Source organism: Faecalicatena contorta (genome assembly GCF_003149105.1).
Classification (GTDB): domain Bacteria; phylum Bacillota; class Clostridia; order Lachnospirales; family Lachnospiraceae; genus Muricomes; species Muricomes contortus_C.
On record NZ_QGDS01000017.1, the window covers coordinates 1 to 57671 of the forward strand.

Annotated in this window: 54 protein-coding genes and 1 tRNA gene (1 of these 55 running past the window's edge); 6 read left to right on the forward strand and 49 right to left on the reverse strand. The window is 42.8% G+C overall.

The genetic code is table 11. The features are described 5' to 3' along the window. Window positions 1-309: 309 nt before the first annotated feature. From A8805_RS18705 to argS, 10 genes are all read right to left on the reverse strand, one after another. Window positions 310-783: a hypothetical protein gene (locus A8805_RS18705; protein ID WP_109713997.1), complete on the reverse strand. Its 474-nt coding sequence runs from the start codon at window positions 781-783 to the stop codon at window positions 310-312. Between the two features lie 17 nt (window positions 784-800). Beyond that, on the reverse strand, window positions 801-956 hold the full coding sequence (locus A8805_RS22230; RefSeq protein ID WP_181392919.1) for a hypothetical protein: 156 nt from the start codon (window positions 954-956) through the stop codon (window positions 801-803). A gap of 170 nt (window positions 957-1126) precedes the next feature. Continuing rightward, the gene (locus A8805_RS18710) at window positions 1127-2629 is read right to left on the reverse strand and encodes a hypothetical protein (protein ID WP_109713999.1); all 1503 of its coding nucleotides are present in this window, start codon (window positions 2627-2629) and stop codon (window positions 1127-1129) included. A 2-nt stretch (window positions 2630-2631) separates the two neighbouring features. Beyond that, a complete protein-coding gene (locus A8805_RS18715; RefSeq protein ID WP_109714001.1) occupies window positions 2632-3699 on the reverse strand; it encodes an ATPase, T2SS/T4P/T4SS family in 1068 nt (355 codons plus the stop codon). 22 nt (window positions 3700-3721) lie between these two features. Beyond that, a complete protein-coding gene (locus A8805_RS22235; protein WP_181392920.1) occupies window positions 3722-3886 on the reverse strand; it encodes a hypothetical protein in 165 nt (54 codons plus the stop codon). Window positions 3887-4558: 672 nt separating this feature from the next. Further along, window positions 4559-6058 (reverse strand): glutamate synthase subunit beta, encoded by a 1500-nt coding sequence (locus A8805_RS18720; protein ID WP_109714003.1) that lies wholly within the window; start codon window positions 6056-6058, stop codon window positions 4559-4561. A 12-nt stretch (window positions 6059-6070) separates the two neighbouring features. After that, the gene (gltB, locus tag A8805_RS18725; RefSeq protein WP_109714005.1) at window positions 6071-10606 is read right to left on the reverse strand and encodes a glutamate synthase large subunit; all 4536 of its coding nucleotides are present in this window, start codon (window positions 10604-10606) and stop codon (window positions 6071-6073) included. Window positions 10607-10844: 238 nt separating this feature from the next. Then, window positions 10845-11732, reverse strand: coding sequence for a CPBP family intramembrane glutamic endopeptidase (locus A8805_RS18730; RefSeq protein ID WP_109714007.1), 888 nt, complete (start codon window positions 11730-11732; stop codon window positions 10845-10847). After that, window positions 11729-12898 (reverse strand): alanyl-tRNA editing protein, encoded by a 1170-nt coding sequence (locus tag A8805_RS18735; protein WP_109714009.1) that lies wholly within the window; start codon window positions 12896-12898, stop codon window positions 11729-11731. The genes A8805_RS18730 and A8805_RS18735 overlap by 4 nt, the downstream gene beginning before the upstream one ends. 8 nt (window positions 12899-12906) lie before the next feature. Next, entirely contained in the window at window positions 12907-14673 is a 1767-nt protein-coding gene (argS, locus tag A8805_RS18740) for an arginine--tRNA ligase (RefSeq protein ID WP_109714011.1), read from the reverse strand. A gap of 469 nt (window positions 14674-15142) precedes the next feature. Between argS and A8805_RS18745 the strand changes: the two genes are divergently transcribed. The 4 genes from A8805_RS18745 (at window position 15143) to A8805_RS18760 (ending at window position 18015) form a co-directional block, all read left to right on the forward strand. Then, window positions 15143-16054: a deoxyribonuclease IV gene (locus A8805_RS18745; protein WP_109714013.1), complete on the forward strand. Its 912-nt coding sequence runs from the start codon at window positions 15143-15145 to the stop codon at window positions 16052-16054. Between the two features lie 96 nt (window positions 16055-16150). Then, window positions 16151-16519: a GntR family transcriptional regulator gene (locus tag A8805_RS18750; protein ID WP_109714015.1), complete on the forward strand. Its 369-nt coding sequence runs from the start codon at window positions 16151-16153 to the stop codon at window positions 16517-16519. Next, on the forward strand, window positions 16520-17218 hold the full coding sequence (locus A8805_RS18755) for an ABC transporter ATP-binding protein (RefSeq protein ID WP_109714017.1): 699 nt from the start codon (window positions 16520-16522) through the stop codon (window positions 17216-17218). Further along, entirely contained in the window at window positions 17212-18015 is an 804-nt protein-coding gene (locus A8805_RS18760) for a hypothetical protein (RefSeq protein ID WP_109714019.1), read from the forward strand. Before A8805_RS18755 ends, A8805_RS18760 begins: the two co-directional genes overlap by 7 nt. A gap of 131 nt (window positions 18016-18146) precedes the next feature. On the opposite strand, the gene A8805_RS18765 is transcribed toward A8805_RS18760, so the two are convergent. The 19 genes from A8805_RS18765 to A8805_RS21970 all read right to left on the reverse strand — a co-directional run bounded on the left by A8805_RS18765 (window position 18147) and on the right by A8805_RS21970 (window position 36516). Further along, complete coding sequence (locus tag A8805_RS18765) at window positions 18147-19595, reverse strand: serine hydrolase domain-containing protein (RefSeq protein ID WP_109714021.1); 1449 nt, start codon at window positions 19593-19595, stop codon at window positions 18147-18149. Between the two features lie 114 nt (window positions 19596-19709). Beyond that, complete coding sequence (locus A8805_RS18770; protein WP_109714023.1) at window positions 19710-20099, reverse strand: hypothetical protein; 390 nt, start codon at window positions 20097-20099, stop codon at window positions 19710-19712. Window positions 20100-20283: 184 nt separating this feature from the next. Continuing rightward, a complete protein-coding gene (locus A8805_RS18775; RefSeq protein WP_109714025.1) occupies window positions 20284-20616 on the reverse strand; it encodes a branched-chain amino acid transporter permease in 333 nt (110 codons plus the stop codon). After that, window positions 20607-21311 carry an AzlC family ABC transporter permease gene (locus tag A8805_RS18780; protein ID WP_109714113.1) on the reverse strand — a complete coding sequence of 235 codons (705 nt, stop codon included), beginning with the start codon at window positions 21309-21311 and terminating at the stop codon, window positions 20607-20609. Before A8805_RS18780 ends, A8805_RS18775 begins: the two co-directional genes overlap by 10 nt. Window positions 21312-21474: 163 nt before the next feature. Beyond that, window positions 21475-21546: transfer RNA gene (locus A8805_RS18785), tRNA-Arg, on the reverse strand. Between the two features lie 269 nt (window positions 21547-21815). Further along, on the reverse strand, window positions 21816-22730 hold the full coding sequence (locus tag A8805_RS18790) for a DUF5688 family protein (protein ID WP_109714027.1): 915 nt from the start codon (window positions 22728-22730) through the stop codon (window positions 21816-21818). Between the two features lie 307 nt (window positions 22731-23037). Further along, on the reverse strand, window positions 23038-23595 hold the full coding sequence (gene efp / locus A8805_RS18795; RefSeq protein WP_109714029.1) for an elongation factor P: 558 nt from the start codon (window positions 23593-23595) through the stop codon (window positions 23038-23040). A 264-nt stretch (window positions 23596-23859) separates the two neighbouring features. After that, window positions 23860-24366 (reverse strand): YqeG family HAD IIIA-type phosphatase, encoded by a 507-nt coding sequence (locus A8805_RS18800; RefSeq protein ID WP_109714031.1) that lies wholly within the window; start codon window positions 24364-24366, stop codon window positions 23860-23862. Further along, on the reverse strand, window positions 24366-25151 hold the full coding sequence (locus A8805_RS18805) for a shikimate kinase (protein WP_109714033.1): 786 nt from the start codon (window positions 25149-25151) through the stop codon (window positions 24366-24368). The genes A8805_RS18800 and A8805_RS18805 overlap by 1 nt, the downstream gene beginning before the upstream one ends. Window positions 25152-25306: 155 nt before the next feature. After that, entirely contained in the window at window positions 25307-25978 is a 672-nt protein-coding gene (locus A8805_RS18810; RefSeq protein WP_109714035.1) for an N-acetylmuramoyl-L-alanine amidase family protein, read from the reverse strand. A gap of 278 nt (window positions 25979-26256) precedes the next feature. Beyond that, window positions 26257-27711, reverse strand: a complete 1455-nt coding sequence (gene guaB / locus A8805_RS18815) for an IMP dehydrogenase (protein WP_109714037.1) — start codon at window positions 27709-27711, stop codon at window positions 26257-26259. Window positions 27712-28009: 298 nt separating this feature from the next. Then, complete coding sequence (gene groL / locus A8805_RS18820; RefSeq protein ID WP_109714039.1) at window positions 28010-29635, reverse strand: chaperonin GroEL; 1626 nt, start codon at window positions 29633-29635, stop codon at window positions 28010-28012. A 21-nt stretch (window positions 29636-29656) separates the two neighbouring features. Continuing rightward, window positions 29657-29941 carry a co-chaperone GroES gene (locus tag A8805_RS18825; RefSeq protein WP_109714041.1) on the reverse strand — a complete coding sequence of 95 codons (285 nt, stop codon included), beginning with the start codon at window positions 29939-29941 and terminating at the stop codon, window positions 29657-29659. Between the two features lie 186 nt (window positions 29942-30127). Beyond that, on the reverse strand, window positions 30128-30466 hold the full coding sequence (locus A8805_RS18830) for a hypothetical protein (protein WP_109714043.1): 339 nt from the start codon (window positions 30464-30466) through the stop codon (window positions 30128-30130). A gap of 76 nt (window positions 30467-30542) precedes the next feature. After that, entirely contained in the window at window positions 30543-31322 is a 780-nt protein-coding gene (codY, locus tag A8805_RS18835; protein ID WP_109714045.1) for a GTP-sensing pleiotropic transcriptional regulator CodY, read from the reverse strand. Between the two features lie 96 nt (window positions 31323-31418). Next, entirely contained in the window at window positions 31419-33491 is a 2073-nt protein-coding gene (gene topA / locus A8805_RS18840) for a type I DNA topoisomerase (RefSeq protein WP_109714047.1), read from the reverse strand. Between the two features lie 109 nt (window positions 33492-33600). Next, complete coding sequence (gene dprA, locus A8805_RS18845; RefSeq protein WP_109714049.1) at window positions 33601-34680, reverse strand: DNA-processing protein DprA; 1080 nt, start codon at window positions 34678-34680, stop codon at window positions 33601-33603. Window positions 34681-34684: 4 nt separating this feature from the next. Next, window positions 34685-36217 carry a YifB family Mg chelatase-like AAA ATPase gene (locus A8805_RS18850; RefSeq protein WP_109714051.1) on the reverse strand — a complete coding sequence of 511 codons (1533 nt, stop codon included), beginning with the start codon at window positions 36215-36217 and terminating at the stop codon, window positions 34685-34687. 14 nt (window positions 36218-36231) lie between these two features. Next, window positions 36232-36516 (reverse strand): hypothetical protein, encoded by a 285-nt coding sequence (locus A8805_RS21970; RefSeq protein WP_146199460.1) that lies wholly within the window; start codon window positions 36514-36516, stop codon window positions 36232-36234. Between A8805_RS21970 and sigK the strand changes: the two genes are divergently transcribed. Beyond that, on the forward strand, window positions 36501-37118 hold the full coding sequence (sigK, locus tag A8805_RS18855; protein WP_109714053.1) for an RNA polymerase sporulation sigma factor SigK: 618 nt from the start codon (window positions 36501-36503) through the stop codon (window positions 37116-37118). The two genes, A8805_RS21970 and sigK, sit on opposite strands and share 16 nt — an antisense overlap. 19 nt (window positions 37119-37137) lie before the next feature. Here sigK and A8805_RS18860 read toward each other — a convergent pair whose 3' ends face one another. From A8805_RS18860 to mtaB, 8 genes are all read right to left on the reverse strand, one after another. Continuing rightward, the gene (locus A8805_RS18860; protein ID WP_109714055.1) at window positions 37138-38364 is read right to left on the reverse strand and encodes a peptidase U32 family protein; all 1227 of its coding nucleotides are present in this window, start codon (window positions 38362-38364) and stop codon (window positions 37138-37140) included. 1 nt (window position 38365) lies between these two features. After that, on the reverse strand, window positions 38366-39013 hold the full coding sequence (locus A8805_RS18865; protein WP_109714057.1) for an O-methyltransferase: 648 nt from the start codon (window positions 39011-39013) through the stop codon (window positions 38366-38368). Window positions 39014-39016: 3 nt separating this feature from the next. Next, window positions 39017-40687: a ribonuclease J gene (locus A8805_RS18870; protein ID WP_109714059.1), complete on the reverse strand. Its 1671-nt coding sequence runs from the start codon at window positions 40685-40687 to the stop codon at window positions 39017-39019. A 118-nt stretch (window positions 40688-40805) separates the two neighbouring features. Further along, window positions 40806-41273, reverse strand: coding sequence for a Fur family transcriptional regulator (locus A8805_RS18875; protein ID WP_109714061.1), 468 nt, complete (start codon window positions 41271-41273; stop codon window positions 40806-40808). Between the two features lie 49 nt (window positions 41274-41322). Then, entirely contained in the window at window positions 41323-41583 is a 261-nt protein-coding gene (locus A8805_RS18880) for a DUF1292 domain-containing protein (RefSeq protein WP_109714063.1), read from the reverse strand. A gap of 11 nt (window positions 41584-41594) precedes the next feature. Then, a complete protein-coding gene (gene ruvX / locus A8805_RS18885; RefSeq protein WP_109714065.1) occupies window positions 41595-42044 on the reverse strand; it encodes a Holliday junction resolvase RuvX in 450 nt (149 codons plus the stop codon). A 5-nt stretch (window positions 42045-42049) separates the two neighbouring features. After that, window positions 42050-42313 carry an IreB family regulatory phosphoprotein gene (locus tag A8805_RS18890; RefSeq protein ID WP_109714067.1) on the reverse strand — a complete coding sequence of 88 codons (264 nt, stop codon included), beginning with the start codon at window positions 42311-42313 and terminating at the stop codon, window positions 42050-42052. 168 nt (window positions 42314-42481) lie between these two features. Then, on the reverse strand, window positions 42482-43774 hold the full coding sequence (mtaB, locus tag A8805_RS18895; RefSeq protein ID WP_109714069.1) for a tRNA (N(6)-L-threonylcarbamoyladenosine(37)-C(2))-methylthiotransferase MtaB: 1293 nt from the start codon (window positions 43772-43774) through the stop codon (window positions 42482-42484). 114 nt (window positions 43775-43888) lie between these two features. On the opposite strand from mtaB, the gene A8805_RS18900 reads away from it, so the two are divergent. After that, the gene (locus tag A8805_RS18900) at window positions 43889-44125 is read left to right on the forward strand and encodes an HPr family phosphocarrier protein (RefSeq protein ID WP_109714071.1); all 237 of its coding nucleotides are present in this window, start codon (window positions 43889-43891) and stop codon (window positions 44123-44125) included. A gap of 165 nt (window positions 44126-44290) precedes the next feature. Here the strand turns inward: A8805_RS18900 and thiI are convergent, their stop codons facing one another. From thiI to A8805_RS18960, 12 genes are all read right to left on the reverse strand, one after another. Beyond that, a complete protein-coding gene (gene thiI / locus A8805_RS18905) occupies window positions 44291-45472 on the reverse strand; it encodes a tRNA uracil 4-sulfurtransferase ThiI (RefSeq protein WP_109714073.1) in 1182 nt (393 codons plus the stop codon). A gap of 21 nt (window positions 45473-45493) precedes the next feature. Continuing rightward, complete coding sequence (locus A8805_RS18910; RefSeq protein WP_109714075.1) at window positions 45494-46651, reverse strand: cysteine desulfurase family protein; 1158 nt, start codon at window positions 46649-46651, stop codon at window positions 45494-45496. A gap of 143 nt (window positions 46652-46794) precedes the next feature. Beyond that, window positions 46795-47535, reverse strand: coding sequence for a 16S rRNA (uracil(1498)-N(3))-methyltransferase (locus A8805_RS18915; RefSeq protein WP_109714077.1), 741 nt, complete (start codon window positions 47533-47535; stop codon window positions 46795-46797). A 21-nt stretch (window positions 47536-47556) separates the two neighbouring features. Further along, the gene (prmA, locus tag A8805_RS18920; protein WP_109714079.1) at window positions 47557-48510 is read right to left on the reverse strand and encodes a 50S ribosomal protein L11 methyltransferase; all 954 of its coding nucleotides are present in this window, start codon (window positions 48508-48510) and stop codon (window positions 47557-47559) included. Window positions 48511-48668: 158 nt separating this feature from the next. Beyond that, window positions 48669-49571, reverse strand: a complete 903-nt coding sequence (locus A8805_RS18925) for a DMT family transporter (RefSeq protein WP_242992484.1) — start codon at window positions 49569-49571, stop codon at window positions 48669-48671. 29 nt (window positions 49572-49600) lie between these two features. Beyond that, window positions 49601-50029: an MOSC domain-containing protein gene (locus A8805_RS18930; protein ID WP_109714083.1), complete on the reverse strand. Its 429-nt coding sequence runs from the start codon at window positions 50027-50029 to the stop codon at window positions 49601-49603. Window positions 50030-50031: 2 nt separating this feature from the next. Beyond that, entirely contained in the window at window positions 50032-51027 is a 996-nt protein-coding gene (gene moaA / locus A8805_RS18935) for a GTP 3',8-cyclase MoaA (RefSeq protein WP_109714115.1), read from the reverse strand. After that, window positions 51011-51535 (reverse strand): molybdopterin adenylyltransferase, encoded by a 525-nt coding sequence (gene mog / locus A8805_RS18940; RefSeq protein ID WP_109714117.1) that lies wholly within the window; start codon window positions 51533-51535, stop codon window positions 51011-51013. Before mog ends, moaA begins: the two co-directional genes overlap by 17 nt. Then, complete coding sequence (gene moaC, locus A8805_RS18945; protein ID WP_109714085.1) at window positions 51495-52001, reverse strand: cyclic pyranopterin monophosphate synthase MoaC; 507 nt, start codon at window positions 51999-52001, stop codon at window positions 51495-51497. Before moaC ends, mog begins: the two co-directional genes overlap by 41 nt. An 89-nt stretch (window positions 52002-52090) precedes the next feature. Then, window positions 52091-53389, reverse strand: coding sequence for an alanine/glycine:cation symporter family protein (locus tag A8805_RS18950; RefSeq protein WP_242992486.1), 1299 nt, complete (start codon window positions 53387-53389; stop codon window positions 52091-52093). Window positions 53390-53507: 118 nt separating this feature from the next. Continuing rightward, a complete protein-coding gene (locus tag A8805_RS18955; RefSeq protein ID WP_109714089.1) occupies window positions 53508-55358 on the reverse strand; it encodes an ABC transporter ATP-binding protein in 1851 nt (616 codons plus the stop codon). After that, a protein-coding gene (locus A8805_RS18960; RefSeq protein ID WP_109714091.1) for an ABC transporter ATP-binding protein crosses the window boundary here: on the reverse strand, window positions 55351-57671 show its 3' portion. The gene runs 106 nt beyond the window's last position; 2321 of the gene's 2427 nt are visible here — the last part of the coding sequence; the start codon falls outside the window, past its right edge; it ends in the stop codon at window positions 55351-55353. The genes A8805_RS18955 and A8805_RS18960 overlap by 8 nt, the downstream gene beginning before the upstream one ends.

Sequence of the window (57671 nt, forward strand, 5' to 3'; positions counted from 1 at the left end):
TGCACTCATAAATGCTGCTTGGCAAGCCACCTTAGTAAATCAAACCTTTAAAGACTATTATGATTTAAAGATTTCTCAGGGGCGTCGCCATTACAATGCCTTAGGTCATGTTGCTCATAAGCTTGTTCGCGTCATCCATAAAATGATGACTGATAATGTTGAGTTTAATTTAGCCTAGTCCTACCTATTAACTATATTTAATTTTCAAAGAGCATCTATATGATGCTTTATTTCCTATACACTTTTTTAGTTCAAAACTTTATTAAAAACTTTTTAATTTCCTATTGACTATTCATAGTTGGTCTCCTTTTAGTCTACTACAAAGCAATACTCCTTTTCTGTTGTCTTTATACTGCCCTGATAGGAGTCTGCCGCCTGATATGTAATCCGATATTCCCCGGGCAGTGCCGGGGTGAACTTTTCCGGCACTACTTCCTTCGTAATATCCTGCTGCCCCGGACCTGTCATTTTCACCACCGATACCTCCACATTTTCCCCCTCCTGATTTTTTGCTTCTATGTAAAACACTTCTGAACCCAGCAGGTCATACTTCTGGCCCTTCTGTAGTTTTTTAACTGTCACTGACAATTCAGGAGGCTGTCTGGATAAAATGGATTCCGCAAGCACAAAGGTATCTTCATGCCCCAGAGTACCGGAGGGGGGGACGTTTTTCAGCAGCCCCCGGAGGCTGTCCTCCCCCTTCCCAAATAAAATTAAAATCATGCCACAGAGGGCAATTGTCAAAATTATGAGTTTTCCATATTCTCCGAGTATCGTTTTCAAAAATATCACCTCCTGAATCAGACACAGACCGCTCCTATCCCTTCAAGAAAGCTTTGAATCAAACATGCAATACCGCCGCCTGTCCCCAGTAGTTCCGACAAAGCTCTCAAAAGTACAAGACCCAAAAAACATGCTGCGATTATACCTCCATACTCTTCCATAAATTCTTTCATCCGCGCCGCTCCTTGTCCTAATTTCCTACTCCTTTTCACCCTCTAAGATGCTGCTCCGCAAATCATTCTCAAAATATCCCACAGGCCTGACATTATCCCAAACCCCATTATGGAAATGGCAATAATCCCGCCATATTCTTCCAAAAACTCTTTCATCAGATTTCCTCCTCTCATGACACATTTTTAACTGCCGACAAAATATAAACCATGACCAGTGCCAGGTCTGCCAGCATTTTCATGACTCCGGTAACCATCGGCAGCAGAACCAGAAAGCTGACTCCTGCCAGGTAATCCTCTGCCTTGAGACGCTCGGCCTTATCCGTCATAACTGCACTGCGCTCCACCAAAGGCCCAATCTGACCGCTGATATCAGAAGCCCCAAATTCCGCCATTGAATATAAAACTTTCATAGAAGAGGTAATGTCGGGAAGCGGTATTCTCTTCATAAAGTACAGATAGGGCCGTACTGAGTCCGGTCTGTGTTCTATCCGTTCCAGCAGACTGCTCAGTTCCTCCCGTAAAATTTCTGGTGCGTGTGCAATAGATTTCCCAAGGGACACATGCACATTATCTGTCTGCAGATGTAAAGACATGCTCATCATCCATGCCGGAAACGCTTTTTCCACTTCTCTTGTTATACGTCTTAATGAAACCCGGTACCGCCGCTGGGGCTGTGTTATAAGCAGTATAGAAAAAAGAGCCAGCAGTCCTGCCCCGGTCAGGCTCCCCTTCCACCCCAGCAACAGAATGGCTGGAAGAAGTAATCCTGCGAGGAGACACATCTTTCTTTTTTCTTTGTTTAAATCCCTATGCATAACGTAATCATACTGCCTTCTCACATCTTCATATTCCGCCTCATCTTCGCTCTGCATCAGACTTCTCGAAAGCTTTGCCTGTGCGGTATGCCATATAAGCAGGTTCAACAGTATTGTTACTGTAGTTACAATCTGCGAAATGCTATGATCTGTAATTCCAAACTCTCCAGGCAGCATATACACCGTCATTCCACAAACCAGAAACGACAGAACAATTCCTATAGTAACTTTTACTTTTACATTTTTCTTTTCTCTCTGCAATTCATAGACCCTGTCAATCCAAAGTCTTCTATCTTTTAGGAGAATATCAGCTGCCAAAGTAAAATCTCCGCCGACCATCTCTGACTCTATCAAAAAATCATGGATTTTATAAAGTCTCGGACAGCCATATTCTTTTTCTATAAAGGAAAATGCTTCCCGGTAAAGGTCCGTCTCTGCCTCCCCGGTCTGAATATAAGATATGGCTTTCGAAACAGCATCATACAGTCTGCTCTCCCCCTCCTCAAACAACGCAAGAGTATCTTCCAATGAGTTCAATATCTTTGCATGCCGTTTGAAGGAATACAGGACCTGTTCCATATATGCAGTAATATCTTCAAACCGCTTCGCTTCATAGAGATTACGGTATACCTGTGCAAACATTCCCGGTACAAAACAAACCGTAACTCCGGAAATAACCAGTATAGACGGCATTCTCAGCCTGAAAATATAAGAAAGACATGCCACACATCCATATAATCCCATGAAATATCCCATATACCTGCGCAAAGAAAAATGGTAGCCAAACCTATGTACTTCCCTGCGCAGATGTTCGGGATTTAAGTAACACAGCCCTTCTTTCTTCCTTCTCTTTTTCATTCTTACCTCCACGCACCTGTGTCTATCCGCTTTTTATCTAATGATGGCACCTGTCCGCTGCCCAGACGGAATTTTTTCTGTATGTTCTGTGGTATTTCCCTTGAAATGAATTTTCCGCCTTCTACCAGTAAATGTTTTACATTCTGTTCCTCTACACGGTCAAAGAGACATATCTGGTCAATAAATCTTACCACTTCCTTTTTTTCTGTTACCTTTTTGCGAAGCAGGACGCCTACATTCAGGAAACTATAAATATCATTTTCCAGCCTGGAGGCCGCATAGGCATCCTGCATCATATTCTGAATCCGGTCGGGTATCTTCCTTGTATCATCTGTGTGCAGTGTTGTAAGACCATGCAAACCTGTAGAGAAACATTCCAGGAGATATTTCACCTCTACTGAACGGGCCTCCGAGAGAAGGACCCATTGGGGATTTTGTCTCAACGCAGTCTTTATGGCTTTTGTATAAGGAAAGAATTCTTCATCCACCTTCAGTTCCACACAATTTGCCCCAGGATTGATATCTTTATAATGTATTTCCAGATTATCCTCTATGGTCATAACCTTTTCTTCCTTAGGTATATACTGGGTCAGAAACTTCAAAAGCTCTGTCTTTCCTGCTCCGGGGCGCCCGCAGAATACTATGTTCAGCCTTGCCTCAATACAATGAATCAAGAATTCCAGCACTTCCTCAGAACAATATTTCTCCTTCAGCATTTTTTCCGCCGTCAGTCTCATCACAGCCGGAGTCTTTCGTATAGATACGGCATACCCCGTATTTGTGGCACTGGGATGTATAATGGAAATTCGGAGAATATCCGTCTCTGCCTCCAGCACGTTGTTATATTTATTAATCTGTTCACTGACCACATTAGAAACCCGGATGCTGAACTGATTCACAAATTCTTTTGATAGTTTCACCGGAACTTTATAAATGCCCTGTTTCAAATGCTCAACCCACACATCCATTCCGTTAAAATTAATATCTGTAATATCCTCATCTAATACATAGGGCAGCAGCGGTCCAAAACTTTCCTCTTTTAAATTCCATGCTTCCCTGGAAACTCTCATGAGCAGCCCACCTTTCCGTACATCATTGTATTGCCGCCGTTGTATTCAATGCCGTTGTCAATTTACCAACAGCATCTATAATACCTTCCTTAATGCTGTTTCCAAGAGGGGTTGCTGCCACAACAATAATCATAATGATAATTGCCGCTACAACAATTACACCATATTCCTCCATAAATGTCTTCATATACAATCCTCCTATGAAATATAAAATTATTGGTTATAAATGTACCGTTTATGAGTATCCTGACCTTTAATCAGACAATCAATAGCACCACCTCCTTACAGCACCACAAGCTCACATGGCTTACTGCCTTTATGAAAATAAAGTGTAACTGTTCATGATTCTGAACAGATACAATAAATTTGGAAAAAGCCGGGGATTTCCCGAAAAAATTTACAGAATGATGCGAAATGCATCCTAATAGAATTTTATACCTTATATGGCTAAAACTGCATTAAAATAAAATCCACTGCCATATTCAAATATTTACTTAAAAACAGGAAAAATAATGAATTACGAAATATGAAACCTTAAAGATAAATTCCAGATACAAGATATACACAAAGATGTGTTGTTATTAGATTACTCTCACCGTCCTCAAAAGTCAATAGCCAATTAAATAAAAAATCCTGACCCTGGTGAAATAGTTACTGTTCACAGGCAAGCCTGTAAACAGTAAAGCCGCCTGCCCATTTAGAATCACCTACGGCGAGGGGCAGGCTCATTGACTGCTTTACGTTGTCGCTCCCAGCCTATCAGAGTGGTGATAGGCTAGGGTATGAACAGTGGTAAAATATGCCATATTTCAACCCAGGTCAGGTATTTTCTGAATTACTTCTTTGGATGTTTGCACATTTACTGAACGGATAAATTCGTATATCCCATCAGGCTCAAATCTATCTGCTGTGCAGCCTCACGGCCTTCCCGTATTGCCCACACAACCAATGACTGTCCCCTGTGCATATCTCCGGCTGCAAATATATTTTTTATATTTGTCTCATATTCTCCCGGCACAGTTTTTACATTAGTCCTTTCATTAACTTCTACACCAAATGCTTTGGCAACATAACTTTCACTTCCCAGGAATCCCGCTGCTATCAGAACCAGGTCCACATCCACACTATACTCACTTCCCGGAACCTCAGCCATCATCATTCTTCCTGTTTTCTCATCCTTTTTCGATTCCAGCTTCACCAGAGTTGCTTTGCAGACCGCTCCTTTTTTATTCTTAATAAATTCTTTCACAGTTGTCGTATACACCCGCGGATCTGCTCCAAAAACTGCGGCGGCTTCCTCCTGCCCGTAATCTGTCTTGCAGACTCTGGGCCATTCCGGCCAGGGATTATTCTCTGCCCTTTTATCTGGTGCTTTTGGCATCATTTCCAATTGAAGCACAGATTTGGCCCCGTGACGCATAGAAGTTCCAACACAGTCATTACCTGTATCTCCTCCGCCAATTACCATCACCCTTTTTCCTTCTGCCGAAATATAACTGCCGTCCTTTAATTCCATCTGGTTTGCCCACAGCGCTTTTGTCGTTGACTTCAAGAAGTCTACCGCAAAGTAAATTCCTTCCGCTTCACGCCCCGGCACCTTAATATCTCTTGGATTAGATGCTCCGCAGGCCAGGACCACCTTGTCATAGTCCTTTAGTATCTCCGCTGCCTTTATGTCTTTTCCCACATTACAATTGGTTCGGAAAATAATACCTTCTTCTTCCATAACTGCAATTTTACGGTCTATAATCTGTTTCTCCAGCTTCATATTTGGAATTCCGTAGCGGAGCAGTCCGCCTACCTTATCTTCCCGCTCAAATACCGTCACCAGATGTCCCCGGCTGTTTAACTGATCGGCAACCGTAAGGCCGGCAGGGCCAGAGCCTATGACTGCCACTTTTTTCCCAGTCCTCACTTTAGGCGGGCAGGCACGTGCATAGCCTTTCTCATAGGCATTTTCTATGATGCTGTATTCATTTTCCTTTATAGACACCGGATCATCATGGAGCCCGCAGGTACATGCCGTCTCACAAAGAGCGGGGCAGACACGACCTGTAAACTCCGGGAAATTATCTGTTTTTCTAAGGCGTGCATAGGCCTCTTCCCAGTTTCCGTTATAAATCAAATCATTCCACTCCGGCACCAGATTGTGCAGGGGACAGCCGCTTGCCATCCCGTTCAGCATCTGGCCTGACTGGCAGAAGGGCACTCCGCATGCCATACATCTTGCGCCCTGAATTTCCTGCTCCTCTTTGGAAAGAGGCACGTGGAATTCCTGGAAATGCCTGATTCTTTCTTTAGGTTCTTCTGCTGTTTTATTTTCTCTTTTATAGTCCATAAATCCTGTTGGTTTTCCCACTGTTACCGCCTCCTATCTTCCATTTTTTATTTGGTTAAATGCTTCAATCTTAGCCTGCTCACTGCTCAGGCCCTTTTCTTCCATCTGCAGGATTGCCGTCATCATGCGCTCATAATCCTCCGGTATGATTTTCTTGAACTTTGGAAGGTAATCTTTAAAATGATCCAAGACTTCTTTTCCGATTTCAGAGTTGGTGTATGCCACATGCTCTTTTATCATGTTTTTTAGTTCCTGTACGTCATACTTATCTGTCACATGCTTGATACTTACCATATCCTTATTCACCTTACGGTACAGCTCATTTTCCATATCCAAAACATATGCGATACCGCCGCTCATACCTGCTGCAAAGTTCTTTCCGGTCCGTCCCAGGATCACTACACGTCCTCCTGTCATATATTCACATCCGTGGTCTCCGACGCCTTCCACCACCGCATGAACACCAGAGTTTCGCACACAGAATCTTTCACCTGCAACACCGCTGATAAATGCCTTTCCACTTGTGGCTCCATAAAAAGCCACATTTCCGATAATAATATTTTCGTGAGTCTTAAACTTAATTCCTTTTGGGGGACAAACTACCAGCTTACCGCCTGACAGTCCCTTTCCAAAATAATCATTGCTGTCACCAGTCAGTTCCAGCGTCAGCCCACTTGGAATGAACGCACCAAAACTTTGTCCGCCTGCCCCTTTACACTTCACAACATAGTTGTCTTCTGGCAATCCGTCCGGATACCTTCTTGTTATTTCAGACCCGAAGATGGTTCCAAATGTACGGTTCACATTAGACACATCCAGCTCAATACTTTTTCTCTGCCCCTTTTCCAGTGCAGGAAGAAAGTGTTTCATAAGAACCTTTTCATCCAGGGTTTTCTCCAGCTCAAAGTCATACGCTTTCTTTGGATTAAATATCACGCCCTTCTTTTCTTTCGCATATGGATTGTATAGTATGCTATTTAAATCCAAGGTTTCTGCACGCTCTGACGTGGGGACATCTTTCACTCTTAGAAGATCCGTCCGGCCTACAAGCTCATCTATAGTCCTTACTCCTAAGCTTGCCATATGCTCCCTCAGTTCTTCGGCAATAAAGTGCATAAAATTCACCACATATTCCGGTTTTCCTGCAAAACGTTTTCTCAGCTCAGGATTCTGGGTAGCTACTCCTGCCGGGCAGGTATCCAGGTTACAAACCCGCATCATCACACAGCCCATTGTTACCAGCGGTGCTGTGGCAAACCCAAATTCTTCTGCTCCCAGCATCGCGGCGATTGCCACATCTCTTCCGCTCATCAGCTTTCCGTCTGTCTCAACACGCACCCTGTCCCGCAGCCCGTTTTGAATTAATGTCTGATGTGTCTCAGCAAGACCTAATTCCCATGGCAGACCTGCATTATGTATGGAGCTTCTCGGCGCCGCACCAGTTCCGCCATCATATCCGGAAATTAAGATCAAACCAGCCCCTGCCTTGGCAACCCCGGCTGCTACAGTTCCAACTCCTGCCTCCGATACCAGTTTTACAGAAATCCGGGCATTCTTATTTGCATTTTTACAGTCATAAATGAGCTGAGCCAAGTCCTCAATCGAATAAATATCATGATGAGGCGGAGGAGAAATCAGGCTGACTCCTGGTGTAGAATGGCGGGTTTTCGCTATCCAGGGATATACTTTTCCGCCCGGCAGGTGTCCTCCTTCTCCCGGTTTTGCCCCCTGTGCCATTTTTATCTGAATTTCTCCTGCACTGACAAGGTACCTGGATGTCACACCAAATCTTCCGGATGCCACCTGTTTGATTGCAGAACCACGATTTGTATCAAGACGGTCAATATCCTCCCCGCCTTCACCACTGTTGGACTTTCCATGAAGCTGGTTCATCGCAATTGCCAGGGTCTCATGTGCTTCCTTGGAAATTGATCCATAAGACATGGCACCTGTTTTAAATCTTGCAACGATGGAATCCACACTTTCTACTTGCTCCAGCGGGACACCTTTTTTCGGATAATTAAATTCCAGCTGCCCTCTCAGGTTGATTCTTTCACCTTCTTCATCCACCATTCTTGTATACTCTTTAAACATATTGTAGTCCCCGCGTTTTGTGGACTGCTGCAGCATGTGTATTGTCCGTGGATTATAAAGGTGTTCTTCGCCGCCGCTTTTTGATTTATGTCTACCTACGCTGTCCAGAGTCATATCCACTTCCAGGCCCAGGGGATCAAATGCCTCTGAATGAAATGCTGTATAGTCTCTGGCAATTTCTTCAATACCAATGCCGCCTACACGGCTGACAGTATCTGTAAAGTATTTTTTAATAAATTCTTCCTTCAGCCCAATTGCCTCGAATATCTTTGCTCCCTGGTAAGACTGGATTGTAGAAATCCCCATCTTAGAAGCCACTTTTATAATCCCATGAATAACCGCAGAGTTATAATCGTTTACCGCCGCATAATAATCCTTATGCAGCATATTCGTGTCAATGAGCTGCCGGATGGATTCATGAGCCAGGTATGGATTGATCGCACATGCTCCGTATCCAAGCAGGGTTGCAAACTGATGAACCTCTCTTGGCTCTCCGGATTCCAGAATCATAGCTACAAATGTTCTCTTCTTCGTACGTACCAAATGCTGCTGCAGACCGGATACTGCCAGCAGTGACGGGATTGCAACGTGGTATTCATCCACGCCTCTGTCAGACAAAATCAATATATTCGCGCCTTCCCGGATTACCCTGTCTACCTCGATAAACAGATAATCCAGAGCCTTTTCCAGACTGGTGTTTCTATAATACACAATTGGAATTTCCGCTACCTTGAATCCCTCCACTTTCATGTTCTTAATTTTCAGAAGGTCTGTGTTTGTCAGGATCGGATTGTTTACCTGCATCATTTTACAGTTTTCTGCCCTCTTTTCTAAAAGGTTTCCATCTCTTCCGATGTATATCGAGGTAGAAGTAACAATCTCCTCACGGATTGCATCAATGGGCGGATTGGTTACCTGGGCAAATAGCTGTTTAAAATATCCGAACAGCAACTGGTTTTTATGGGAAAGCACTGCAAGAGGCACATCAATTCCCATAGAGGTGATCCCTTCGCCTCCGTTCTTTGCCATGGTGAGTATGGAACTCTTTACATCTTCATAAGCATAGCCAAAAGCCTTCTGCAGCCTTGTGCATTCTTCCTTCGTATAAGCTGGCACATCCTGATTCGGGATTTTCAAATCGCTCAGATGAATTAAGTTGCTGTCCAGCCATTCACCATAGGGATTCTCATTTGCATATCTTTCTTTCAGCTCTTCATCGTCAATTACTTTCCCTTTCAAAGTGTCTACTAAAAGCATTTTTCCCGGGTGAAGACGTTCTTTTATAAGAATCTTTTCCGGGTCAATATCCAATACACCCACTTCTGAAGAGAGAATCAGATAATCATCTTCCGTAATATAATATCTGGAGGGACGCAGACCGTTCCGGTCCAGCACAGCCCCCATACAGTCCCCATCGGAAAACAAAATGGAAGCCGGTCCGTCCCAGGGCTCCATCATCGTAGAATAATACTGGTAAAAATCCTTCTTATTCTGGGCCATGCTGCGATTATTCATCCATGGCTCAGGAATTGAGATCATAACTGCCAGAGGAAGTTCCATACCGCTCATTACCATAAATTCCAGGGCATTATCCAGCATTGCAGAGTCTGAACCGGAAGTATCAATAGCAGGAAGAACTTTGTGCAATTCACCTTCCAGATATTCGGATTCCATTGTCTCTTCCCTTGCCCGCATTTTATCCACATTACCACGGATCGTATTAATTTCTCCATTATGTACCATAAACCGGTTCGGATGTGCTCTCTCCCAGCTTGGATTTGTATTCGTACTGAATCTTGAGTGCACCATTGCAATAGCCGCCTCGTAAGCCTCATCCTGCAGATCCTCGAAAAACATACGCAGCTGCCCCACCAGGAACATTCCTTTATACACAATTGTACGGCTGGATAAAGAAACTACATACGTATCATCGCTGCTCTGCTCAAAGATACGGCGTACCACATAAAGCCTGCGGTCAAAAGGAAGCCCCTGCTCAATTTTCTCAGGCCGGCCTATGAACGCCTGCATGATACAAGGCATACAGTCCACAGCTCTCTTACCTAAAATCTCAGGTTTCACCGGTACTTCTCTCCACCCAAGAAACTTCAGCCCTTCCTTTGCCGTGATTACCTCAAATATCTTTTTCGCCTGGTTTCTCTTTAATTCATCTTGTGGAAGGAAGAACATTCCTACTCCATAATCCCGCTCTTTGGGCAAAGAAAAACCGAGGGGTATACAAACTTTGGAAAAAAATCTGTGTGAAATCTGAAGTAAGATTCCTACACCATCTCCTGTTTGACCCTCGGCGTCCTTGCCTGCTCTATGTTCAAGATTTTCTACAATTTTCAGGGCGTTCACCACTGTATCATGGCTTTTTATACCCTTAATGTTCACAACCGCACCAATACCACAGTTGTCATGCTCGAAACTGGGACGGTACAGCCCAGCTTGCCCGCTTCTATTCAGTTTATCCATAATCTCTGTCCTTTCTCAAAGTAGCCTTGCATGTTACTTTTTATTTTTTTCCCACTATACTACATTTTTTTTCATTTGTAAATATAAACTTTAAACCGAATTGTCAGATAATTAGATAACTTTGTTATACCGCTTTTTATTGTCTGATTTCTTTCACTATTGTAAAGAAAACAGGCCTTTTATGTTTCCTGATAAAGGCCTGCTTTTTGCAGTTCCCAGCTATTTCCTAAGGAGCATGTTATTGTACCGGTTTTTCATCAATTTTCTGGATAAACACAAACATTACCGAACCAATAAATGCACTGGCAATAGAAGCAATTCCCATTCTTACAGGATTGGCGGCAAGCCAGGTAAAACCACCTGTATTTGTGAGAATCACAGAAATTATATTTGCTGTGATGTGAAGCACTGCCGGAGCTTTAAAGGAACCGTATTTTTCATACACATAAGCCAAAAATATTCCCAGTACAAAGCTATATAAAAACTGTACCATATTACCGTGAGTAATACTGAATAAAAGGGATGAATACAGTGCCGCCCTAAGGAAGCTGCTCTGCTCCCGGTATCTTTTAAACAGCACACCCCTGAACATCAATTCCTCTGTCAGAGGAATAATGATTCCCAGAACAATGACCTGAACTGGAACACTTGCGGAATAAAAAGCCGCCGAAGCTATCTGATAATTATCACTCATCAATGCCAGGTTTGTCATAATTGACAGACAGCTCATTCCAATACAGACCGCCGCCCCAAAGGCAAGAATTGCAGAATACCTCCAAATGCCTGCCTTTTTATTCTGCGGAAGCAACAAGGTGCTTTCCCGTTTCCGGTCCATCAAAAACAAGGTCAGTGTCAGAGGGACCGTAAATAACGCAACTCCTCCAAGAATCTCAATCTGATATTGCTGCAGAATTCCGGCTATCTTCTCCCAGTTCTCCATAATCAGATTCATAATATCATCCTGTGTCATCCCGCCGGAAAATAGCCTGTAACCCAGTATTTCCCCAAAGTGAGGTGCAAGCACGACCGATTCAATCAGAAATCTCGCAGCAAACTCTATGACCCAAAATAAAAGAATGGGGCCGGCTAACCGCCAGAACTGTTTTGATTCTGGATTCTTATTCATTCTTTTACCTCCCTTGCTTTCTTCCGCATCCACGTGCTTATCTCATCTTCCTTCCCCTGCAGAGAGCCCTGCACCATCTCAGGTTTTCCACCGCCGCGCCCCTCAAATCGTTTATTTAGTTCTTTTGCAAGGGGACGTACATCTATTGTTTTGCTCCCAATTACATAGCGGAAGTCTGTTTCTCCTGTTTTCCAAAATACGGCACATCCTGTCTTATCCTGAACCAACACCTGGTTCATCAGGAGTCTTGGGCTGTCTCCGTCCAAATCTTCCTCAAAAAGACAAACAAAGGCTTCCTCTTCGGGAACTTCTTTTGCCTTGTATTCTAATAATTTTTTCTGCATCTCTGCCAACTTTACTTTTAACTGAGCATTTTCTTCTTTCAGACGTTTTGCCGCATCTGAAACCTCCTCTTCCTTAGCGCACAGAAGTACAGAAATATTTTTTACATGTCCTTCCTTTTTCCCATAGTCCGCCAGTGCCCGGAATCCACACAGCATCGTTATCCTTACACCACCTTTATACCGCTGTATATTTGTAAGTTTTATCATGCCGATTTCTCCGGTTTTCTTCACATGAGGCGCACAGCAGGCACAAACATCATATCCGGGGATTGTCACAATCCGGACCTGTCCCTCTATCTCAATTTTACTCCTGTATTCCAAAGAATCCAGCTCTGCGCCGGAAGGATAGGATACCAGAACCTCCAGATTTTTCACAGCAGCTTCGTTTGCCAGCTTTTCAATCTCCCAGAGCTCTTCCTTTGATATTTCCCCGTTGAAATCCATCGTACAGTCTTCGCTGCCCAGATGAAATCCCACATTATTATATCCAAATCTAGAATGAACTAACCCAGACACAATGTGCTCTCCGGTATGCTGCTGCATTTTCATAAAACGCATATCCCAGTCTATTTTTCCGGTCACTTCGCAGCCTTCGTCCAGCATTCCCTCTGTTACATGGTAAATCATTCCATTCTTCTCCTGAACATCCAGTACCCTGACATCTCCTAAACAGCCGGTATCTGCATATTGCCCGCCGCCCTCTGGAAAAAAGGCAGTCCTGTCAAGGACTACCTCAAAATACTCTCCCTTTTTGCGGCATATTTCTACCCGGGCTGTAAATTCTGTCATATGGCTGTCTTCATAAAACAACTTTTCCGTCATGCCTCTGATTACATCCTTTCCGGCGCTTCAAAACCAAGCAAATCAATACATGTCTCCAGAATTTCTTTTACCAGCTTCAAAAGCGCAATGTATCCTGACCTTCGTGTCTCATCTTCTTCTGTCAAAATTTTAGTCTCGTGATAAAATTTATTAAAAGCATTCGCCAAATCGTAGATATAAGCACAGTTTTTATGAGGAGCATTTTCCTCATACACTGTCTCTATAACATCGTTAAACTTTGCTGCCTCCAGCATCAGAGTTTTCTCAAACTCCCCTGAAGCTTCTCTGATGGTAAGTCCTTCCAGGGTCCCCTTCATTTCGTGATACTTATTCAATATGGACTTAATACGGACAATGGTATATAAAACATATGGTCCTGTATTCCCCTCAAAGGAAGTAAACCGGTCTACATCAAACACATAATCCTTCGAAGCCTGATTGGATAAATCACCATATTTCAGAGCGGCAAGACCTACAATCTTTGCCGTATTAAGTGCTTCTTCCTCAGATACTGTACGGTTGTCCATAATCTTTTTATACATTTCCTCACCGATTTCCCGGATCAGATTCTCCAGACGCATTATGCCGCCTTCTCTTGTTTTAAAAGGCTTGCCGTCTTTTCCATTCATCGTGCCGAATCCAAGGAACTTCAGTTCCGTTTCCGGACGCACAATCCCGGCCTTCTTCGCACACCGGAATACCTGCACAAAATGCAGTTCCTGGCGTTTGTCAACTACGTATATAACTTCGTCTGGTTTATACAGCTCTTCACGTTCCACAAGTGTGGCTAAATCGGTTGTATCATACAGAGCAGCTCCGTCTGATTTCAGAATCATACACGGCGGTACTTCCTTTTTATCGCCTTCCTCCTGTACATCCACAACAAGGGCACCTTCATCATAGTGAGCATATCCCTTTTCTTTCAGCATCTCCACCATGTCAGGAATATATTTCTGGGCATCCGCCTCACCCTTCCACAAATCAAACTCCACATTCAGATTTTCATAATTCTTCTTCAAATCTACCACAGATACATTCATAATGTGGTTCCAGAGCGCACGGTAACCAGGCCGTCCGTTCTGCAGCAAATAGGTAGCATGCAAGGCTTTTTCACGATACGCTTCATCCTCTTTTGCATAAGCACTGGCAGTTGGGTAAATTTCCTCCAGCTCTCCAATTGTGAAGGGGGCCTCCTCAGGATATTCTCCATCATAAGCCTCATCAAAATAAGGGAGCTCCGGCTGCCTCTTTTCCAACTCTGTAATGATTAATCCCATCTGATATCCCCAGTCACCCAGGTGAATATCGCCAATTACATTGTTGCCCTTAAATCTGGCAGTCCGTTTGATACTCTCCCCGATAATGGCAGCACGAAGATGCCCTACATGAAGAGGTTTTGCCACATTAGGCCCGCCGTAATCTACTATGATTGTTCTTGGATTCTTTTCTTTCTCTACTCCAAGATCTCCGGCTGCTGTCATCTGGTTCAGATAGTCCGCTACAAAAGCAGGCTCCACTTTTAGATTGATGAATCCTGGATTTACTGCCTCCACCCCGGAAAAACAGGTGCAGTCCTGTAACTTCACCACCACATCATTGGCAATCATAATGGGGGCCTTTTTATATGTCTTTGCCGCAGCCATTGCACCATTACATTGATATTCGCACAAATCCGGTCTGTTTGACAGGGTTACTTTGGCAAATGCTTCATCATAGCCTGCCTCACGAAAGGCTTTTTGCATCTCTATGGTAATGACTTCCAGTATTGTCTTCACTTTTATTCCACACTCCGTTCTATTTTTACTTTACTTAGCTATTTTATCCTACTTATGTAACTTAGGCTTGGTACTTTCAAGTCTTAGTTACAAAGTACATCCTGTCGACTTAGGTGGATGTTCTTTCCTGCCTTAGTGACATGGATGTTTCCTACTTATGTAACTTAGGCCTGGTACTTTCAAGTCTTAGTTACAAAGTACATCCTGTCGACTTAGGTGGGTGCTCTTTCCCGCCTTAGTGACATGGATGTTTCGTAATAATTATATAACAATGGCTATTATATCACAACGGAGAGCTTGAAGTCCATTAAATTTCTTGGGTTTGCCTGGTTTTATCTATCCTTCCTTTTTCCAGCAACATACTTATAAATAACTTTCAAAATATAAAGCATTTTTTTCTGTTTTGATGTAAAATTAATACTTAATAGGTAAAACTGAAAATATTAAGTTACGAAAGGAAAATATCGTTATGAAAATAGGATCACACGTTGGGATGAGCGGAAAAGAAATGCTTCTGGGCTCTGCAAAGGAAGCTGTATCATATGGGGCAAACACTTTTATGTTTTACACCGGTGCCCCTCAGAATACACGCCGCAAAGAAATTAGTGAGTTAAATATAGAACCAGCATGGAAATATATGAGGGAACATGGAATTGAAGAAATTATCGTACATGCCCCTTATATTATTAATCTGGGGAATGCAGTAAAACCGGAAACCTTTGAACTGGCTACCGAATTTTTGGACAAGGAAATCCAGCGCACCATTGCCTGCGGAAGCCATACTTTGATTCTTCATCCCGGAGCCCATGTGGGAGAAGGCTCTGACACCGGGACTGCACAGATTATCAAAGGGCTGAACGAGGTACTCACAAAGGATACTGACTGTTATGTGGCATTGGAAACCATGGCCGGAAAAGGCTCTGAAGTAGGACGCACCTTCCAGGAACTGGCACGCATTTATGATGGAGTCAAATACAATGACAAGCTCAGGGTATGCTTTGATACTTGTCATACAAATGACAGCGGATATGATATCATCCATCATTTTGATGATGTGGTTGAAGAATTTGACCGGATATTGGGCAAAGAACAGATTGCCGTTTTCCATATCAACGATAGTAAAAATGTGCCTGGAGCAGCAAAAGACAGACATGCAAATATCGGCTTTGGAGAAATTGGCTTTGATGCACTCAACAGAATTGTACACCACAAAGATTTTGAAAATGTTCCTAAAATTCTTGAGACTCCTTATGTCCCTTCTCCAACAAAAGAGAAAAAATCATATGCTCCGTACAAATATGAAATAGAAATGCTGAGAAGTGGGGAATTTGACAAAAACATGCTGAAAAGAATTATAGAGGACAATGAAGGGGAAGCATAGTAATACTTGACATCCGCTTTAATCTATTGTACTATTGTATTAAATAGATAGTACAATAGTATTTCCACTTAAAATATAGAAAAGGAGGCGATTTAAATGCCATGGGATTTAGATAATGATCGCCCTATTTACCTCCAGTTAATGGAACGTATCCAGCAAGATATTATAGCCGGCGTATACGCCCCCGGAGATAAGCTACCTTCTGTCCGTGACCTTGCCCTGGATGCCTCAGTAAATCCAAACACCATGCAGAAGGCCCTGTCCGAGCTTGAACGCAGCGGCCTGGTCTATTCCCAGAGGACCAGCGGCAGATTCATCACGGAGGATGAGACAATGTTAAAAAAGATAAAATTGGATTTAGCATCCGAACATATCCGGCAGTTTTTTGAAAAGATGACCCTGCTGGGATTTAAAAACCAAGAAATCCTGGAATTAGTCCAAGAAACATTAAAGGAGGACAAGTAAATGAAACCAATCCTGGAATGTCAGGGATTAACCAAAAAATATAACAACTTTTATGCACTTTCCAATCTAAACGTGACCCTGGAAAGAGGACAGATTGTGGGACTCCTGGGGCCTAATGGCAGTGGGAAAACTACGCTAATCAAGCTGATTAACGGACTTCTTACCCCAACCAACGGTCACGTTATGATTAATAGTATGGCACCCGGACCGGAAACAAAAAAACTGGTATCCTATCTTCCGGAGAGAAGCTATTTAAATGACCATATGAGAGTGGACGAAATCCTGTCCTATTTCAGTGATTTTTATGAAGATTTTGATGCCGGGCGCGCGGAAATTATGCTGAAAGACCTGGAAATCGATACCCGTTCCCGTCTGCGCACTCTCTCAAAAGGAACAAAAGAAAAGGTACAGCTTGTTCTCGTTATGAGCCGTAATGCCGAGCTTTATGTATTAGATGAACCAATCGGAGGTGTGGACCCTGCAGCAAGGGATTATATTCTGCGTACAATCCTGACGAATTACAATGAGAATGCGACCATCCTTTTATCCACACATCTGATTACTGATATTGAAAATGTATTGGACCGTGTGCTTTTCATTCAAAACGGACAGCTTTCTCTGAATACTACAGTGGATGAAATACGAACAAACCAGGGGAAATCTGTAGATGCATTGTTCAGGGAGGTGTTTAAATGTTAGGAAAACTAATTAAATATGATTTAAAATACGGAGTGAAGATATTCGGCATACTTCACGGAATCCTGCTGACCGCCAGCATACTTGGGCGTTTTCTGTTCGTCAACAAAATAGACTTTTATGCGGACCCGGAAATCATTTTTTCTTCCGTTTCACCATTCATAGCCCTTTATGTTCTTTTGTTCACCAGCATCAGCCTGGGCGTAACGGCCATGTTGTCTGTACGTTTTTACCGGAATCTTTTTACAGATGAAGGATATTTATCATGGACGCTGCCTGCCACACCTGTGCAGCAGCTTTGGGCAAAAATTGCATCCGGTACTATCTGGTATGTCCTTAATATCCTGATAACCGCACTTTCCCTGTTCATACTTGTAACAGGAAGTAATGTAACAGAGGCCTATGCTAAAATATCCCCAGAAATGACTGATATTCTTGGTGTCCCTCTGAGCCGCTATAGTCTTATTGTACTAGCGTTTAGTTTAGCCGGCTCATTAAGCAGTGTCATTATGATTTATGTATGCATCTCAATCGGTCAGTTATTTCCCGGACACCGGATACTAGGTGCTATCCTTGCCTACTTCATCCTTATGGTTATTATTCAGGTTGTGGTACTGGGTCTCATGATTATTTTTAATCTATTTCCAGGGCCCTATGCAGCAACAGTTGTAATAGAGGCGGAAGCATCACATTACATGTTCGCAATCTTCAAGCTAAGCGGGGGAATTACAATTGTACTGACAATCGTGGAATACTTTATTATACATTACATTTTGAACAAAAAGTTAAATCTAATTTAAATAGACAGAGCCAAGGTAGTCTGTCATAAGAACGTATACTTATTGAACTACTAACGTTCAATAAGGTATATCATACAACAACAGCCATAGTTCAATTTTTAATTGACCTATGGCTGTAAAACTAAATATGCCTATTTTCGGAGCGGGACATTATATCGGTGAGTATATACAAACCATGTAATGCTTGCTGTTAATAATGCTGACGAAATCACAGCTGTAAGAACACTGTATGTTTGCCAAACAAGTATCGTTGACCAATCAAAGGCACAGCATACTATACCCAGGGCAATCGCAGCAATAAGCAAAATAACTGTTACGGTTATTCTCTTTTTTGTCATTGGCTGCCGCTCATTCGTTTTCCTCCTGCGTAATCCTAAGAAAAATAACAAGACTGCCGATAGACAAAGAATAATTGTGGTAGATGACAAAATAATGTCCAAAAGCTGTGTTCCGCTTATTGCATATGACTGCGTTAGATTGCCGTCTAATATATCTTTAACTTTTAGTACCAGGCTGATATTGGTATTTGCGCCGTTGGTCAGCAAGCAGATGGCTGTTCGTTCATTTGGCAGTATGGACACTTGGGTGCTGAAATTGGGATTCCCCCCTGAATGTTCTATAATCGTTTGGTCAGTGTTTACCGACCAGCCCGCCGCATAATACATTTCGTCGACAGCCGAAACAGACATATCACCCTGATGGGATTTTTCGATAACTGTATGAAATATTTCAGGTATGTCCTGCACAATCCCCATCTGTATGCCCATCCAGCGCGCCATATCTTTTGTACATGAAATGATGTAGCCTGCGGGTTTATTCCCGGCATAATCCGGCGCGTTATATGGCGTTGTCATAAAAAAGGAAGAACGGTACCCCTGTGCCAACTGTCCGGTGACCTGCGCATCTTCCTTATAAACATACGTCCGGTAAAGACCTAACGGCTGAAATACCTGTTCCCTCATAAAGTCTTCATAGCTTTGTCCAGACACAATCTCAATAACCAAACCCAATACGTCATAATTAACGGTTCCATAATTATACTGTTCACCTGGTGGGAATGCCAATTCAGCATCTGCCAGCATTTCCACAGTCTTCTGCAGCATATCCGGCGTATTGCCCTGAGGAATATTTTGAGCATGCCTAATATTCGTCAGGCCGCTGGTATGGTGAAGAAAGTTATTGAGTGTAAGATTTTGCATATCAACAGGTTTCCCTTGATACTTTAATGTAAACCAAGGTAAATATTTTTGGACAGTGTCAGTCATTGACAGCAGCCCTTGCTTTTCCAACAACAGAATGCCCATGCCAGTAAAAGCTTTACTAACCGAGGCCAACTCATATAGTGTATTTTCACTTGCAGGCACCTCCTTTTCACGATCCGCATATCCGGAAGAAAAGTAAGACACTTCATCATCAGCAAGTATTGAGATTGACATCCCCGGCACACCTGATATACGGCAGGCATCATCCAGTAACGCTTGTATTGCCGCAGATTGAGGATCCGACAACGCATAACTTTGTGTTGTAAATCCTGAGCATAAAATAAATATCGTTAGTACAAAAACAATAGTCTTTTTCATAAACTCTCCATTTTAGAAAATTATGCGAGGATAATATAAATAACCTACAGTTACAACTACTAAACTAAATTGAAATTTGGCTGCTTCCTGTTACTCATATAATACAGTATTGTTCTATTTAATTTCGGCATTTATCTCGCTCAATGCCTTCGTTAGTAATGGCAAAACTATGTTGAGTGCTTTAAGATTATTATTAAGCATGGTATGCTGCCAAGTACCCCGCGTTAATTTTGCTTGTGATTTCTCCGATTTGCTAATCAGAGAAGTGATTGGTGCAAGCGCATTTTTCAAATCTTCTTCAGTATAACAATCCACAGCGTCACTCTCCATTAATCTTTTTGATAGTAATGCTGAAGCTATATAGAGTGCTTTAAGTCTATTCTTTTGTAAGGTATGCTGAGAAGTACCTTGTTCAAATTTCTCTTTTGCTTTCTCCGTCCTGTCAATCATTGAAGCTGTGGCCCGGAGTGCTTCCTCCATATCTTTTTCTGTAAAATCATCCATAAACTCAACCTCCACAAGTATGAATAATCCACAGTTCAACCACCCGTTCAATTCCAAAAAGGAGCTGGCCGGCCCGATGAACTGGGATTTACCAAATTATAGCACGAATAGATGTAAAGAACAGTATTGGACATTTATATGTACTTACAAATGTCCAATACTGTTCTCTGAATATCAGCCTATCCTAAAATACCGCCTGAACCAAAAACATATACAGCAGAGTTCCTGCCCCAATACTCAGCAGATTGTTACGTTTCCATATATGAAACACTACCACAGCAAGTACGGAAATAGCCTCAGGGATTCCATAAGGTGCTGCCGTAACAGATGTATTTCTCAGACAATATACAACCAGCATTCCAATTACAGCAGGAGTCAGAACCCGTCCCAGATACTCCACCGTCTTTGGTATTGCTTTCCCTTTTGGGAATATGAAAAACGGTATTGCTCTTGTGGCAAATGTAGTGGCAGCCACCGCCAAAATAATAAGCAGGGATGTAACTGCATTTATCGGCATGTCTCCACCTCCTCTTCCAGGCGTTTTCTCATCGTAAAAAGCATCAAGACGCTTAGAATCATAGTCGGAAACACAAAGCTTCCGCCTCCAAATACTTGCAGGCAAAGAAGGGACGAAATCACACCTATCACTGCAGGTATCCGGTTTTTCGCATTCAGCCACTGTTCCGTAAATATCACCACAAACAATGCTGTCATTGCAAACTCTATTCCCTCGGCATTAAAAGGAAGTACGCTTTTTAAAATACCGCCTATAGCCGACCCTATTAACCAGTAGATTTGATCTAAGAGAGCAACTGCAAACAAAAATTTATCTTCCTCTACATCTTCAGGCACCTTCGTCGTACATAAAAGAGAGTAGGTTTCATCTGTAAGCCCAAAAATCATATACCACCGCTTTTTTCCCATCTTATGAAATTTTTCCAGCAGGGACAATCCATAGAATATGTGGCGGACATTCACCATCAAGGTCATGAATATCACCTGTAAAAAAGAAATACCAGGCACAAAAAAATTCACTGCCAAATACTGTCCTGAACCCGCGTACACGAGCAGACTCATCAAAACCGCCCACCACGCGGAATATCCCTTTTCCGCATACATTACCCCAAAAGCAATTCCTATAAACAAATATCCTGTAAGTACAGGAATTGTATAAGGGAATGCCTTTTTAAAAGCTATCCTATATCCTGACATCATTTGTTTTCCTTCTTATTCACATCAAAAAAGAATCTCGCAAACGAGATTCTCCGCCTGCGGTGGGTTGCCACAGCAACATCTTCTTTGTCACCGCAGTGCGATCTCCCCGGAGGATTTTTATGTAAATAGAAAACATAGCTTTCTATCTACAAAAAAAATACACGTCTGGGCGGAGTCGAACCGCCGCACATGCCTCCGGAGGGCATTGCTCTATCCACTGAGCTACAGACGTATAAATCTACATACATTCCTGCTATACCGACATTAGTCTCTAACAGAACGCTTTATTATCCTAGCACAAATTTCAAAAAATGTAAAGAGTTTCATACAAGCTCTTCATTAATTCAAGTCAAATAGCAGCCTTCTGTAAAATAGTGCCTGCACAAATATCCAGTATTGTGAATAGATATTTGTACAGGCTTTCTTAAATCCAAATCCTCCCTTTAGCCATGCATTGTAAATTTACTGCAACATATGCAGTGTAAGTTTTTTATAGAAATACTATTTTGAGAGCATCAGTTTCTTCCCCTTCCTCTTATAAAAATATACATGATTGCTCAGTACTTCCTCCGGGGCCACCTGTGTTTCATTGATCTCAATTACCATCTCATTCATTTCTTCAGTATCCAGTCCTTTAGATTCAGGGACAATAATCACTTCATGGATGCTGCTCGGCAAAATAAAAAAGTCTTCTTTAAGCATTTCTCCGATCATATCAAGCACATGGGGATAGAAAAGACAGGCAGCACCATAATTGCGTAAAGAATTTGTCAGCACATACATGACATCCTCTTTCTCCTCTCCCACCTGGTTCAAAAGGTTTTCGTCTTCCCCGGAAGCTACCTCCAGCATTTTTTCAATTGCATATTGCATCGTAAAGAATTCGGCCGGCAAAAGGTTTGCAGCATTTTTAAGCGCAACATCATATAGCTCTTCCTTGGAGACTTCCCACATTTTCAAATGCTCATTGCTTATTTGTATGGTAGCCGTCCCCGTTTTGTCCATCTCAAGAAGCACATAAAACACAATAGATAAATCCAGAACCTCTACAAATGGAATGCATTCCAGCATCTTTTTATTTTTATCCGTATGAATCAGCTTAAATATAATCTTATCCTGAATTTTATCATATTCCTTTAATTGGCTGTAATCCCAGACTTCTTCGCCGCCCACTGTTTCGTAAAAGTCCAGAATTTCCTGAACCAGCCTGTCCATCTGTTCTCCCTTTTGAAGCCTGGTATAAAGCCCTTCCAGGTAAATAGCCGGTGATGCACTCAGCTCCTTTGTCTGAAACAAAATTCCTTTTTTCTCTCTGCCGTTATTCTTCTGGGCAGTATAAACACTTGCTTTTACACCTTCTTTCAATTTTTTATTCAATTCTTCTTCAACAGCGTACAAAAATTCTTGATATTTCATAATTTTCCTCTCTTTATTTGCACGCTCATCATAGCCTGAGAAAATTGACACGAACTGTGTCGAGATAATTCGATTTGAAAAATATTATGCAAATTAATTATACACAACTTACACTGGAAGCGCAAGTCCCGCATCTGCAAAATATCGTTGCATGAGCTGCAGTCCGGTTACAGGTTACACCCTACGGGTGCACTGTAACGACATCCAGACCGGTTTATGCCCCGCCACAAAGCACAAACCCTGGTGGGTAAGCAGAAGGGATTCCCCTCCTCTTACCCACCAGGGTTTGTTTATAAATTAATTCTTTTTATACACGTGACAGGTACTCACCTGTTCTTGTGTCTATTTTCAATACATCTCCCTGCTCTACAAACAATGGAACCATAACAACTGCTCCTGTTTCTACTGTAGCCGGTTTTGTAGCTCCCTGAGCCGTATCTCCCTTGAATCCTGGCTCTGTCTCTGTAATTGCCAGTTCCACAAACAAAGGCGGTTCTACAAGGAATACATTTCCTTTATGAGAACAAATTTTAACATTCTCATTCTCTTTTACAAACTTGAGTGCATCTCCAACCACATCTTCGTTCAGCGCAATCTGGTCATATGTCTCAACATCCATGAAGTTGTATAAATCCCCATCCTGATAGAGATACTGCATGTCCTTTCTGTCGATGTGTGCTTTCGGGAACTTCTCACTTGGTCTGAAAGTCTTCTCCACAACACCGCCATTGATTATATTTCTTAATTTTGTTCTAACAAACGCTGCACCTTTACCTGGTTTTACATGCTGGAATTCCAAAATCTGATAAATGTTACCGTCAATTTCAACGGTTACTCCATTTTTAAAGTCTCCTGCTGCGATCATTGTAATCCTCCTTCAATTGTGCAATTCATGCACTTACCTTTTTACGCTGTTTATAATTTTATAATAAATTTATACATTTTTCAACCTTTTTTTGTGCAAGTCAGGCACCTTATTGTTACAGTTTACACCCTGCGGGTGCGCACTGTAACGACATCCACCCCATTTAAGTCGCCTGCGGCGAGGAGCTGGATGCCCTGAAGCCGATACTTTAATGGCTCCGATGCCGTACAGCGGAGTGCACGGCGCGGTCTGAACAGTAACTCCTTATTCTTCAAAGCCCCGCTTCTTTTTATAGAAATAGAGTACGATTCTCTCCAAATAACGTTTGAGTACAATCTGAATTTCCTCTTTGGGATGAATTGGTTTTACCAGAATATTCCTGATACCACTCCTTTTCGCTCCCCATATATCTGTAAAAAGCTGGTCACCGACAAAGATTGTGTTGGAACAGTCTGTCCCCATAATCTCCATCGCTTTTTTATAATTCTTCGTGGAAGGCTTGTGAGCGTCATAGATATAATTCGTCTGTATCTCTTCATTAAATATCCTGACGCGCGCCTCCTGATTGTTTGATATCAGACAGGATGAAAAGCCAATCCCAGCTAACCTGGTAAATAATTCCCTGGCCCGGTCATCTGCCGGCGCACCATGAGAAACTAAGGTGTTGTCAATGTCAAAAACAACACCTCTGTAGCCCTCTTCATATAACTGTTCAAATGGAATGACGTATACAGACTTCTGATAGTCATCCGGAAAAAATCTATCAAACATTATTCTGCATCCATCTCCATCAATCTAGAAATAATTTCCTCACAAATCTGCAGTACCGTCTTATGATCTGTCTGAATCACAATATCTGCTGCCGCTTCATATTTTTCACGGCGCTTCTCCATTAAGTCTGCAATAAATTCTACATTTTTATTCCCATTGAGGATAGGCCTGTCATCGCTGTCTTTCACGCGGTCGAATATTATCTCGGGGCTTGCTGTCAACAGGATGACGCGGCCATTTTTCTTCATCTCCACCACGTTTTCTGCCCGCAGGGCCGCTCCGCCCCCACAGGAAATAATTGTATTCTTTCTTGACTGCATCTCAATCAGGAGCTTCGTCTCCTTCTCTCTGAAATATGGTTCTCCATATGTGGCAAAGATATCCGGGATGCTCATCTCTTCTCTCTCTGTAATTACCTGGTCCATCTCCACAATATTCATTGCAAACATCGTACTGAGGTAGTCGGAAATTGTTGATTTTCCCGCACCCATAAAGCCAATTAAAACAATATTATAAGAAAACAGCTTCCTTGCCTGAATCCGTTTACTGTTGCGTACAATCCTGCGGAATACATCATGAATCTCATCTTGGTACTTATTTCCCTCAAGCTTCTCTTTCAGCATTCTCTCCTGTTTTTCTTCCTGTGCAGGCTGCAAGATAGGCATGCCATACTCTTCTTTATATGCCATGATCTTTTCTACAATTGCATTACGTTCCATTAAAGCATCTATGATTTTATCATCACATAGCGCAAGCTGTTCGCGGTACATCTCTAAATCGTTCATTTCTCACCGTCCACTTTCTTCATCCTTTTTCTATAGCTACTCATTCTATTATATTGTAGTTCAGCCATAAACTTGCCTTACTAAACTGTAACAACATTATAGCAATTTCCCCTTATGATAGCAAGCAGAACCTCACCTCCGGGGATCTGGATCTTTTACTCCGTTTTCGCCAGTGCTGCCCTCACATCACCTCGGAAAAGTTCCCATGCTTTTTCATTTTCCACAAAAAACTTTGGGCAATTTTTACCTGTAACATCGTAATGCCGTATAACATCCTGCTCAGTCAGATTAAACTTTTTGCACAGCCATGCTGTAAGCTGAATTACAGATATGTACGTCTCATCGGTGAACTCTCCAGATTCGTCGGGATGACAACACTCAATAGAGACCGTATCATGGTTCCTTCCATTAGATGCATATGCCAGTTCCCAGGTAGGTACACACTGTATAATCTCCCCCTTCAGACCAACAACAAAATGACTGCTTGCCGAAGTCGCACGGCTGTACTTCAATCCCTCAAAATAATCCCGGTTATTCTGTGCACTGCTTCCAGGATTTGCCGTATAATGGATAACAATCCCGGTAATCGGGTCTGATTCAACTCCTGGCCTGGAATATTCATTAATATCTAAAAGCTGTACATCAATCTTAGGCTCAGAAGCATCCACATTGACTCCTGTATTTGCTCTATCCCTTTTCCTGTCTGCAGCACAGGAATAAATCCCCAGAATTATTGTTACAATGACTAATATCAGAATTCCTCCATATATACAAAAGGACTTCTTGTCCATATTTATCCACTTTCTCGTATCTTTGCGCTTTTTCATCCATCCACCTCGAACACAATATCCACCTATTCTAGCATATTTTTGTCGAAAAAAGGAAATTTTAATAATATTTTCACTCTTTCATCATAAAAAACAAAGAGTCTGGTTGTCAGACTCGCCCGCCGAAGCGCGGTCGCTCTAGCAGCCATTTTCCTTATGCGCGTCCCCTGGATGGATTTTATATAACGGGAAACATAATTTCCCATTATATAAAAATAAGGAATAAAAAGGAGCTATTCATCTCCCTTTTACCCCTCTTATTTCGCTGAATTCTCTCTTTATTCGTCTACACTATAGTTTGGTGCTTCTTTTGTAATATGAATATCATGTGGATGGCTTTCCTTTAAAGATGCCGCGGAAATCTTTACGAACTGACCATTTTGTTTCAGATCCTCAATAGTCTGAGTACCGCAGTATCCCATACCGGAACGAAGGCCGCCCATCAGCTGGAATACTGTATCTTCCACCGTTCCCTTATAAGCAACACGCCCTTCCACACCTTCCGGAACCAATTTCTTGGCATCTGCCTGGAAATATCTGTCTTTGCTTCCGTTTTCCATAGCTGCAATTGAACCCATTCCGCGATATACTTTATATTTTCTTCCCTGGAACAGTTCAAAGGTTCCGGGACTCTCATCACAACCTGCGAAGATGCTTCCCATCATACATATACTTGCACCTGCTGCAATCGCCTTTGTCATATCGCCTGAATATTTAACACCGCCGTCCGCGATAATCGGAATCCCATACTCTTTTGCAACCTCATAACAGTTCATAACTGCTGTAATCTGAGGAACACCGATTCCTGCCACTACACGTGTTGTACAAATAGAACCTGGACCGATGCCTACTTTTACAGCATCTACACCCGCTTCAATTAAGGCTTTTGTAGCCTCTCCCGTGGCAACATTTCCTGCAATTATCTGTAGGTCAGGATATCTTTCTTTCACCATATTCACCGTGCGCAGTACATTTTCAGAATGTCCGTGGGCAGAATCCATAACAACGACATCTACCTTTGCATTCACAAGTGCTTCCACACGCTCCAGACAGTTTGCTGTAATTCCGATTGCCGCGCCACAGAGCAAACGTCCCTGTTCATCTTTCGCGGATAAAGGATATTTGATCTGCTTTTCAATGTCCTTGATTGTAATCAGACCTTTCAGATTACCCTCAGCGTCTACAATAGGCAGCTTTTCCTTTCTGGCTTTTGCAAGGATCTTTTTAGCTTCCTCCAGCGTAATTCCCTCTCGGGCTGTAATTAACCCCTCAGAGGTCATAGATTCTTTTATTTTTTTAGAGAAGTCTTCTTCAAATTTCAAATCACGGTTTGTAATGATTCCGACCAGTTTTTTCCCTTCTGTAATAGGAACACCTGATATGCGGAATTTGGACATCAGATTATTGGCATCCTCCAATGTATGCTCCGGTGACAGATAAAAAGGATCTGTGATTACCCCGTTCTCCGAACGTTTTACCTTATCCACCTCTTCTGCCTGCTGCTCAATTGACATATTTTTATGAATAATACCGATTCCGCCCTGACGAGCCATAGCAATTGCCATACGGTGCTCTGTTACCGTATCCATGCCTGCACTCATCATTGGAATGTTCAGTCGGATTTTTTTCGTTAGATAGGTTGATAAATCAACCTGGTTCGGAATCACCTCTGAATATGCCGGTACCAAAAGCACATCATCGAATGTAATGCCCTCTCCGATAATTTTTCCCATGATTTTATTTCCTCTCTTTCTCTGATATGTGTGTGGATATTTGTAACTGTTCAATACAGAACTGTGCATATACTGCACAGTTCGTGCAAAACATTGAATATGTAATAGCAAGCCCCATCGCCAAAGGCAATTTTTATGGGCTTACGGCGTATCCGTTCATAGTTCTGAACAGATACAGATATTTTAAATGTTATAGTACAAAAATTCTGGTGGCTTGTCAAGGGAAAACTATACAGAAAAATCCCCATGCAGTATTTGAAATTACTGCAGAGGGATTTTTCTGTATATATACTGGGAATTACATCATTCCCATTCCGCCTGCGCCGCCTGCCGGCATTGCTGGCATATCTTCTTTTATATTAGAAACAACAGATTCTGTGGTAAGCAATGTAGATGCTACACTTGTTGCATTCTGCAATGCACTTCTTGTAACCTTTGCCGGATCCAGAATTCCTTCCTTAACCATATCTACATACTTCTCTTTGTAAGCATCGAAACCAATTCCTGGTTCAGATTCTTTTACTTTATTGATAATAACTGCGCCTTCCAGGCCTGCATTTGATGCAATGTGGTAAAGCGGAGAGTCCAGAGCCTTCAGAATAATGTTCGCACCTGTCTTCTCATCACCTGTCAATGTTTCTGCAAGCGCTGCAACTTCTTTTGCAGCATGGATGTATGCAGAACCGCCTCCTGCAATGATTCCTTCTTCTACGGCTGCTCTTGTCGCATTCAGGGCATCTTCCATACGCAGTTTTGCTTCTTTCATCTCTGTCTCAGTTGCTGCTCCTACACGGATAACTGCTACGCCGCCTGCCAGTTTTGCAAGTCTTTCCTGTAACTTTTCTTTATCAAATTCAGATGTTGTCTCTTCAATTCCCTTTTTAATTTGAGCAACTCTGTCTTCAATTGATTTTTTATCTCCGTAACCATCTACGATAACGGTGTTTTCTTTCTGCACTTTAACAGATTTTGCACGTCCCAGGTGTTCCATGGTTGCTTCTTTCAAATCCATACCCAGCTCGTCTGAAATTACCTGTCCGCCTGTAAGGATTGCGATATCCTGCAGCATTTCTTTTCTTCTGTCGCCATATCCTGGTGCTTTAACAGCTACTACATTGAATGTTCCGCGTAATTTATTTACAATCAAGGTGGTAAGTGCTTCACCTTCGATATCTTCAGCGATAATCAATAATCTTGCTCCGGATTGTACAATCTGCTCTAAGATAGGAAGAATATCCTGAATATTAGAAATCTTCTTATCTGTAATTAAAATGTATGGCTCCTCCAGATTTGCTTCCATTTTCTCCATATCTGTTGCCATATATGCAGAAATATAACCACGGTCAAATTGCATACCTTCTACAAGGTCCAGCTCTGTCAGCATTGTTTTAGATTCCTCGATTGTGATAACACCGTCATTGGAAACCTTCTCCATAGCATCAGCTACCATTGTTCCTACAGAATCATCTCCTGAAGATACAGCCGCAACTCTTGCAATCTGCTCCTTGCCTGTTACTTTGCTGCTCATCTTTGCGATTGCTTCCACTGCAGTCTCTGTAGCCTTTTTCATACCTTTACGCAGAACAATTGGGTTAGCTCCTGCTTCCAGGTTCTTCATTCCTTCATGTACCATAGCCTGTGCGAGAACTGTTGCTGTGGTTGTACCATCACCTGCCACATCATTTGTCTTAGAAGCAACTTCTTTAATCAGCTGTGCTCCCATGTTCTCAAAGCCATCTTCCAGTTCAATCTCCTTCGCAATTGTCACACCATCGTTAGTGATGAGCGGTGCGCCGTAAGATTTATCAAGCACTACGTTTCTTCCTTTTGGTCCTAATGTCACTCTTACTGTGTCAGCCAGCTTATTAACGCCTTTTTCCAGTGCTGCTCTGGCTTCTGATCCGTATTTAATTTCCTTTGCCATGTCTGTCACTCCTCTTTTTTTCTATTCTACGATTGCTAAAATGTCACTCTGTTTTACAATGATATATTCTACGCCGTCTAATTCTACGTCTGTTCCTGCATACTTAGAGTAGATTACCTTATCGCCGGCCTTAACTTGCATCGTTACTTCTTTTCCGTCTACATTTCCACCAGGCCCAACTGCGATAACTTCTGCCTCCTGCGGCTTTTCTTTCGCCTGACCCGGCAAAACAATACCTGATTTTGTTGTCTCTTCCGCTTCTAATTGCTTTAACACAATCTTGTCACCTAATGGTACTAATTTCATTGTAAATCCTCCTTAATCCTTGTTTATTACTAGCACTCATTTGTTTTGAGTGCTAACCTCATAGATATAAAATATCACTCTGTTTCTGATTTGTCAACATCGTTTCCAAATTTTATATATAGTTTATAAAACTTACTTTTTATTAACCCGCAGCAGCAGTCCGCCTGCTCACAGATAAATCAGACACTACTCTAACCCGTACTTTCTCTTCACCGGGCGTTTTATACCTGATACATTATAAAACCCGTTTTCTATTTTGAAAACAATCATATTCCCATGCTCGGACTGAAAACGTTCCTTAACAGACCCGGTACAATACAGAAGTTCTTTTTTCGTAGAAATGTAACACTGATATTTCGCATCCAGCGAAATCGCAGTCAAATCATCCTCCTTCAACTGCAAGTATATGTAATCTTCTTCCAAATCATACTTAAAAACCTGGCAGTGATGTGCTGCATCATCAAAAATTACATCTGCCGATATCACTTTTTCCATCTGCAAATCTACCGGATTTCCTTCATACATCTTTCTGTTACCTCCTGTCAGACAACAAAGGGTATCAGATGCCTGATACCCTCTCCATAACCCGCTCCCAAAATCTCTATAAACGTTCTTTTTTAATTTTTTCTAATTCCGTAAATACATAGTCATTCAGAACCTTAATATAGGTCCCTTTCATTCCTGAAGAACGTGACTCAATAACTCCGGCACTTTCAAATTTTCTAAGAGCGTTTACTATTACGGATCTGGTAATTCCTACCCGGTCTGCAATCTTACTTGCAACAAGGATACCTTCTGTCCCATCCAGCTCCTCAAAAATATGAATAATTGCTTCTAATTCTGAGAATGACAGTGTACCAATTGCGGACTGCACAATATGCTCTTTTCTGGTCTCCTCCGCACTCTCTTCATTCACCGAGCGGAGCATCTCAAGTCCTACCACCGCGGTACCGTACTCACTCAATATGATGTCGTCTATTTCATATACGGCATCCTGCTTGTAGATAAACAGCGTACCCAGACGTTCCCCTGCAATATCAATAGGGGTGATAATCGCCTGGTGTCCTTTTACAGCCTCATGAGAGAATCCAAGTGTCTCCAGATTTACATTCTCCTTTGTGGATAATATATTCAGCAGACGCTCATTGAGCATAGAATCAATATATGCTCCTACAGATTCTGCCATCAGTTCTTTAATGATATCCACCTCACTGCTTTTGCTTACCCCGAGAACTTTGCCCTTTTTACTTACTACAAAAACATTTGATCCCAGTATGTCTGTAAGGACGTCACAAATATCATTGAAAACGACCTTGCTGGAATTATTGTTATGCAGCAGCTTATTAATTTTTCTTGTTTTATCTAACAACTGTACGCTCATTGATTTCCTCCAGACTTAATTGTGTATACAACTCATCCCAAACCGTTTGATATAGATATGTTATCATACAACTATTCAAATATCAACGTCATTTAATTAACTTTTTTTCAGATTTCGGACATATCCACATTTTTCGTCTACACATACTAGTTTATTTCCCTTTTCCAGCATGTAGTTTCCACATTCCGGACATCTCTCTTTGGATGGCTTCTGCCATGACATAAATTCGCATTCTGGATTATTTTCACATCCATAATATTTTCTTCCCTTTTTCGTTTTGCGGATGACTACTTCTTTTCCGCAGACAGGACAGGGGACTCCTATTTTCTCCAGATAAGGCTTTGTGTTCTTACACTCCGGAAAGCCAGGGCATGCAAGAAACTTTCCGTGAGGCCCATATTTTATGACCATATTCCGGCCACATTCTTCACAGATAACATCTGTGACTTCATCCTCTATCTTTACACTTTCCAGTTCCTTCTCAGCAACCTCTACCGCCTCATTCAGGTCCGGATAAAAATTGCGGATAAGTTCTTTCCACTCAACTTTGCCTTCCTCCACCATATCCAGAAGGCCTTCCATATTAGCAGTAAAGTTCTCGTCTACAATACTCGGAAAAGACTGCTTCATAATATTGTTAACAACCTCTCCAACTTCTGTGATATAAAGATTTTTTGCCTCCTTTGTCACATAACGGCGCCCCAAAATGGTAGAAATTGTGGGCGCATAAGTACTCGGACGGCCAATTCCCAGTTCTTCCAGTGTCTTAACCAGAGTTGCTTCCGTATAATGTGCCGGCGGCTGTGTAAAATGCTGCTTTGTATCAAAGTCTTCTTTCGTAAGTGTGGTGTCCATGTTCAGCCCGTTTACCAGCACATTACTTTCTTCTTTTTCTTCATCCGCCTCTGTATATACAGTGCGGAACCCTTCAAATACAACCTTGGAGGTGGAAACCGTAAACCGGTATTCCCCGGCTCCGATTTTTACGGAAACCGTCTCGTATTTTGCTGGCTGCATCCTGCTGGCTGCGAACCGCTTCCATATCAGCTGGTACAAACGTAACTGGTCCCTGGAAAGAGAATCTTTCAATGACGCCGGAGTTCTGCTGATATCTGTGGGACGGATTGCTTCATGGGCATCCTGAATCTTCTTCTCATTCTTTTTCCCCCCGGTACCATCTGCCACATATTCTTTTCCATAATTTTCTTCTATATACTGTCTTGCATTAGCATCTGCTTCTTCCGAAATCCTGGTTGAATCTGTACGCAGGTAAGTTATCACACCCACTGTTCCATTGCCTTTAATATCGATTCCTTCATAGAGCTGCTGCGCAATACGCATCGTCTTCTGAGTGCCGAAGTTCAGTACCTTTGCAGCTTCCTGCTGCAGTGTACTCGTTGTAAAGGGGAGCGGGGCCTTTCGGATACGCTCGCTCTTTTTAATATCCGCAATTTTATAATCTTCTGTCTCTACTGCTTTAATAATCTGATCCAGTTCTTCCTTGGACCCAATGACCTTTTTCTGCTTTTCAGTACCATAGAACTTGGCAGTAAGAGGGCGCTTTTCCCCCTTCACCTTTAATATAACATCCAGCGTCCAGTATTCTTCTGGTATGAAGGCGTCAATCTCAGCCTCTCTGTCGGCTATAAGACGCAGGGCCACAGACTGTACTCTTCCGGCACTTAACCCTCTTTTTACCTTAGCCCACAAAAGAGGGCTGATGCGATACCCCACCATCCTGTCCAGAACACGTCTGGCCTGCTGGGCATCTACCAGGTTCATATCTATGTCCCTTGCATCCTTTAAAGATGCTTTCACGGCATTTTTCGTGATTTCATTGAATGTAATACGGCTCATTTTTTTATCTTCCAGCTTCAGAGCATTCGCCAAATGCCAGGAGATTGCTTCTCCTTCCCGGTCAGGGTCAGTTGCAAGATAAACTTTATCGGCCTTTTTGACCTCTTTACGCAAATTGGCAAGAATATCGCCTTTTCCGCGAATGGTAATATACTTGGGTTCATAATCATTCTCTATATTAATTCCCATCTGGCTCTTAGGCAGGTCACGGACATGCCCATTTGATGCTGCTACTGAATAATTGCTCCCCAGGAACTTTTTAATCGTCTTTACCTTTGCAGGCGACTCCACAATAACCAGATAATGTGCCATAAAACCTTTTTCCTCCACTTAGCCAAACGTCTCATCTATATTTTATCTGGCAAAACGGTATCAAAATCCGCTTCGCCGCTTCTTCGTAAGCTTACGGCAGCCTCGCTTGCTATAAGGTTACATAATAATTTTTTGATATTTCTTTAATATATCCCTTCAATTCCAATGATACCAACTGCTCCAGCAGTTCACTGGCAGACAGGGATGTTTCCCCAGCAAGTTGGCTCAAATTCTTCGGATACGGGCAAAGTCGACTATACACCATATTTTCTTTAGTTTCAAGCACTTTTTTATTTTTGTCTATTTTTGCCCCGGGAATAAAGGAGGAAAATCCCAGCTCTTCCAGCAGCATTTCCGGGGTTAACAGAATACCTGCACCCTGTCTTATCAATTGGTTACAACCCCGGCTAAGCACACTGTCCACAGGGCCTGGAAGGGCGTAGACATCCCGGCCTTGCTCCAATGCCATATCCGCAGTAATTAAGGAGCCGCTCTTCTCTCTTGCTTCCATGATAAGCACTATATCTGACAGTCCGCTGATGATTCTGTTGCGCTTCGGAAAATTATGGGAAACAGGAGGAGTTCCGGGAGAAAATTCTGATATGATGCCGCCTCCCCGCTCTAAAATATCTGTATACAAACCAATATGTTCCCTTGGGTAGCAGATATCCGCACCACAGCCCAAAACAGCATAGGTATCTCCATTCCCCATCAACGCACCCCGGTGTCCAAGCCCGTCTATCCCTCTCGCCAGCCCGCTGATAATAGATATCCCGCACTGTGCCAGTTTTTTACCATATTCCAGGGCATACTTTTCTCCGTAGGCCGTACACTGTCTGGCTCCCACAATCGCAGCCGCCCCATTTGTTTCCTCCGGCATGTTTCCTTTTACATAGAGCGCATAAGGCGGGTTGGGAATCTCATGCAGCTTTTTCGGAAATTTTTCCGAAAAACATGGAATAAACCGGACGGATTTCTTTTCCAGATTGCTGAGCAAAGCATCTAAATCCACTGCCTTCTTTGCCTGGATAATTGTATTGACCTCTTTTTCATTTAAGAACTCTATTTTCTTTAGTTTTGTTTCTTCTATATAAAATATACTCTCCGCAGTTCCCATATACTCTCTCAGAAGGTATTTTTTTCTGTCACTTAAGCGGGGAATCTGTGCAAACCAGTATTCATATTTCATCCGGCTACCTCCCCCAATACTTTTTATCCATTGCACGGTATCCTATAGCCTCTTTTATGTGCTTTTCCTGAATTATTTCTGCTCCATCCAGATCTGCAATTGTTCTTGAAACCCTCAATACCTTGTGATACGTTCTCGCCGTGAGCCTGAGAGATGTAAATGCCTGCTCCATAAGCCTGCTTTCCTTCTTGCCCAGAGTACAATATTCATCCAGCTCTTTCACTCCAAGCATAGCGTTTGTCACAATCCCGGTACCTGCATAACGTACATTCTGAATGTTTCTGGCCCTGCACACCCTTTCTCTAATTTTAGAAGAACCTTCTTCTTTATTTCCTCCTAAGAGCTCTTCATAGTTTACTTTCGGAGCTTCAACACAAATGTCCATGCGGTCTAAAAATGGCTGACTAATCTTTCCAAGGTAGTTCTGTATCTGCCCGGGTGTACATGTACACCGCTCTAAATCAGGATAGCAGCCGCAAGGACAAGGATTCATTGCAGCTACAAGCATAAAATTAGCAGGAAACACATAGTTGCCGTGAGTCCTTGCTATTCTGATCTGGTGCTCTTCAAGGGGCTCTCTCAGCACCTCCAGCACTGCCCGCTGAAATTCAGGCAATTCATCCAGAAACAGCACGCCGCCATGTGCCAGACTGATTTCTCCCGGTGCCGGTATCAGTCCGCCTCCGATCAGGGCGGCTTTCGTAGAAGTATGATGGACACTTCGAAATGGCCTCTGACGGACCAGTGGGGCTTCTTTATCAACCTGTCCCATAATGCTGTATATTTTAGTAATTTCCATGCTTTCCTCCAACGTCATGACTGGAAAAATACCGGGAATCCTCTTTGCCGCCATAGATTTCCCGCTCCCAGGGGGGCCAACGAGAAGAAGGTTATGACCTCCTGCAACTGCCACCTCCACTGCTCTCTTCACTGTTTTCTGCCCCTGAATATCACTGTAATCAGGCAGGCCGTTTGTATAAATATGCATTTTATCCTCAGGGTACGGTTCCGGTTCCAGCCGGACCGTCCCTGATAGAAATCCAAACGCCTCTGCCAGATTCCGGACGCCAATCACATCTATTCCCTTCACCAGCGCTCCTTCCGGCGCATTTGCTTTTGGAACAATGCAAACTGGAATCCCTGCGTCCCTGGCTTCCAAAACAATAGGCAGAATTCCAGGCACCTTCTGTATACACCCATCCAGTCCCAATTCCCCTATTACAAGTGTTTTCCTGACACCCTTTTCCATAATTTGTCCCAGAGAGACTAAAATAGACACTGCAATTGGCAAATCAAACGCAGCCCCCCTCTTTCTCACTGTAGCAGGCGATAAATTAATCACCGTCTTTTTTGCCGGATAATCCAGTCCTGAATTACGGATTGCTGTCCGTACCCGTTCTGCAGCCTCCTTCACCTCTGAAGAAAGATATCCTACCATGTGAAATGCAGGCAGTCCATTGCTGACATCTGCCTCCACATTTACAAACCCCACTTCAAGTCCTTGAATAGAGGCTGATAACACTGTGCTGAAACTCATTCATACACTCCTTTCTATTGTCTTTTACAAAATAATGTGAAAATGTGGCCGAACTGGCCTGATTTGATAGAATCAATATGTAACTGTTCATGGTTCTGAACAGATACATCAATATAATTATAATATTCCATATGCCCAGATGTGTCAATCCCATTGTCCTGGGAAGAAATTGGTGAAAATTGCAGAAGCATAACTGGGACCTCATGTCCTTCTTTTCGATGGAAAAGCACAATTTCCGCAGTTTTCACATAGACTATATCAAATGTGCTTAGAGGTGCTCTTCTTGAAATCTTTTCCAAATCCCCTCACTCCATCGGAAGAAAAATATTACATGCAAAAATATACAGAGGGTGACCTTCAGGCAAAACATGTCTTAATCGAACGAAATCTGCGGCTCGTTGCACATGTTATTAAAAAATATCAGTACTTGGATGAAGACCCTGAGGATCTTATATCTATTGGAACCATCGGCCTGATAAAGGCCGTTGTAACCTTTAATCCTGATAAAGGCAACCGGCTTGCCGCCTATGCGTCCAAATGCGTTGAAAACGAAATTCTCATGTACCTGAGAGCGAAAAAGAAGACGAATAAAGAGATTTCTCTTTATGAGCCTATTGGAACCGACAGAGAAGGAAATGAAATTAAACTATACGATATCATTGAGGCAGACGAAACAGATGTCCCTGAAAAAATTCACTTAAAGGAAAATATCCAGAAACTTTATGACAAAGTGGAAAATGCACTTTCCCAGCGGGAACGGCTGGTGCTGAAGATGAGATATGGATTATATAATGGGGAAGAATATACACAGCGGGAGATTGCAAGACAGCTTGGAATCTCTCGCTCCTACGTCTCACGGATTGAAAAAAGCGCAGTAGAAAAGCTTCGGGAATTTTTTTAAAAGAGTGAAAATTTATTTTTCACTCTTCTTTTCTCCGCAGTATATCGTAACACGCTGCCTTTTCACTCAATTCCACATATAACATTTGTTTTGGATGGGGTGCACTTTCCTGTTCCTGCCCCTCTTCGTCAACAATCCGGCGTACTGCTGTCTCTACATTTGCCCCATCCGGCTTCATGATTTCTATCACTTCACCTACGGAAAATTTGTTTCTTTGCTCTATCTGGTATAAACCATTCTTTTCTGCTCCTATGATTCCCAGGTAGGTGTATTCTTTCACATAAGTGTTACTATCGTATATCTGGGTGGTCTCATCCGGCTTGCCGAAAAAGAAGCCTGTCGTGAACTGACGGTAGGTACAGTTAGATATCTGCTCTAAATACCATGGCATATTCTTTTTGTAAAGCTCAGGATCTTTCTGGTAATCATCAATCGCTTTGCGGTAGGTTCTGGCCACTGTGGCCACATAAAGCGCAGTTTTCATACGTCCTTCTATCTTCAGGCTGTCTATCCCTGATTCAAGCAATTCCGGGATATGCTCTATCATGCAGAGATCTTTAGAGTTGAAGATGTAGGTTCCTCTTTCATTTTCATACACAGGCATGTATTCTCCAGGTCTGGTTTCCTCTACCACCGCGTATTTCCAGCGGCATGGATGAGTACATGCTCCCCGGTTTGCATCTCTGCCGGTAAAATAGTTGCTCAGCAGACACCTGCCGGAATAAGAAATACACATCGCACCGTGGACAAATGTCTCTATCTCTAAATCCTCCGGAATGTTGGCACGGATTTCTTTTATCTCCTCTAAAGAAAGCTCCCGGGCCGATACCACCCGGCTGGCTCCCAGTTTGTGCCAGAAGTAGTAGGTTCCATAATTCGTATTGTTTGCCTGGGTACTGATATGCCTTTCAATTTCAGGGCACACTTCTTTCGCAATCTCAAAAACACCCGGGTCGGCAATAATTAAGGCATCCGGATTTATTTTCCTGAGTTCCTCAAAATACTCCCGGACTCCGGCCAAGTCATCATTATGTGCCAGGATATTGGCTGTAATATATACTTTTACATTATGCTCATGGGCAAACACAATTCCCTGCCTCATCTCCTCCATTGAGAAATTTTTGGCCTTTGCCCGAAGCCCAAATGCCTCCCCGCCAATATATACCGCGTCTGCGCCAAATATCACGGCTGTTTTTAATACTTCCAGGCTGCTCGCCGGGATTAAAAGTTCAGGATGTCTTCCCATGTTATTTCTCCTTCTTTGTACTGACTGCAACCCCATCTCCCAAAGGAAGAATGGATGTCACCAGATCCTCATGATGCTTCAGCTCGTACAAGTATTTTCTCATCCGCCCGTGGATGGTCCGGTTTCTGCGCTCTACCGCAAAACGGGACTCTATAATCTCCCCGTCCTGCAGCACATTATCAGAAACCAGAGTTCCTCCTGCCTTTAAGAGCCGCAGCACCTCCGGCAAATAATGGATATACTGCCCTTTTGCAGCATCCATAAAGATAAAATCATAGCTTCCCTTCAGGCCTTCCAGCACTTCCTGGGCGTCTCCTTCTATCAGAGTAATTTGTTTTTCCTTCCCCGCCCTTTGAAAATTCTCCCGGGCAATGGGGATTCTTTTTTCATATTTTTCAATTGTGGTAATCCTACACCCCTCAGGGGCATATTCACTCATCAATAACGCAGAGAAACCTACGGCAGTTCCCACTTCGAGAATGCTCATAGGTTTTTGTATCGTTAAAAGCACCTTAAGAAAGCTTTGCATTTCTTTTCTTATAATTGGAACATAAGTATCCAAGGCTTCTCTTTCTATTGCTTCTAATATTTCACTATTCTCTGTCTCTAATGAATTGATGAATGTAGTGATACGTTCATCTATTATCATATCTTACACATCCACATCCATAATAATCGGAATAACCATCGGACGTCTCTTCGTTTTTTTCCAGATATAGTCGTTCAGGGTATCACGAATCACTAGCTTAATCTTATTCCAGTCCGCATGTTTGCCGGACAGGCAGCGTTCTAAAGCATCAGAAACAACATGACGTGATTCTTCCATGAGCCCTTCTGACTCACGTACATAGACAAAACCTCTGGAAACAATATCCGGACCTGCAAGCAAGCGGTTTGTCCCCTTTTCCAAGGTCAGAACTACAATCAGAATTCCATCCTCTGCCAAATGCTGTCTGTCTCTGAGTACAATATTTCCAACATCTCCTACGCCGAGCCCATCTACCAGAATGGCTCCCGTATGAACTTTATCTACAACCTTTGCCCCTTCATGGCTTAGTTCAATAACATCTCCCGATTGAAGAATAAATATATTCTCCTTTGGAATACCCAGGGAATTGGCAATTGCTGCGTTTGCCTTTAAATGACGGTATTCTCCATGCACTGGGATTGCATATTTCGGCTTTACAAGAGAATATATCAGTTTCAGCTCTTCCTGGCAGGCATGTCCTGATACATGGGCATCCTGGAATATCACATCTGCTCCCTTTAAGGACAGCTCATTGATAACACGGGAAACCGATTTTTCATTTCCCGGAATCGGATTGGAACTGAAAATAATTGTATCGTTAGGCTGGATTGTCACCTTACGGTGGACATCTGCCGCCATACGGGACAGGGCTGCCATAGACTCTCCCTGACTTCCGGTTGTAATCATTACCATCTTCTCCGGCGGATAATTTTTCATCTGATCAATTTCAATCAGCGTATTTTCCGGTATATCCAAATACCCTAGTTCTGATGCCGTAGAGATGATATTTACCATACTGCGGCCTTCTACCACTACTTTACGGCCGTACTTATATGCAGAATTGATAACCTGCTGTACCCTGTCCACATTGGACGCAAAGGTCGCAATAATGATACGGGTATTCTGATGCTCCGCAAAAATATGGTCAAAAGTGATTCCCACTGTTTTCTCAGACTGGGTGAAACCTTTACGCTCCGCATTTGTACTGTCTGACATTAATGCCAGTACGCCTTTTTTTCCTATTTCTGCAAAGCGCTGCAGATCAATGGCATCGCCAAATACCGGGGTATAATCCACTTTAAAGTCGCCTGTATGCACCACAATCCCTGCCGGAGAATAAATCGCCAGGGCTGATGCATCCTGGATACTGTGGTTTGTCTTAATAAATTCAATCCTGAACTTTCCAAGATTGATAGACTGTCCGTGACGTACCACCTTCCGCTTTGTACTGCGAAGCAGATTGTGTTCTTTCAGCTTGTTCTCAATAATTCCCATTGTAAGTTTTGTTGTATATATGGGAAGATTAATCTCTTTGAGCACATAAGAAAGCCCTCCAATATGATCCTCATGTCCGTGGGTGATCACAAACCCTTTTACTTTGTCAATGTTGTCCTTCAAATATGTCACATCTGGTATCACAAGATCGATACCAAGCATATCATCCTCCGGAAACGCAAGCCCGCAGTCCACAACAATAATACTGTCCTCAAATTCAAAGGCAGTTATGTTCATTCCAATCTGCTCCAGGCCTCCGAGAGGAATAATCTTTAATTTTCCTTCATTTTCTTTCTTCAATAATTCTACACCTCCATATGTTTTATGTACCTACTTCCGCACATGAAAAAAACAGCAACCCTCCGCCGGTTAAATTCACTGATTCAGTCAGACTTCCAACCCTAAAAACGCAGACGGATTATTTGCTTTTACTGAGGCAATCTTTACAATGTCCATAAAATTTCAACTGATGGTCCAGTATGTGAAATCCTGTATCCTCTTCGATATGACGTTCCAGCTCCTCCAAAAGGTCATCTTCGAAAGGCAGAACCTGCCCACATACTCTGCATATTAAATGATGATGGTTGTGTTTTGTGTCTCCTTCAAACAAATGTCCGATCTCATATCTGACACACCCATCATCCAGGTTAATACGGTCCACTAATTGCATTTCAAGAAGCAGTTGTAAAGTACGATAAACGGTGGCCAGTCCAATCTCCGGATACTTTTCCCTGATCAGCTCATAGATATCTTCTGCCGCCATGTGGCTGCCGCTCCTATCTGCCAGGGTCTGTAAAACAAGCATTCTCTGCTGTGTTACTTTTAATCCTTTTCCTCTTAACTTCTCTTTCAGCAGTTCCTGCGCTTTTTCCTGTTCCATCGCCATACTCCACTTCATTTGCAGTAAGTAAATTTATTGTAAAAATCCTAAGACTTTACATTTCAATATCAACGTCCTCAAGCAGTTCCTCAAAAACCTTAGAAACCGCCAGAAGCTCTGTATCATCCTCAACAATCTCATATACACTTTCCACATCATCTGCGGAACCTGTATCCTTCAAAATCAGGCACTCTGCGTCATCTTCTTCTGAGTCTGTAACCAATATGTATACATTCCCATTAATTTTTGTCTGTTCCAGAACAAAAAATTCTTCTGTTTCGCCTGTGTCTTCAAAGGTAAACTTAATTTTTTCCATAAAATATCCTCTTATTCCTGCTCTTTCTGATTTTCCCGCTTTAAATATTCGGAATCCAAATATCCCTGCAGGATAAATACCGCAGCAATCTTGTCGATATATTTCTTACGGTTTTCCCGTCTCACATTACTCTCAATCAGAACCCGCTCTGCTTCTACAGTCGTCAGCCGTTCATCCCACATGATAACTTCCAGCCCCGTTCTCCGTGTAAGCATATCCCGGAATTCTAAAGCTTTTTCCGCACGCTCTCCAATATCGTTGTTCATATGTTTCGGAAATCCAAGCACAATCTTCTCTACCCCGTATTCAGAAATCAATTCCTCTATACGTGCCAGAGTACGCCGTAATTTGTTTTCCTCTTTTCTTTGAATTGTTTCAATTCCCTGGGCAGTAAAACCCAATGCGTCACTGATTGCCACGCCTACAGTCTTTGTACCATAATCAAGTCCTATAATCCGCATAAGTATTATTCCCACGAATTGTGCTTGATATACGCTTTTAACAATTCTTCTACAAGCTCGTCCCTTTCCACCTTCATCACAAGGCTTCTTGCCCCATTATAGCTTGTGATATAGGTTGGGTCACCTGACATGATATAACCAACAATCTGATTCACCGGATTATATCCCTTTTCTTTGAGAGCCTTAAATACAATTTCCAGAATATCTTTCGCGGAAATCTGAGGACCAGGCTCTACCTGAAAGAATTGGGTGTTACTTAAATCGCTCATTTCTTCTCCTCCGTTTTTGTATTTTCACGCTTTACCTTTTAGCGTTATTTGTACTTTTCATAAAGCGGACAGGTCCGCTTTGACTTCCTATCCCCTCATCTGCGGGGGCTTGCCAGGTATCTGCACCGGACATCTTACTTACAATTCTAATATAAACCCTGCCAAAATTCAATGTATAATTTGTAAATCATTTTCAATTTGAACTTTTACGATACAATTCTGTAAATTAACATCGTTATCTAGTGCAATTTTTATATATTCCTTTGTGTGCCCTGACTGCATGGTTTTTCCGCCAATTCTTATCTCTTCTTCTACGAGCACCTCTACTTCTTTTCCAATAAAGCTTCTCTCATAAGCCTGTCTTCTTTCTTCACCTAAAGCAAGCAGAATCTCGCTTCTCCGGGCCTTTATCTGCTCAGGAACCTGTTCCTCCATAGCTGCGGCCTTTGTTCCCTGCCTTTTAGAATATTTAAATACATGTGTCTCATAAAAGTTTACTTTTTCAATAAATTCTTTCGACTGCTGAAACTCCTCTTCCGTTTCTCCCGGAAAACCGACTATCACGTCTGTTGTGAGTGCCGGATTATCAAAATATTTTCTGAGCAGAACACATTTCTCATAATATTCTCCGCTTGTATACCGCCGGTTCATCCGCTTGAGAGTAGAGTCGCACCCGCTCTGAAGAGACAGGTGGAAGTGAGGGCACATCTTCGGCAGTGATGAAATACATCTTGCAAACTCCTCTGTAATAATCCGAGGTTCCAGAGAACCCAGCCTTATACGTTTGATGCCTTCTATTCCATGAACCGCCTGGATTAGAGACAGCAAATCTTCCGCCTTATCCCCGAAATCCACACCATAAGAACTAAGATGAATGCCGGTAAGAACTACTTCCTGATAACCATTTTCCGCCAACTGCCCCACTTCTCTAAGCACTTCTGCCTTACTGCGGCTTCTGACCCGCCCTCTGGCATAAGGAATAATGCAGTAGGAGCAAAATTGATTACATCCGTCCTGAACCTTAATATAAGCTCTTGTATGTTCTCCTGTCCTGGACAGGTGCAAATCTTCATATTTCTTGGTACCACCGATATCTATGACAGCCTTGGAAGCCGCCTGTGACTGTGTATATTCCTGTAAAATAGAAAGCAAATCCTGTTTTTTATTATTTCCAATCACAATATCGATACAAGGGTCTATTTCTTGCTCCTCCTGGGCTTGTACATAGCAGCCTGCTGCAACCACGACCGCCTGAGGATTCATTTTCCTTGCCCTGTGAAGCATCTGCCTGGACTTTCGGTCCGCAATATTTGTCACAGTACATGTATTAATAATATAGATATCCGCCCCTTCTTTGAAGGGAACAATTTCATATCCTGCCGTTTCCAGCATTTCCTGCATAGCTGCCGTTTCATATGCATTTACCTTACAGCCCAGATTATGCAGTGCTACCTTTTTCATATAACTACTCTCCATTATTTTCCTTCTTTGTTTCTTGACTTTTAAACTGTCTTCTCGTAGAATGTATATAAGGCACAAGGCCATACACAATATATATTAAGGAGGGATTCCCCAATGAAGACAGTACAGATTTCTTTAAATTCCATTGATAAGGTAAAATCATTCGTGAATGAGATAACAAAATTTGATAACGACTTCGATTTAGTATCCGGAAGATATGTAATAGATGCCAAATCAATTATGGGCATTTTCAGCTTGGATCTTTCAAAACCAATTGAATTAAACATCCACGCTGATGGAAACGCAACAGATGCAATTTTAACTGCATTAAACCCATACATCATTAAATAAGCATTGTTTACAATGAGAGCTGCCCATATAGACAGCTCTTTTTTATGTAATAGGAAAATACGTCCTATTACATAAAAGCCCTCCGGGGGATGCGCACTGGGCTGTATAAGGAAGATGCCGTTGCACGGCCAACCCAGGCGCGAGTTTCGCTTGCGAAACTCTATTTTATTTCACCGTTATAGTTTCCACAGTTTCAATGGCTGTCTTCACCAGTTCATCAATTTTCTCTTCCAGATTCCTTTCGGATCTCTCAATTCTTTCCAGATTCGGCTTTGTCACCGGATGTTTCGCAACAAATATAGTACAGCAATCCTCAAAGGGCTGAATAGAAGTCTCAAATGTATCTATTTTTTCCGCAATTTCTACAATCTCACGTTTGTCAAAGCCAATCAGGGGACGATAGACAGGAAGTGTGCATACTGCATTCGTTGCAGCAAGACTCTGCATGGTCTGGCTGGCTACCTGCCCGATGCTCTCCCCTGTAATCAACCCCAGACAGCGGTTTTCTTTTGCAAAATGCTCTGCTATCTTCATCATATAGCGGCGCATGATAATCGTCAGTTCTTCGTGGGGACATTTATCATAAATGTAGAGCTGGATGTCTGTAAAGTTTACCACATTTAGCTGTATCGGCCCGGCATACCTGGAAACCAGTTTTGCCAAGTCTACAACCTTTTCTTTTGCACGCTCACTGGTATACGGCGGCGCGTGAAAATATGTGGCCTGTAAGCCCACTCCTCTCTTTGCAATCATGTAGCCTGCAACCGGACTGTCAATCCCCCCTGACAGAAGAAGCATAGCATTCCCATTGGTTCCCACCGGCATTCCTCCGGGTCCGGGAATAATCTCCGAATATAGGTAGATTTCTTCTCTCACTTCGACATTCAGCCGGATTGACGGATTATGCACATCAACCTTCATCCCGGGAACTGCGTCTAAAATTACGCCTCCCAGTTCACAATTCAGCTCCATGGACGTCATGGGATATTGCTTTTTACTTCTTCTGGCTTCCACCTTAAAGGTCTGATTTCCTTCCGGGTACATTTCTTTTATATAAGATACGACATCTTTGGAGAGCTGTTCAAAGCCCCTATCCTCCACACGTACCACCGGACAGATGCCTACAATACCAAACACTCTCTTAAGACTTTCCACAGTCTCCTCATAGTCGTATTCACTTTCACATTCCACATATACTCTTCCTTGTGCCTTATGAACATAAAAGTCACCATCAACTTCCTTTAATGCAAAACGCATTTGGCGGACAAGGGCGTCTTCAAACAGGTATCTGTTTTTTCCCTTTATGCCAATTTCTCCATATTTAATCAAAAATGATTGAAATCTCATATCTATCTCCTTTGTGTAAGGTTATCTTCTCGTATATTTCCGAAGTGTTGGAATACAATTATATAACGTCTCTAACGTATAGTCAATTTCTTCTCTTGTAGTGAATTCTGACATGCTGAACCGTAGTGTTGCATCCAGATATTCCTTGGATGCCCCAATCCCTTTGAGCACTCCGCTGACAGCCGGATGGTTTGAGGAACATGCCGAACCGGAGGAAACATAAACGCCTTTATCTTCCAGTGCATGCAGAAGCACTTCACTTCGTATTCCGGCAACTCCCAAACTGATAATATGGGGGGCACTGTTTCCATCAGTCAGTCCATGTACGGTTGTACTCTCTATTTTAGATATTCCTTCCAGAAAATATGATTTCAGCTCGCGCATCAGCGCCACCTTCATATCCAGGTCCTGATAAATCATCTGAGCCGCCAGTCCCATACCTGCAATACCCGGCACGTTTTCCGTTCCTGAACGGATATTTTTTTGCTGCTCCCCGCCGAAAACTATGGGGCTTATTTTTACCTTTTCATCGATATATATGAATCCGATACCTTTCGGTCCATGAATCTTATGAGCACTGACAGTAAGCATATCAATTCCCTGTCTTTTCGGATAAATACGATATTTCCCGAATCCCTGCACTGCATCTGAGTGGAACAAAATCCCTGGATTGTACCGTTTCACAATCTGTATGGCCTCATTCACAGGCTGTACAGCTCCCATCTCATTATTCACATACATAATAGAGACAAGAATTGTCTCTTCACATAATGCTTCTTTTAAAGCATCCAGTTTCACTCTTCCATTTGCATCCACCGGCAGGTAGGTCACCCGGAATCCTTCTGCCTCTTCCAGATATCTCATGGTGTTCAGAATCGCGGGATGTTCAATCGCAGTGGTAATCAGATGGTTTCCTGAGCGCTTGTTTGCTCTCGCGGAACCAATCAGCGCCAGATTGTCACTTTCTGTCCCTCCCGAAGTGAAAAAGATTTCTTTCGGGTTTACTCGCAAAATCTTCGACAGTCTATCTTTTGACTCTTTTATATAATGTTCTGCCGCTACACCTTTTCTATGCATGGAAGAAGGATTTCCATAATCCTGGCACATCACCTTATAAACTAAATCTCCAACCTCAGGATAGCATCTGGTTGTGGCTGAATTATCCAAATAAATTTCCATAACACTTTTCCTTTACTATTGCTTACTACTAAGTTATGCTTCTTGAACTACTAATGTTCAATTCCGGTTAAGTACATCCGGGCGGATTTATGGCCTGCACATTCCTATCCGCTCATGAACACGGGGTTTCCCTAATAATTTCATTATGAGTTTTCCAGATGATACATTAAAATGGATAATATTGCAAGTCCTGCCGTCTCTGTTCTCAGAATCCGTTTTCCCAAGGTAATGGAATGGGCCCCTGACTGAATTGCCTTCTCTACTTCATCCTCTTCAAAACCACCTTCCGGCCCTATGAAGATACCCACATCCTGCCCCGGACGGACAGCAGAAATAATTTCCCTTGTCTTCTCCATTCCTTCTGCCTGCTCATAAGGAATCATCACCACATCCAGCTCCCGGGCCTGCTCCAAAGCTTCACGAAAAGACAGTACCGGCATAACCTGAGGAACCCTGCTTCGTCCCGACTGCTTTGCCGCACTTAATGCAATTGCATTCCAGCGTTCGGTCTTCTTTCCTGCTTTTTTCGCATCCAATTTTACCACTGCACGCTTCGTCGAGGTGGGAATAATCTGGTATACACCAAGCTCTACAGCCTTTTGAATAATCAGTTCCATTTTGTCCCCTTTAGGCAGTCCCTGGAACAGAAAAATTTTCGAAGGAAGCTCTGCTTCTTTTCTTCCCGCAGATATAATCCGCAGAAAAGCATATTCCTCCTCATACCGGTCAACTTCACAAAGATATTCTGTCCCCTGTCCGTCACTGACCTCCACCTTTTCCCCTGCTTTCATGCGGAGTACATTCTTCATATGATTTACATCTGTACCTTCAATACATACAATTCCGCCTTTAATCTGGGAAGGCTCAGCAAAAAAATGATGCATCTCACATCTCCCTCTACTATGCTAATTCTTTCTTGCAGTCACAGAGACCCATTCGCCCTGATATGTCACTTCCAGAACTTCCAGCCCTGAATTCTCTACTGCTTCCACAACTGTCTTTTCTTTATTATCAATAATACCGCTTGTGATGTAAATACCACCCTTTTTCATTTGATTTACAATTACCGGAGTCAGCTCTGTCAGCACATCTGCCAAAATATTAGCCACAACAATATCATACTTCAAATATCCAGCTTTATCCTGCACTGCTTTATCATTAATAATATTTCCAATCATTACCTCATACTGGTCCTGGGCAATTCCGTTCACTTCCATATTCTCATGGGTAGCATCAATTGCACAGGGGTCCAGATCCGTACCAACAGAATACACCGCACCAAATTTCAGGGCAAGCATCCCTAATATACCGCTGCCGCATCCTACATCTAAAATCATGGTTTCAGAGGTTACATATTTTCGGAGCTGGCGGATACAGAGCTGGGTAGTTTCATGCATCCCTGTTCCAAAAGCTGTCCCAGGATCAATATGAATAATCAGCTTATCACTATCTTCCGGCTTTACATCTTCCCATGAAGGAATAATTAAAATATCGTCTACATAAAACTGATGAAAATACTGTTTCCAGTTATTCATCCAGTCCACATCTTCTGTCTGTGACTCTTCTATCTGGCATTCTCCCACATCCACATAAGAGGCCATCTCTTTCAATTCTCTTCTAATATCATCTAAAAGCTGCTCCTTGCCCTCATCCTCTTCCATATAGAAACTTAAATAGGCAATTCCGTCATCTTCCTCTGTCTCCGGGAGGATATCCACAAACATCTGCTCTTTGTCAGACTGGGTCAGTGGAATCTTATCTTCAATCTCTACTCCCTGAACCCCAAGATCCATCAGCATACTGCTGACAATATCCTCTGCTTCTGTTGTTGTCTTTATTCGAAATCTGTTCCATTTCATTTTACATTTCCTCCAGAAATAAGATTCAAATTTTTTAGCAATCCAATGTTCACTATATAACTTTTCTATAATACATGCAAGAAAATTTTAGGATGTGCAAATTAAGGCAGTACGTTTTCATCCATGCCTTAAGCTGTCTGCAGTATCATTCACTGATTCTATTTCTCTTTCTCAGGAATGGCCAGTATAAATAATGTGGAAAGTACAAGTATAAAGCCTAGAATGTCTACTTTTACAAACTTGGTCCCCAGGTAAACCGCGGCAACGATTGTAGCCCCCACAGGTTCCATACAGGAAAACAGCCCTGCGTAAACAGGACCTGCATATTTTACAGCAGCCATGTAGAAACAGAAAGGCAGAAGCGTTCCTACCACAATAATAACAGCGAATGCAACCGCCACCTGGGTATCCACCTCGGTCTTTATCCTCCACGGCTGTACAGCAAGCATTAGTACGGTGCCTCCGATAATCATCCCCCATGCGCTCACCGTCTCTGCAGAATACTTCCTCAAAAGAGGTGCGGGCAAAACTCCGTAAATGCAGGCAACAACGGCCAGAAGCAGCCCTAAGAAAACTCCTTTTCCAGAAACTGCAAGAGTTGAGAAATCTCCGTGAGTTGCCACAAGGAAAATCCCCACCACCGCAGCCAGCACAGAAATCATCTCTTTTTTACTTGGAAGGATTTTATGTACGACTGCAAAGAATATAATCAGTATAGCCGGGTTCAAATACTGGAAAATAGTTGCCGTCCCTGCATTCATCTCCTTTACCGCGCAAAAAAAGACATACTGCATCCCCAGCATTCCGGTTGCTCCGAATATCAGCAGTCTGATACGGTCCTTTTTATCCTTCCAGACGCCAAATATATCCTGTCCCCTTATCCCTGCATAGATAAGCAGAAGCGCTCCTGCCAGCAACATTCTGTATGGAACCAGCCATTCAGGAACAATATTCTTCCGCTCAAACAGAAACTGTGCCACAGGGCTTGAAATCCCCCATAGAGTCCCCGTCATAAAGGCAAACAAACAGCCTTTCATCTTTATTTTTCTATCTTGTTTCATTACTCTCAATCCTTATGTTTTTATTTTTGTTACAATTTCACTAACATGTCCCCGGTTTTAATTGTTCCGCCTTTCATTACTCTTGCAAAAACACCTTCCCGGGGCATGATGCAGTCACCCATTTTTTGAAATATCTCACATCCATTATGACATTCCTTTCCAATCTGCGTCATTTCCAGAACCACATCATTGCATTGGAAACGTGTACCTACGGGAAGCGTCTTAAAATCAATTCCTTCCACTACAAGATTTTCACCAAAAGCTCCATCTTCCACTTGGGCTCCCTTTTGACGAAATTTTTCAATCTTATCATAGGACAGCAAACTGACCTGTCTGTGCCATTTTCCGGCATGCGCATCTCCCTCAATCCCAAAATCTTCTATGAAAACTGCTTCTCCCACATTTGTTTTCTGTGTCCCTTTTTCAGGGCTTGTACAAACTGCAATTACTTTTCCCATAATCAACCCCCAATCTTTGACATTTGCTGCCGCTCCAGATTATTTCCTTCTTTCTCCTCCGTATCTTCTACATCGGAAAATTGATGGCAGCGCGGCTTTTCAAATATCACCTTTTTGATTCGTTTCTTTAATTCTTTATCACCAGCACCGTCCCGCATCAGCTTTTTCAAATCTTCTCCTGCTGAATATTGCAAGCATGCCTTTAAAAATCCTTCTGCAGTCAGCCGGACCCTATTGCAGTCTCCACAGAATTGATGGGAAACCGCACTGATAAATCCTATTTTCCCGCAAAATCCAGAAAAACTCATATAGGCTGCGGGCCCATTTCCAAACCTGCCGGACAACAGCTCCGGAGCTCCATATACCTCTTCCAGCCTTTCCAATACTGCCTCCTGGCTGCTGCCGAGGTAAGATTTCCCAAGTCCGATGGGCATCATTTCTATGAAGCGTACATCCACAGGTTTTGAAGCTGCCAGTTCTGCCAAAGGAACCCACTGTCCATCATTGATGCCCTGCAGAATAACGCAATTCACCTTCACACGAAGCCCAGGATACTGTAGTGCAGCCTCAAGCCCTGCCAGGGCTTTTTCCAGCTCATCCCGCCTGGTAAGCTTCTCATACTGCCTGGGATTTAACGTGTCCAGACTGATATTTACTGCATCCAATCCCGCTTTGACGAGACTCTCTAGCTGATCTGCCAAAAGGATTCCATTGGTCGTTAAAGTAACCTCTTCTATCCCCGGAATCTTTTTCAGGCTGCCCAGAAGTTCACTGATTCTTTTTCGAACCAGGGGCTCCCCTCCAGTCAGCTTAATCTTTGATATTCCCTCCTCTGCACATATCCTGCAGATTCTTACAATCTCATCATAGGTCAGTATTTGGCTGTGGGCCACCTGCTCGATTCCCGTCTCAGGCATACAGTATACACAGCGCAGGTTGCACCTGTCTGTCACAGACACCCTCAGATATTCAATTTTTCTATCATACTGATCTATCATGATTCTTCCCTTCATTTCCACATTCTCCCGTCATCCCCTTCATAATCTCCAGACCATGGGGAAGGGTTGCAAGGATACATTCTAAATTTTCTTTTACTGCTTTGGGGCTTCCCGGGAGATTAATGATCAGCGTTTCATTTCGGATGACAGATACTCCCCGGCTCAGCATTGCGCGGGGTGTTACCTGAAGAGAGGCATATCGCATTGCTTCAGCAATGCCTGGCGCATTCTTTGTTGCAACTGCAAGAGTTGCCTCTGGCGTACAGTCTCTGGGAGAAAATCCTGTCCCTCCCGTGGTTAGAATCAAATCCATATGCTCTTCATCACAAAGCTTGATCAGCTTCTCTTCAATCAGCTTTTGTTCATCAGGGAGAAGAAGTATCTTTGCAGCCTCGTATCCGGCTTCCTCTATCATCTCCCGGATGAGGGGACCACTTTTGTCCACTCTTTCTCCGGCATACCCCTTATCACTCAGCGTTACAACCGCCGTCTTCCATTTTTTCTCCATGCTCATAATCACCGCTCTTTCCGCCTGTTTTCCGGCAAAGATAAATTTCCTTGATTTCCATAGACTTGTCCAACGCTTTACACATATCATATATTGTCAGAAGCGCCGTACTGACCCCAGTCAGCGCTTCCATTTCTACACCCGTCTTTCCAGTTACTTTAACAGTACAGCAGCACCGGACTGCACACTCTTCAGGCAGCATCTCAAAAGTCACCCTGCATTTCGTAATCAGAAGAATATGGCACATGGGAATTAACTCTGCTGTCCTCTTTGCGCCCATAATTCCTGCTGTTGTGGCAACTCCCAGCACATCTCCCTTTCCAATGGTACCTGCACCTATCGCATCATAAATCGTTTTGTTTACCACAATCTTTCCCGTAGCTGTGGCCTCACGGACTGTATCTGATTTTTCGGTCACATCTACCATGACCGCTTTTCCGTTCTCATCAAAGTGTGTCAGTTTCATGAACAACTCCCTCTCCATACTTTTAATCAATGGGTCTATTTTCTATTCTAACACACTGTAAATCTGCTGTAAATCTCAATTCCGCCAAGTCATTTGACGGAATGTGCGTGTGTCACTGCACCGGCCTTCGCCCTTGTCTCATGAATAATCACCTTCCGCAGCATCCAGATACATAGAATATTCGGTATCGCCATAAAAGAATTAAACAAGTCTGATACCGTCCACACAAAGTCCAGCGACATGATCGCCCCCAAATATACTGCTGTTATATAAGCAATTCTGTAGGAAAAAATTTTTCTTTCTCCCCAGAGATACCGAACCGCACATTCTCCATAATAGCTCCATCCTATAATGGATGCATAGGCAAAAAGTACCAGCGATATAGAAAGCATCATACTGCCGTTCACCGGTAACTTATCAAAAGCCAGGAAACAAAGCTGGTCATCCGCGGCACCTGCATAACTCCCCGGCTCCCGGATCATGCTGCTTACAATTGCGATTCCAGTGATGGCACACATGACAACGGTATCCCAGAACGGACCGGTCATGGAAATTATCCCCTGCTTTACCGGGGATTTTATTCTGGATGCAGCTGCAGTCATTGGAATAGAGCCAAGGCCTGCTTCATTTGTAAAAAGTCCCTTGGATATCCCTGTCCTCATTCCTACCATCACAGCTGTCCCTGCAAGTCCCCCCGCAACCGATTTTGAAGTAAACGCAGAGCGCACTATTACAGCAATAGTTTCTCCCAGATATGCCTGATTCATCCAGATTAGAAGCAGACATCCCCCAAAGTAAAAAATACTCATAATGGGAACCAAATATGTACACACCTTTGAAATCTGTTTTGCCCCGCCAAGTATAACAATTCCCACCAAAACCGCGGCCACAATTCCTATAACAGAGGCCGATACCGGACGCTGGATCTGCACAGCCGCACAGATAGAATGTGACTGGACACTGCTGCCCATTCCCAGAGACGCAAGAATTGTGCTGACAGCAAATACTACCGCTCCACTTTTTTGATGCAGTACCTTTTCCATAACGTACATCGGACCGCCGGTGTAAGAACCATCTGCACAGGTTACGCGGTACTTCGCAGATAAAAAACATTCTGCATAACAGGTAGCAATACCCAGCACCCCCGTCATCCAGCACCAAAATACCGCTCCCGGTCCCCCGATGGCTATAGCTGCTGAGATTCCCACAATATTTCCAGTCCCTATCGTAGCAGCAAGAGCAGTCGCCAACGCCGAAAATGGGGAAATACCATTTTCTCCTGTCTCTTTCTTTGAGAAACTGAGACGGATTCCAAGGGGAACCTTCCGTTGGATAAAACCAAGACGGAATGTAAAATATAAATGGGTACCCAGAAGAATTACCAGCATTGGCAATCCCCATAAGTACCCGTAAATTAATTTTATGACTTGTGAGAGTGATTCCATAGATTAACCCCGTAAATGAATATCACTCTATATATATGATAAAACCCCTCACATTATTTATCTAACCTGCAGCTCTTTCAAATTGTGAATTATACAGCTCTGCATAGAATCCATTTCTCTGTATCAGCTCTTCATGATTTCCCTGCTCTACAATATCCCCGTCCTTCATGACAAGTATCAAGTCCGCATCCCGTATCGTTGACAATCTATGAGCAATTACAAAGCTGGTTCTTCCTTTCATCAAGGTGTCCATCGCTTTTTGTATCTGGATTTCCGTTCTGGTATCTACAGAACTGGTAGCCTCATCCAAGATTAATATTTTCGGATCTGCCAGAATAGCTCTCGCTATGGTTAATAGCTGTTTTTGTCCCTGAGATACGTTACTTGCTTCTTCGTTTAATTCCATATCATATCCTCCAGGAAGAGTCTGGACAAAACGGTGAACACGTGCTGCCTTGGCTGCTTCTATGACTTCTTCGTCTGTTGCACCCAGTTTTCCATAACGGATGTTATCTTTTATACTTCCGTGGAACAACCATGTGTCCTGAAGTACCATTCCAAACATTTGGCGCAGCTCTCCTCTGTTGAAGTCTCTTATATCGTGTCCGTTTACGAGAATCGCCCCGTCATTCACATCATAGAAACGCATCAGAAGTTTTATCATTGTAGTCTTTCCAGCTCCGGTTGGGCCTACAATCGCGATTTTCTGACCTTCCTGTACTTTTGTAGAGAAATCATTGATGATAATTTTATCTTCATTGTAACCAAAATGTACATGGTCAAATTCAACGTCACCCCGCAGCCCTTCTATAGATACCGGATTCGAAACAATTTGTTCCTCCTCCTCTTCCTCCAGGAATTCAAATACACGCTCAGACGCTGCTGCTGTAGACTGCAGAAGGTTTGCCACCTGTGCCACCTGCTGGATTGGCTGGGTAAAAGTTCTCACATATTGTATAAAAGACTGGATATCACCGACTTCAATTGTCTTTTTTACAGCCAGATATCCACCCAGAATTACCACTGCTACATAACCAAGGTTTCCTACGAACTGCATAATCGGCATCATCATACCAGATATAAACTGAGATTTCCATGCGGAATCATACAGTTTATTATTGGTTTCCTCAAATTCTGTAATAACGTCTGTTTCTTTGTTAAATGCTTTGACGATATTATGCCCGCCGTAAACCTCTTCTACCTGGCCGTTTACTTCTCCCAGAAATTCCTGCTGCCCGCGGAAATATTTCTGAGAGTGTTTCATAATTACAGAAATAAGTCCTATGGATATCGGAAGTATGAGGAGGGCCACAACTGTCATCAGCGGGCTGATTGACAGCATCATTACAAGTACACCAATAATCATGGTAACAGAAGTAATCATCTGCGTTGCGCTCTGATTCAGGCTCTGTCCCAGAGTATCAATATCATTGGTAACACGGGAGAGCACCTCTCCATGAGTTTTGGTATCAAAATAATTCATAGGCATCCGGTTGATTTTCTCGGAAAGTTCTTTCCTCAACTGGTATGTCATTTTCTGTGAGATTCCTGTCATCAAAAATCCCTGGACAAAGGTACATAATGCACTTACGAGGTACAAGCTTAGAACAAAGCCTAGAATCCGCCCTATTTTCTCAAAATTCATACCATCCCCGCCGGACACTTTACTGACCAGACCGTTAAAAATCTCTGTGGTCGCCTTTCCAAGCATCTTAGGTCCTATAATATTAAATACAGTTCCGCCAATGGCAAATATGACAATCACAAATAACTGGACTTTATATTTACTCATATACGCAAGCAGCTTTTTTAGGGTACCCTTCAGGTCTTTTGGTTTCTCACCGGGAGCCATTCCATCCATCGGACCGCCGCCTATTCTTCTTTTTCCTGCTCCTCTGTTCTCTCTACTCATGGCTGTTTTCCTCCTTTCCTGCGTTGTCTGACTCTGCATCTCCCAGACCTGCCTTCAGTTCTTTTTCTGAGAGCTGGGAAGCTGCAATCTGATGATATACTTCGCAATTCTTTAAAAGCTCCTGATGGGTTCCTATTCCTGCAATCATACCCTCATCCAGAACAATAATCTGCTCTGCATGCAGAATAGTGCTGATACGCTGAGCAACAATCAGAACCGTACTGCCTGCGGTCTTCTCTTTTAGAGCTTTTCTCAGAATTACATCTGTCTTGTAATCTAATGCAGAAAAACTATCATCAAAAATAAATACGTCCGGATGTTTAGCTATCGCTCTCGCTATGGACAGACGCTGTTTTTGTCCTCCTGATACATTGGTTCCTCCTTGTGCAATTGGGCTTTCATATTTTTCAGATTTCTCTTCTATAAATTCCAGTGCCTGTGCAATCTCAGCCGCTTCCTTCATCTCCGCTTCACTGCCGCCCGGATTACCATACATAATGTTAGATGCTATATCTCCGGAAAACAGTACACCTTTCTGTGGAACATAACCCAGCTTACTGCGCAGGTCGTGCTGCGTAATTTCACGAACGTCAACTCCATCCAATGTAACGGAACCTTCTGTTACATCATAAAATCTGGGAATCAAATTTACTAATGTAGACTTACCGCTTCCCGTACTTCCGATAATCGCTGTTGTCTCACCCGGCTTCGCTTCAAAATCTATGTTATGGAGTACATCCTCGTCAGCGCCCGGATACCGGAACGATACATTGTTGAATTTTAAGACACCTTTTATATTTTCCGGTAATTTTTTAGGCTCTTTCGGATCATGGATTGCAGTTTTACTTATTAACACCTTATCTACACGGTCTGCCGCAACAGCAGCTCTAGGAAGCATAATGGAAATCATGCACAACATCAGGAAGCTGAAAATAATCTGCATTGTATACTGGATAAATGCCATCAAATCCCCGACCTGCATCTGTCCCTCGTTGATTCCATGAGCTCCGGTCCATACAATCAACACGGAAATTCCATTCATAATCAGCAACATAACCGGCATCATGAATGTCATAGCACGGTTTACAAATAAATTCGTTCTTGTCAGATCCTTATTTGCTGCATCAAAGCGTTCCTCCTCATGCTTCTCCGTAGAGAATGCACGGATAACAGGAAGACCTGTCAATATCTCCCGCGTTACCAGATTTAATTTATCAACTAAAGTCTGCAGTATTTTAAACTTAGGCATTGCCACAGTAAAGAGTACCAAAACTACCAGGCCAATCAGAATAACAGCAAGACCTATAATCCATGACATGGATACATTGGTATGGAATACCTTGTAAATTCCTCCGATTGCCATGATCGGTGCATACAGGACCATTCTTAAAAGCATGACAGCCAGCATCTGAATCTGCTGAATATCATTGGTACTTCTTGTAATCAAAGATGCAGTGGAAAATTTGTCAAACTCATTATTTGAGAATCCTACGACCTTTCTGAAGACCTGGCCTCTCAAATCGCGCCCTGCGGAAGCTCCTACCCGGGCTGCCATAAAGCCAACCAGGATACTTGCTGCCATTCCGACAAATGCCAGACTCAGCATCTTTGCTCCCATTGACAGAAGATAGCTGTTTTGCAATTTGACAGTATTCACATTCAGCCGGGTATATGAATCCTTGATATATACAGACGCCGCCTGGGCTATCATTGACTCCGGCATGTCAGATAATTTATCTTTTATCTGCCCTGTCACCTCAGAACGCTGGTCATCCGGAATCATTTCAAACAATTCAAATGCATCTGCATCTTCAATTTTTTTCAACTGGGCATCTATCTGCCCCTGAGCCTGCTTCTTGGCTTCAGCCTGCCGCGCTGCCAGTGCTGCCTTCTGTTCATCGGGCATCTGTCCGGCAGCTTCACCCATCTGTGTAGATGCAGCTTCATCCATCTGCTTCTGCACTGCCTCTTGTATGGAAGTCTTCATATTTTCTTTCATGGTATCTTCCATCTTCTTTGACATATCACTTTCGGATTCAAAACCATTTACAAGCAGCATTGGTTCTCCGAGAATGGAAGATAACTTTGAAACCGTCTCCTCATTTTCCGCTGCTTCGCTTTTCAGGATGTACACCGGACCTTCATAATCGTAACCTGTATCTTTATCCTTAAGCGCATAGGCATCTTTCACCGTATCTATATCACTGCTGTCAACAAAAAGCAGAAGTTTATCCATATCCTCCTGCGCCAGCGCATCTGGTATAGATTCATCAATCCCTCCCTGCTGGATACCGACATTTACAATATCGGACG

Coding starts and splice junctions, on each gene's coding strand:
- A8805_RS22230 (WP_181392919.1), bottom strand. CDS start 956: ATGAAAGAATTTATGGAAGAGTATGGAGGTATAATCGCAGCATGTTTT.
- A8805_RS18710 (WP_109713999.1), bottom strand. CDS start 2,629: ATGAAAAAGAGAAGGAAGAAAGAAGGGCTGTGTTACTTAAATCCCGAA.
- A8805_RS18715 (WP_109714001.1), bottom strand. CDS start 3,699: ATGAGAGTTTCCAGGGAAGCATGGAATTTAAAAGAGGAAAGTTTTGGA.
- A8805_RS22235 (WP_181392920.1), bottom strand. CDS start 3,886: ATGAAGACATTTATGGAGGAATATGGTGTAATTGTTGTAGCGGCAATT.
- gltB (WP_109714005.1), bottom strand. CDS start 10,606: ATGGATAAACTGAATAGAAGCGGGCAAGCTGGGCTGTACCGTCCCAGT.
- A8805_RS18730 (WP_109714007.1), bottom strand. CDS start 11,732: ATGAATAAGAATCCAGAATCAAAACAGTTCTGGCGGTTAGCCGGCCCC.
- A8805_RS18735 (WP_109714009.1), bottom strand. CDS start 12,898: ATGACGGAAAAGTTGTTTTATGAAGACAGCCATATGACAGAATTTACA.
- A8805_RS18745 (WP_109714013.1), top strand. CDS start 15,143: ATGAAAATAGGATCACACGTTGGGATGAGCGGAAAAGAAATGCTTCTG.
- A8805_RS18750 (WP_109714015.1), top strand. CDS start 16,151: ATGCCATGGGATTTAGATAATGATCGCCCTATTTACCTCCAGTTAATG.
- A8805_RS18755 (WP_109714017.1), top strand. CDS start 16,520: ATGAAACCAATCCTGGAATGTCAGGGATTAACCAAAAAATATAACAAC.
- A8805_RS18760 (WP_109714019.1), top strand. CDS start 17,212: ATGTTAGGAAAACTAATTAAATATGATTTAAAATACGGAGTGAAGATA.
- A8805_RS18765 (WP_109714021.1), bottom strand. CDS start 19,595: ATGAAAAAGACTATTGTTTTTGTACTAACGATATTTATTTTATGCTCA.
- A8805_RS18770 (WP_109714023.1), bottom strand. CDS start 20,099: ATGGATGATTTTACAGAAAAAGATATGGAGGAAGCACTCCGGGCCACA.
- A8805_RS18775 (WP_109714025.1), bottom strand. CDS start 20,616: ATGCCGATAAATGCAGTTACATCCCTGCTTATTATTTTGGCGGTGGCT.
- A8805_RS18780 (WP_109714113.1), bottom strand. CDS start 21,311: ATGTCAGGATATAGGATAGCTTTTAAAAAGGCATTCCCTTATACAATT.
- A8805_RS18790 (WP_109714027.1), bottom strand. CDS start 22,730: ATGAAATATCAAGAATTTTTGTACGCTGTTGAAGAAGAATTGAATAAA.
- efp (WP_109714029.1), bottom strand. CDS start 23,595: ATGATCGCAGCAGGAGACTTTAAAAATGGAGTAACCGTTGAAATTGAC.
- A8805_RS18800 (WP_109714031.1), bottom strand. CDS start 24,366: ATGTTTGATAGATTTTTTCCGGATGACTATCAGAAGTCTGTATACGTC.
- A8805_RS18805 (WP_109714033.1), bottom strand. CDS start 25,151: ATGAACGATTTAGAGATGTACCGCGAACAGCTTGCGCTATGTGATGAT.
- A8805_RS18810 (WP_109714035.1), bottom strand. CDS start 25,978: ATGAAAAAGCGCAAAGATACGAGAAAGTGGATAAATATGGACAAGAAG.
- guaB (WP_109714037.1), bottom strand. CDS start 27,711: ATGGGAAAAATTATCGGAGAGGGCATTACATTCGATGATGTGCTTTTG.
- groL (WP_109714039.1), bottom strand. CDS start 29,635: ATGGCAAAGGAAATTAAATACGGATCAGAAGCCAGAGCAGCACTGGAA.
- A8805_RS18825 (WP_109714041.1), bottom strand. CDS start 29,941: ATGAAATTAGTACCATTAGGTGACAAGATTGTGTTAAAGCAATTAGAA.
- A8805_RS18830 (WP_109714043.1), bottom strand. CDS start 30,466: ATGTATGAAGGAAATCCGGTAGATTTGCAGATGGAAAAAGTGATATCG.
- codY (WP_109714045.1), bottom strand. CDS start 31,322: ATGAGCGTACAGTTGTTAGATAAAACAAGAAAAATTAATAAGCTGCTG.
- topA (WP_109714047.1), bottom strand. CDS start 33,491: ATGGCACATTATCTGGTTATTGTGGAGTCGCCTGCAAAGGTAAAGACG.
- dprA (WP_109714049.1), bottom strand. CDS start 34,680: ATGAAATATGAATACTGGTTTGCACAGATTCCCCGCTTAAGTGACAGA.
- A8805_RS18850 (WP_109714051.1), bottom strand. CDS start 36,217: ATGAGTTTCAGCACAGTGTTATCAGCCTCTATTCAAGGACTTGAAGTG.
- A8805_RS18860 (WP_109714055.1), bottom strand. CDS start 38,364: ATGGGAAGACATCCTGAACTTTTAATCCCGGCGAGCAGCCTGGAAGTA.
- A8805_RS18865 (WP_109714057.1), bottom strand. CDS start 39,013: ATGATAATAGATGAACGTATCACTACATTCATCAATTCATTAGAGACA.
- A8805_RS18875 (WP_109714061.1), bottom strand. CDS start 41,273: ATGGCGATGGAACAGGAAAAAGCGCAGGAACTGCTGAAAGAGAAGTTA.
- A8805_RS18880 (WP_109714063.1), bottom strand. CDS start 41,583: ATGGAAAAAATTAAGTTTACCTTTGAAGACACAGGCGAAACAGAAGAA.
- ruvX (WP_109714065.1), bottom strand. CDS start 42,044: ATGCGGATTATAGGACTTGATTATGGTACAAAGACTGTAGGCGTGGCA.
- A8805_RS18890 (WP_109714067.1), bottom strand. CDS start 42,313: ATGAGCGATTTAAGTAACACCCAATTCTTTCAGGTAGAGCCTGGTCCT.
- mtaB (WP_109714069.1), bottom strand. CDS start 43,774: ATGAAAAAGGTAGCACTGCATAATCTGGGCTGTAAGGTAAATGCATAT.
- A8805_RS18900 (WP_109714071.1), top strand. CDS start 43,889: ATGAAGACAGTACAGATTTCTTTAAATTCCATTGATAAGGTAAAATCA.
- thiI (WP_109714073.1), bottom strand. CDS start 45,472: ATGAGATTTCAATCATTTTTGATTAAATATGGAGAAATTGGCATAAAG.
- A8805_RS18910 (WP_109714075.1), bottom strand. CDS start 46,651: ATGGAAATTTATTTGGATAATTCAGCCACAACCAGATGCTATCCTGAG.
- A8805_RS18915 (WP_109714077.1), bottom strand. CDS start 47,535: ATGCATCATTTTTTTGCTGAGCCTTCCCAGATTAAAGGCGGAATTGTA.
- prmA (WP_109714079.1), bottom strand. CDS start 48,510: ATGAAATGGAACAGATTTCGAATAAAGACAACAACAGAAGCAGAGGAT.
- A8805_RS18925 (WP_242992484.1), bottom strand. CDS start 49,571: ATGAAACAAGATAGAAAAATAAAGATGAAAGGCTGTTTGTTTGCCTTT.
- A8805_RS18930 (WP_109714083.1), bottom strand. CDS start 50,029: ATGGGAAAAGTAATTGCAGTTTGTACAAGCCCTGAAAAAGGGACACAG.
- moaA (WP_109714115.1), bottom strand. CDS start 51,027: ATGATAGATCAGTATGATAGAAAAATTGAATATCTGAGGGTGTCTGTG.
- mog (WP_109714117.1), bottom strand. CDS start 51,535: ATGGAGAAAAAATGGAAGACGGCGGTTGTAACGCTGAGTGATAAGGGG.
- moaC (WP_109714085.1), bottom strand. CDS start 52,001: ATGAAACTGACACACTTTGATGAGAACGGAAAAGCGGTCATGGTAGAT.
- A8805_RS18950 (WP_242992486.1), bottom strand. CDS start 53,389: ATGCTGGTAATTCTTCTGGGTACCCATTTATATTTTACATTCCGTCTT.
- A8805_RS18955 (WP_109714089.1), bottom strand. CDS start 55,358: ATGAGTAGAGAGAACAGAGGAGCAGGAAAAAGAAGAATAGGCGGCGGT.